Source organism: Acidaminobacter sp., assembly GCF_030247605.1.
In the GTDB taxonomy this organism is placed as follows: domain Bacteria; phylum Bacillota; class Clostridia; order Peptostreptococcales; family Acidaminobacteraceae; genus Acidaminobacter.
Map to the genome: position 1 here is coordinate 1 of NZ_JAOTSB010000004.1, position 57,671 is coordinate 57,671.

At 49.0% G+C, this 57,671-nt stretch carries 50 protein-coding genes and 1 riboswitch; of the genes, 17 read left to right on the top strand and 33 right to left on the bottom strand.

Annotated elements, in window-relative coordinates:
* The 3 genes from OEL90_RS02780 to OEL90_RS15120 form a co-directional block, all read left to right on the top strand.
* Positions 1-1,448: prealbumin-like fold domain-containing protein (locus tag OEL90_RS02780; RefSeq protein ID WP_300687075.1), on the top strand; the 1,448-nt coding region annotated here is incomplete at its 5' end.
* 400 nt (positions 1,449-1,848) lie between these two features.
* Entirely contained in the window at positions 1,849-2,601 is a 753-nt protein-coding gene (locus tag OEL90_RS02785; protein WP_300687076.1) for a class D sortase, read from the top strand.
* Positions 2,602-2,851: 250 nt separating this feature from the next.
* Positions 2,852-2,927: riboswitch (cyclic di-GMP riboswitch) on the top strand.
* Between the two features lie 13 nt (positions 2,928-2,940).
* The gene (locus OEL90_RS15120) at positions 2,941-3,744 is read left to right on the top strand and encodes a transglutaminase-like domain-containing protein (RefSeq protein ID WP_291404053.1); all 804 of its coding nucleotides are present in this window, start codon (positions 2,941-2,943) and stop codon (positions 3,742-3,744) included.
* A gap of 327 nt (positions 3,745-4,071) precedes the next feature.
* Here the strand turns inward: OEL90_RS15120 and OEL90_RS02795 are convergent, their stop codons facing one another.
* Positions 4,072-4,638 carry a dihydrofolate reductase family protein gene (locus OEL90_RS02795; protein ID WP_291404054.1) on the bottom strand — a complete coding sequence of 189 codons (567 nt, stop codon included), beginning with the start codon at positions 4,636-4,638 and terminating at the stop codon, positions 4,072-4,074.
* A 91-nt stretch (positions 4,639-4,729) separates the two neighbouring features.
* Here OEL90_RS02795 and OEL90_RS02800 point away from each other — a divergent pair, with 91 nt between their 5' ends.
* Positions 4,730-5,221: a YaiI/YqxD family protein gene (locus OEL90_RS02800; protein ID WP_291404055.1), complete on the top strand. Its 492-nt coding sequence runs from the start codon at positions 4,730-4,732 to the stop codon at positions 5,219-5,221.
* 239 nt (positions 5,222-5,460) lie between these two features.
* On the opposite strand, the gene OEL90_RS02805 is transcribed toward OEL90_RS02800, so the two are convergent.
* The 9 genes from OEL90_RS02805 to OEL90_RS02845 all read right to left on the bottom strand — a co-directional run bounded on the left by OEL90_RS02805 (position 5,461) and on the right by OEL90_RS02845 (position 14,987).
* The gene (locus OEL90_RS02805; RefSeq protein ID WP_291404056.1) at positions 5,461-6,078 is read right to left on the bottom strand and encodes a nitroreductase family protein; all 618 of its coding nucleotides are present in this window, start codon (positions 6,076-6,078) and stop codon (positions 5,461-5,463) included.
* A gap of 70 nt (positions 6,079-6,148) precedes the next feature.
* Positions 6,149-6,517 carry a MarR family winged helix-turn-helix transcriptional regulator gene (locus OEL90_RS02810; RefSeq protein WP_291404057.1) on the bottom strand — a complete coding sequence of 123 codons (369 nt, stop codon included), beginning with the start codon at positions 6,515-6,517 and terminating at the stop codon, positions 6,149-6,151.
* A gap of 311 nt (positions 6,518-6,828) precedes the next feature.
* The gene (locus OEL90_RS02815; protein WP_291404058.1) at positions 6,829-7,242 is read right to left on the bottom strand and encodes a C-GCAxxG-C-C family (seleno)protein; all 414 of its coding nucleotides are present in this window, start codon (positions 7,240-7,242) and stop codon (positions 6,829-6,831) included.
* A gap of 30 nt (positions 7,243-7,272) precedes the next feature.
* A complete protein-coding gene (locus OEL90_RS02820; protein ID WP_291404059.1) occupies positions 7,273-8,283 on the bottom strand; it encodes a D-cysteine desulfhydrase in 1,011 nt (336 codons plus the stop codon).
* The gene (locus OEL90_RS02825; RefSeq protein WP_291404060.1) at positions 8,280-8,819 is read right to left on the bottom strand and encodes a hypothetical protein; all 540 of its coding nucleotides are present in this window, start codon (positions 8,817-8,819) and stop codon (positions 8,280-8,282) included. The genes OEL90_RS02820 and OEL90_RS02825 overlap by 4 nt, the downstream gene beginning before the upstream one ends.
* Positions 8,820-9,109: 290 nt before the next feature.
* Positions 9,110-10,363: an ATP-binding protein gene (locus OEL90_RS02830; protein WP_300687077.1), complete on the bottom strand. Its 1,254-nt coding sequence runs from the start codon at positions 10,361-10,363 to the stop codon at positions 9,110-9,112.
* A 535-nt stretch (positions 10,364-10,898) separates the two neighbouring features.
* Positions 10,899-12,014: a M20/M25/M40 family metallo-hydrolase gene (locus tag OEL90_RS02835; RefSeq protein ID WP_291404062.1), complete on the bottom strand. Its 1,116-nt coding sequence runs from the start codon at positions 12,012-12,014 to the stop codon at positions 10,899-10,901.
* A gap of 209 nt (positions 12,015-12,223) precedes the next feature.
* Positions 12,224-13,807: an AbgT family transporter gene (locus OEL90_RS02840; RefSeq protein ID WP_330583766.1), complete on the bottom strand. Its 1,584-nt coding sequence runs from the start codon at positions 13,805-13,807 to the stop codon at positions 12,224-12,226.
* Positions 13,808-14,249: 442 nt separating this feature from the next.
* Complete coding sequence (locus OEL90_RS02845; RefSeq protein WP_291404063.1) at positions 14,250-14,987, bottom strand: Crp/Fnr family transcriptional regulator; 738 nt, start codon at positions 14,985-14,987, stop codon at positions 14,250-14,252.
* Positions 14,988-15,266: 279 nt separating this feature from the next.
* On the opposite strand from OEL90_RS02845, the gene ric reads away from it, so the two are divergent.
* Positions 15,267-15,965, top strand: coding sequence for an iron-sulfur cluster repair di-iron protein (gene ric, locus OEL90_RS02850; protein WP_291404064.1), 699 nt, complete (start codon positions 15,267-15,269; stop codon positions 15,963-15,965).
* A gap of 229 nt (positions 15,966-16,194) precedes the next feature.
* Entirely contained in the window at positions 16,195-17,379 is a 1,185-nt protein-coding gene (locus OEL90_RS02855) for an anaerobic nitric oxide reductase flavorubredoxin (RefSeq protein WP_300687080.1), read from the top strand.
* A gap of 228 nt (positions 17,380-17,607) precedes the next feature.
* Here the strand turns inward: OEL90_RS02855 and OEL90_RS02860 are convergent, their stop codons facing one another.
* From OEL90_RS02860 to msrB, 4 genes are all read right to left on the bottom strand, one after another.
* A complete protein-coding gene (locus OEL90_RS02860; RefSeq protein WP_291404066.1) occupies positions 17,608-18,801 on the bottom strand; it encodes an ATP-binding protein in 1,194 nt (397 codons plus the stop codon).
* A 214-nt stretch (positions 18,802-19,015) separates the two neighbouring features.
* Entirely contained in the window at positions 19,016-19,726 is a 711-nt protein-coding gene (locus OEL90_RS02865; RefSeq protein ID WP_291404067.1) for an NUDIX domain-containing protein, read from the bottom strand.
* A 172-nt stretch (positions 19,727-19,898) separates the two neighbouring features.
* Positions 19,899-21,044: an A/G-specific adenine glycosylase gene (mutY, locus tag OEL90_RS02870; protein WP_291404071.1), complete on the bottom strand. Its 1,146-nt coding sequence runs from the start codon at positions 21,042-21,044 to the stop codon at positions 19,899-19,901.
* 159 nt (positions 21,045-21,203) lie between these two features.
* Positions 21,204-22,181 (bottom strand): peptide-methionine (R)-S-oxide reductase MsrB, encoded by a 978-nt coding sequence (gene msrB / locus OEL90_RS02875; RefSeq protein WP_414635012.1) that lies wholly within the window; start codon positions 22,179-22,181, stop codon positions 21,204-21,206.
* Between the two features lie 453 nt (positions 22,182-22,634).
* Here msrB and OEL90_RS02880 point away from each other — a divergent pair, with 453 nt between their 5' ends.
* A complete protein-coding gene (locus tag OEL90_RS02880; protein WP_300687083.1) occupies positions 22,635-23,996 on the top strand; it encodes an MATE family efflux transporter in 1,362 nt (453 codons plus the stop codon).
* Positions 23,997-24,183: 187 nt separating this feature from the next.
* On the top strand, positions 24,184-25,596 hold the full coding sequence (locus tag OEL90_RS02885) for an ATP-binding protein (RefSeq protein ID WP_291404628.1): 1,413 nt from the start codon (positions 24,184-24,186) through the stop codon (positions 25,594-25,596).
* 207 nt (positions 25,597-25,803) lie between these two features.
* Here the strand turns inward: OEL90_RS02885 and OEL90_RS02890 are convergent, their stop codons facing one another.
* Both OEL90_RS02890 and OEL90_RS02895 read right to left on the bottom strand, forming a co-directional pair.
* Positions 25,804-26,559, bottom strand: a complete 756-nt coding sequence (locus OEL90_RS02890; protein ID WP_291404627.1) for a hypothetical protein — start codon at positions 26,557-26,559, stop codon at positions 25,804-25,806.
* 357 nt (positions 26,560-26,916) lie between these two features.
* A complete protein-coding gene (locus OEL90_RS02895; protein ID WP_291404626.1) occupies positions 26,917-27,315 on the bottom strand; it encodes an OsmC family protein in 399 nt (132 codons plus the stop codon).
* Between the two features lie 426 nt (positions 27,316-27,741).
* Here OEL90_RS02895 and OEL90_RS02900 point away from each other — a divergent pair, with 426 nt between their 5' ends.
* Both OEL90_RS02900 and OEL90_RS02905 read left to right on the top strand, forming a co-directional pair.
* Positions 27,742-29,430, top strand: a complete 1,689-nt coding sequence (locus OEL90_RS02900) for an Ig-like domain-containing protein (RefSeq protein ID WP_291404625.1) — start codon at positions 27,742-27,744, stop codon at positions 29,428-29,430.
* A gap of 395 nt (positions 29,431-29,825) precedes the next feature.
* Positions 29,826-30,248 carry a class I SAM-dependent methyltransferase gene (locus OEL90_RS02905; protein WP_291404624.1) on the top strand — a complete coding sequence of 141 codons (423 nt, stop codon included), beginning with the start codon at positions 29,826-29,828 and terminating at the stop codon, positions 30,246-30,248.
* Positions 30,249-30,328: 80 nt separating this feature from the next.
* Here OEL90_RS02905 and OEL90_RS02910 read toward each other — a convergent pair whose 3' ends face one another.
* The 7 genes from OEL90_RS02910 to OEL90_RS02940 form a co-directional block, all read right to left on the bottom strand.
* Positions 30,329-31,396 carry an ABC transporter ATP-binding protein gene (locus OEL90_RS02910; RefSeq protein WP_291404623.1) on the bottom strand — a complete coding sequence of 356 codons (1,068 nt, stop codon included), beginning with the start codon at positions 31,394-31,396 and terminating at the stop codon, positions 30,329-30,331.
* Positions 31,353-33,032, bottom strand: a complete 1,680-nt coding sequence (locus tag OEL90_RS02915; protein WP_300687087.1) for an ABC transporter permease — start codon at positions 33,030-33,032, stop codon at positions 31,353-31,355. The genes OEL90_RS02910 and OEL90_RS02915 overlap by 44 nt, the downstream gene beginning before the upstream one ends.
* 177 nt (positions 33,033-33,209) lie before the next feature.
* A complete protein-coding gene (locus OEL90_RS02920; RefSeq protein WP_291404621.1) occupies positions 33,210-34,307 on the bottom strand; it encodes an ABC transporter substrate-binding protein in 1,098 nt (365 codons plus the stop codon).
* Positions 34,308-34,546: 239 nt separating this feature from the next.
* Entirely contained in the window at positions 34,547-35,041 is a 495-nt protein-coding gene (locus OEL90_RS02925; RefSeq protein ID WP_291404620.1) for a CD3072 family TudS-related putative desulfidase, read from the bottom strand.
* Positions 35,034-35,597, bottom strand: a complete 564-nt coding sequence (locus OEL90_RS02930) for a CD3073 family putative ECF transporter S component (RefSeq protein ID WP_291404619.1) — start codon at positions 35,595-35,597, stop codon at positions 35,034-35,036. The genes OEL90_RS02925 and OEL90_RS02930 overlap by 8 nt, the downstream gene beginning before the upstream one ends.
* A gap of 169 nt (positions 35,598-35,766) precedes the next feature.
* Positions 35,767-35,961, bottom strand: coding sequence for a hypothetical protein (locus tag OEL90_RS02935; protein ID WP_291404618.1), 195 nt, complete (start codon positions 35,959-35,961; stop codon positions 35,767-35,769).
* 244 nt (positions 35,962-36,205) lie between these two features.
* Positions 36,206-36,862: a peroxiredoxin gene (locus OEL90_RS02940; RefSeq protein WP_291404617.1), complete on the bottom strand. Its 657-nt coding sequence runs from the start codon at positions 36,860-36,862 to the stop codon at positions 36,206-36,208.
* 250 nt (positions 36,863-37,112) lie between these two features.
* Between OEL90_RS02940 and OEL90_RS02945 the strand changes: the two genes are divergently transcribed.
* Genes OEL90_RS02945 through OEL90_RS02960 form a run of 4 tightly spaced genes read left to right on the top strand, consistent with a single transcriptional unit; the run spans position 37,113 to position 41,657 of the window.
* The gene (locus OEL90_RS02945; protein ID WP_291404616.1) at positions 37,113-38,195 is read left to right on the top strand and encodes an extracellular solute-binding protein; all 1,083 of its coding nucleotides are present in this window, start codon (positions 37,113-37,115) and stop codon (positions 38,193-38,195) included.
* A 10-nt stretch (positions 38,196-38,205) separates the two neighbouring features.
* Positions 38,206-39,828, top strand: a complete 1,623-nt coding sequence (locus tag OEL90_RS02950; protein ID WP_291404615.1) for an ABC transporter permease — start codon at positions 38,206-38,208, stop codon at positions 39,826-39,828.
* Positions 39,829-39,841: 13 nt separating this feature from the next.
* Entirely contained in the window at positions 39,842-40,705 is an 864-nt protein-coding gene (locus OEL90_RS02955) for a protein phosphatase 2C domain-containing protein (protein WP_291404614.1), read from the top strand.
* The gene (locus OEL90_RS02960; protein WP_291404613.1) at positions 40,680-41,657 is read left to right on the top strand and encodes an ABC transporter ATP-binding protein; all 978 of its coding nucleotides are present in this window, start codon (positions 40,680-40,682) and stop codon (positions 41,655-41,657) included. Before OEL90_RS02955 ends, OEL90_RS02960 begins: the two co-directional genes overlap by 26 nt.
* 103 nt (positions 41,658-41,760) lie before the next feature.
* Here OEL90_RS02960 and OEL90_RS02965 read toward each other — a convergent pair whose 3' ends face one another.
* From OEL90_RS02965 to OEL90_RS02995, 7 genes are all read right to left on the bottom strand, one after another.
* Positions 41,761-42,867, bottom strand: coding sequence for an ABC transporter permease subunit (locus OEL90_RS02965; RefSeq protein ID WP_291404612.1), 1,107 nt, complete (start codon positions 42,865-42,867; stop codon positions 41,761-41,763).
* Entirely contained in the window at positions 42,860-43,885 is a 1,026-nt protein-coding gene (locus tag OEL90_RS02970; RefSeq protein WP_291404611.1) for an ABC transporter permease subunit, read from the bottom strand. The genes OEL90_RS02965 and OEL90_RS02970 overlap by 8 nt, the downstream gene beginning before the upstream one ends.
* Positions 43,875-45,464 carry a sugar ABC transporter ATP-binding protein gene (locus OEL90_RS02975; protein WP_300687090.1) on the bottom strand — a complete coding sequence of 530 codons (1,590 nt, stop codon included), beginning with the start codon at positions 45,462-45,464 and terminating at the stop codon, positions 43,875-43,877. Before OEL90_RS02975 ends, OEL90_RS02970 begins: the two co-directional genes overlap by 11 nt.
* Positions 45,465-45,584: 120 nt before the next feature.
* Positions 45,585-46,736, bottom strand: a complete 1,152-nt coding sequence (locus OEL90_RS02980; RefSeq protein ID WP_291404609.1) for a DUF3798 domain-containing protein — start codon at positions 46,734-46,736, stop codon at positions 45,585-45,587.
* Positions 46,733-47,911 (bottom strand): double-cubane-cluster-containing anaerobic reductase, encoded by a 1,179-nt coding sequence (locus tag OEL90_RS02985; protein WP_291404608.1) that lies wholly within the window; start codon positions 47,909-47,911, stop codon positions 46,733-46,735. Before OEL90_RS02985 ends, OEL90_RS02980 begins: the two co-directional genes overlap by 4 nt.
* A 331-nt stretch (positions 47,912-48,242) precedes the next feature.
* Positions 48,243-49,169 (bottom strand): agmatinase, encoded by a 927-nt coding sequence (gene speB, locus OEL90_RS02990; protein ID WP_291404607.1) that lies wholly within the window; start codon positions 49,167-49,169, stop codon positions 48,243-48,245.
* 239 nt (positions 49,170-49,408) lie between these two features.
* Positions 49,409-50,503 carry a copper amine oxidase N-terminal domain-containing protein gene (locus OEL90_RS02995; protein ID WP_291404606.1) on the bottom strand — a complete coding sequence of 365 codons (1,095 nt, stop codon included), beginning with the start codon at positions 50,501-50,503 and terminating at the stop codon, positions 49,409-49,411.
* Between the two features lie 314 nt (positions 50,504-50,817).
* On the opposite strand from OEL90_RS02995, the gene OEL90_RS03000 reads away from it, so the two are divergent.
* Together OEL90_RS03000 and OEL90_RS03005 are read left to right on the top strand one after the other, a co-directional pair.
* Positions 50,818-52,116: a putative DNA modification/repair radical SAM protein gene (locus tag OEL90_RS03000; protein WP_291404605.1), complete on the top strand. Its 1,299-nt coding sequence runs from the start codon at positions 50,818-50,820 to the stop codon at positions 52,114-52,116.
* Positions 52,113-52,850: a TIGR03915 family putative DNA repair protein gene (locus OEL90_RS03005; protein ID WP_291404604.1), complete on the top strand. Its 738-nt coding sequence runs from the start codon at positions 52,113-52,115 to the stop codon at positions 52,848-52,850. The genes OEL90_RS03000 and OEL90_RS03005 overlap by 4 nt, the downstream gene beginning before the upstream one ends.
* Positions 52,851-52,948: 98 nt before the next feature.
* Here the strand turns inward: OEL90_RS03005 and OEL90_RS03010 are convergent, their stop codons facing one another.
* The gene (locus OEL90_RS03010; protein WP_291404603.1) at positions 52,949-53,422 is read right to left on the bottom strand and encodes a hypothetical protein; all 474 of its coding nucleotides are present in this window, start codon (positions 53,420-53,422) and stop codon (positions 52,949-52,951) included.
* 338 nt (positions 53,423-53,760) lie between these two features.
* Between OEL90_RS03010 and OEL90_RS03015 the strand changes: the two genes are divergently transcribed.
* Positions 53,761-54,903, top strand: a complete 1,143-nt coding sequence (locus tag OEL90_RS03015) for an SLC13 family permease (RefSeq protein WP_291404602.1) — start codon at positions 53,761-53,763, stop codon at positions 54,901-54,903.
* Between the two features lie 232 nt (positions 54,904-55,135).
* Here OEL90_RS03015 and OEL90_RS03020 read toward each other — a convergent pair whose 3' ends face one another.
* The gene (locus tag OEL90_RS03020) at positions 55,136-56,242 is read right to left on the bottom strand and encodes a hypothetical protein (protein WP_291404601.1); all 1,107 of its coding nucleotides are present in this window, start codon (positions 56,240-56,242) and stop codon (positions 55,136-55,138) included.
* Positions 56,243-56,355: 113 nt separating this feature from the next.
* Positions 56,356-57,663, bottom strand: a complete 1,308-nt coding sequence (locus OEL90_RS03025) for a glycine/betaine/sarcosine/D-proline family reductase selenoprotein B (protein WP_291404600.1) — start codon at positions 57,661-57,663, stop codon at positions 56,356-56,358.
* Positions 57,664-57,671 lie beyond the last annotated feature (8 nt).

The following is a 57,671-nucleotide window of genomic DNA, read 5'->3' on the forward strand; positions in this document are numbered from 1 at the left end:
CCGAAACACAAAATGGCAACAATCCTATTGTTATCCTTTCAACTGACCCTGTTGACAGCTATTTTGAGTTCACACATTCTGTCAATTTGTCATCTGATACCCTAACATCCCATACTAACCGTGTTGACGTCGATGCCATTGATGACGATCAAACAACCGCCTCTGCATTTGATACTGAGACAGTGACGTTTGAATATCCAAATCCTGTTCCTACTATTTCAGTTCTCAAGACTGCAGATGACAATTCTATTCCAAACACAGGCCAACAGGTAACGTATACCTTCCGTATTACCAACACTGGCCCAGAAGATGTTACCGTAACTAAGATTCTTGACGATAAGCTTGGCAATCTCTTACCTGTTGCCGAAACACAAAATGGCAACAATCCTATTGTTATCCTTTCAACTGACCCTGTTGACAGCTATTTTGAGTTCACACATTCTGTCAATTTGTCATCTGATACCCTAACATCCCATACTAACCGTGTTGATGTTGATGCCATTGATGACGATCAGACCACTGCTTCTGCTTTTGATACCGAGACAGTGACATTTGAATATCCAAATCCTGTTCCAACAATTTCAGTTCTCAAATCCGCAGATGACAATTCTATCCCTAACACAGGCCAACTGGTGACGTATACCTTCCGTATTACCAATACCGGCCCGGAAGATGTTACCGTAACTAAGATTCTTGACGATAAACTTGGCGATCTTTTAACTATCGCTGAAACCAAAAACGGCGACAATCCTATTGTTATCCCTTCAACTGATCCTGTTGACAGCTATTTTGAGTTCACACATTCTGTCAATTTGTCATCTGACACGCTGACATCCCACACTAATCGTGTAGATGTTGATGCCATTGATGACAATAAAATAACTGCCTCTGCATTTGATATTGAAACTGTCACATTTAATTATCCAAGACCTGATAGAGATAGATCTCCAGACCCAGATCCAGACCCAGGTCGCATCGAAATCTTCAAATTCCTCGATGTCGACAATTCAGAATCATATAATGATGGCGACCTTCCATTCTCCAACATCCTCTTCCAACTCTTTAATGAAGATGATGATCTGGTCGGAACCGCCACCACCAACAGCCAAGGCAACGCAGTCTTCACGAATCTCGATGAAGGCACCTACTTCATCAAAGAAGTCCGCGGCGATTACACCATCACAACTCCAACACTTAACGCAGACGGCATGATCGAAGTAGAAGTCGTGGAAGATGAGACCACAGAAGTCTCCATCGGCAACTACCGCGAAGTCATTCCTCCACAAAATCCACCTCTCGGCCCACCACCAGTCATCGAAGAAGTTATCGAAGACAAAGTCCCACAAGGTCCTCCTCTTCCTAAAACCGGCGAGCTTCCTCCATACTTCGCATATGGTTTTGGATCCCTTCTGGTTCTTGCAGGACTGTTCATGAAACGCAAATTCTAACTTTAACAAAATGTTACAACCTATACAGTGTCCCAAAGGTACCTGACGAACTGTCTAAAAGCCTTAAGACCATAGACTGAGCAACCTTTCTCAACCTCCCGTCCGGGTCATCCAAGTGGTGGCCCGGATATTTTTTTTTAAACGGGGGTATCAAATCTATAATTTCTACGTCTAATACGTTATAGTTAAGTAAATTGACAATCAATTTCGCGGGCCCGTACCTGGCACGTTTTTCGGAACAACGACGTTAAATAATCTTGAAAAGATTGAAATTACTTGCTTTCAGCAAAAACAACTTCATCAACTTCATTTTCGGTGTCAGGTACGGAAAAAAGAAATTGTCCGCACCTCCACAAAACCCGCCGCCACCCCCCATCGCCAATAAAGAGGTGACTCCCCCATGAAAAAACTATCGACGCTTCTCATCATCGCCGGACTGCTGATTATTCTCTATCCTTCCGCAGTCCGCGCTTATGATGACTATCAAATGAATAAGCTGTTGTCATCCTTTGAGGAGGATATCGCGGCGCTGGAGGAGATTGATGACACGCAGGTCGTAGATCTCGACTATGCGGATGATTACGAGGCCATGTTGGAGGAACAGCGAGCTCTCGCCACAAATGGCGGTTCAGAGTCTTCGGATCCTACTGAGGGTCAAACTGACACACCGTCCGACACCCCTTCCACCGTCGAACCCGCCCAAGCCCCATCTCAGCCAGCAGCAGCCCAACCGGCACCAAAGCCCGTCGTCAAAAAACCTAAGACGGATACCTTTATCAAGATTCCGGCCATTGATGTGCTGATGCCGGTTCTGAAGGGCATGACGGACGAAAATCTCCGCTACGCCGCCGCCACCTTTGACAATGGCGTCGTCCCCGGCGGCGCGGGCAACTATTCTCTCGCCGGCCACCGCAGCTATACCTATGGCCGCATGTTCAATCGCCTTAACGAACTGGCGCCGGGACACCTGATCGAGATCACCGTGAAGCAGGAGACCTTCACCTACCGGGTGACCGAATCCTTCGTCGTCAATCCAGAGGACACCTGGGTGCTGAAGAGCGACAGAAGCAAGAACGAGATCACCCTGGTGACCTGTACCCCAATCCGGACCGCGACCCAGCGCCTCATTATCAAGGGCGAGTTAGTCCAGTAAGAAATTTGAGGAATTTTTGCCGATGGTCGACCATCGGCAAACCTCTTGAAATGAAACTCGGTGTCTGACACCTGGTTTCGCTTCCTTCGGTTGACTGTTGAAAGATTGAAACTGGGTGTCTGACACCCAGTTTCTTCACCCTTTGTTACAACACCATGACATTTGATTAATTGCGACATAACCACTTGAAATTATCAGATAATTATGCTAGACTGAACTCACAAATTAATAGGTGGGTTAGATTACTTTCCACCGATAAAGGCAAACCAGTCGAAAGGCTGGGACGCAAAGCTAAAGGGCCTGTAAAATGGCAGCCAGCTACCGAAAGGAGAGTTTTTTGTGTTCAAAAAACTTTTGTCTATGATCGTGGCAGCGGCTGTCCTGGCTGCACCGGCAGCTTCCTTTGCCGCTCCATCCGACTGGACTGTGAATAGCGCTAAAGCCACAGACGGCGTCGTTGAACTTAAAATCAACGTCAACACGACTGCTAAATTGAAAGTCCTCGTTCAAAAGGGCGACACCAAGTACTACTATGACGTGCAGTCCCTCGCGGATGAATCCATCCCGCTTCAGATGGGTGACGGCACCTACACTATCGCATTGTTGAAAAACGTTTCAGGCACCAGCTACACACGCCTGGACGCAAAAACGGTCGAAGCCAAAGGAATCCAAAGCTTCGAGCCGTATATGACCGCTAACCCAATTGTTGACTTTGCTGCGGATGACAACGTCGTCGCCCTGGCAAAGAAACTGACCCTCACCTCTAAAACAGACGAAGAGAAAGTCAAAGCGATTTATAATTACGTCGCAAAGAACTTCAAATACGATTACAACCGTGCGAAAACAGTCCAAAGCGGCTACGTGCCTGATGTGGACGCTGTCCTCGCAGCGAATGCCGGCATTTGCTACGATTACTCCGCTGTAATGGCCGCCATGCTGAGAAGCGTTGGCGTCCCTGCCAAGGTCAATATGGGCTACAGCAAGCACATCGCGGAATATCACGCTTGGAACGAAGTCTACATAAAGGCTGCTGACAAGTGGATCACGCTGGACACCACTTTTGACAGCGCTTACCTCAAAGCAGGCAAATCCGTCAGCATGATCAAGAACGCGGCTGACTTTACAACACTGAAGAGCTATTAATCTTTTCAACGGGTTGAAGAGAGGCGAGTTTTATAAAGAGGGACTGACGCTGCAGAGCTTCCACAACTCCCGCTGCTGCAAATGCAGTTGTCAGTCCCAGCAACTTGCGCCTTCCTGTCGAAGCGCGACACGAGACACGTACTACGCAAGTACCCCACGTGGCAATCTGGATGTTTCCTTTTTATATTTTCGCAGCGCCTGTGAGCGCTGCATTTTTTTTGCTTGATTTCAAAATTGAAGTTGAATATTGCCTGATATTAAGAGACACTTAACCTAAGAAAGTAAATTCATTGGTTCATTGAAAGTTCAACCCTCCAAAGTGGATCCCTATTCCTCAAGACCATAGATGAGTTGAACCACGCCGGAAGCATAAGCCTTGGATTCGATTAATTTTAAATTCACCCTCTGTTTGATTTCCGCAAATAAAGGTTTCCCTTCGCCTAAGATAACCGGGTGAACGGAAAGTCTAAATTCGTCAACGACGCCCAAATTCAACAGCGTTGTGATCAGGCTCGCCCCGCCGTAAAGCCAGATGTCTTTGCCTGGTTTGCGCTTCAACGCGTCGATCTCTTCTAAAATATTTTCGCTTATGAATTTAACTTCCTGATTTGTCCCCGTCTGCGTTTTGGAAAAAACGATTTTCTCCATACCGAGGATTAAGTCCCAGATTTCTTTATCATCGGCAGAAGCATAGGTATCTGGGATATATTGGCCCCACAAGTCATAGCTTTTTCTGCCATACAGAATCGTGTCTATTCGGTTTAGGAAATCCGTAAATTTCATGTCCGGCTCCATAATGCACCAGTCAATTTCTCCATGCTTGCCTTCAATAAATCCGTCTAAGGTCACCGCGAGGTCCAATAAAATTTTTCTCTGCTTTTTGTGATCTGACATTTCAACGCCTCCTAACCTTAATCTTACGACTTAAATATTACCCCGTTTTCCTGCACTCCATGCTGAACAAATCCAAAATCGAGGTGAGCTCATGAAGCTTTGGATCGATGGTGACGCCTGCCCCGTCGTCGACGCAATTGTGCGCGTCGGTAAAGCCAGGCAGCTGCCAATCATTCTTGTGAAAAACATCCATCATCACTACGACCGAACTGACCTGGAGATCCAAACGGTTTCAGGGGGCCCGGACAGCGTGGACTTTCATATCATTAACCAGCTGAAGCCCGGAGACGTGGTGATCACCCAGGACACGGGTCTCGCGGCGCTGGTCATGGCCAGGAAGGCCTACGCCATTCACCCCATGGGCCGGGAGTTTACCGAGGACAACATTGATCTCCTCATGGACCGCCGCTTCACCGGCCAGCTCCTCCGGCGCAAGCACGGTATTTATCCCAAAGGCCACAAGGCGAAGAAGGCGCCGGACACCGTCTTCGAAACCGCGCTGGAGGAGATGCTGGACAGGATTTTGACTGATTCTGAAAGAAAGTCTGCCGATGGTAGTCCAAACGAACATCCTCATGAGTAGTGACAGGCGTTGGAATGGGCGGGGTATGGGGTGTTGTGACCATCGGCACATCAGTAATGAAAATAGGCGCTTTCAAGTTGGTGTTTGATATTTTCCTGAAAGAGTAAAGACACGGCCTCTGTTCACTAACATGAACAGAGAACGTGTCTTTGTCGTTTTTTGAAAGCGGAAATTGGTGTCTGACACCAGTTTCCACATCAGTGGCCTGAAGCCTATCGACCCCGGCTTCCTCCAAATCCTTATAGAACCGTAACAACCTCGTCATACCCGCGGCGCTTGGCGCGGCCGTGGAGGGTCTTGGTCTCGTCCCGGTAGCCCAGGGAGATGAGGATGACGGGCTCTTTGCCATCGCCTAATTCGAAGGCTTCTTTGACGGCGGCGAAGTCCATGCCGCTCATTGGGTGGGAGTCCACACCATAGAATTTCGCGGCGTAGAGGATGGACATGGCGATCAAGCCTGAATTGCTTTCCGCGAACTTGATGCTGCGCTCTTCCGTGGAGCCGTAAAGTCTGGCCGCCGCTTCCATGGCGCCTTTGACCTTGGAGGGGTCGCCGCCGGCCGCGTCGATTTTGTCCTGCCAGACCGGGTTTGAGGCCTCGAAGCCCTTGCGATTGCCCACAATGATCAGCGTCACGGGCGCGTCCAGGATCTTGGGCTGCTTGTTGGCGGCGGCGTGGAGCTTTGCCTTCGCTTCATCCGATTTCACCGCAATGATCTCCCAAGGCTGCAGATTGAATGCCGATGGTGCCAGTACCGCCATATTCACAATATTTTTCAGCGTCGCCTCAGCGAGCGGCTTCTCCTTATCAAAAAAATTTACTGCCCTGCGGCTGTCATAGACTTGATCTAATGTCATGGTTTATTCTCCTTTTGTGTGTGATGATCCCATTAAATTTTGGGGGATTAAGGTTCAGATCCTATTTGCATTATTCTCCGAGTCTGCTGAGTTTTTTCATCAAAGCGATCAGCGTCAGCTTTTCTTCGTCGCTGAGGGCGCTGAAGATCTCGACGATATTTTCCAGATGAAGCGGAAATAGTGCTTCCATTTTTTCCTGCCCTTTTTCCGTCAGTGAAATGATGGAGGAACGGGCATCCTCCGGATCAGGTTGGCGCTGAGCCAAGCCCTCCCGCACGAGGTTGTCAATAACGACGGTCATATTCCCGCCGCTGGAAAGAGTCTTTTCAATGATGGCGCGAATGTTCAGCGGGCCTTTGTGATAGAGGATCTCCAAAACGGCGAACTGTGATACCGTCAGGCCACCCTCCTTGATGGTCCGGTATTCTCGCCTGTGCATGGAGGTCGATCCCCTGGATAGCGCTACGAGCGCCCTGAGACTCAAAGTTTCCTGCGAGCTGTAGGTTTTGGATTGCTTTTTTTGATTGTCCATGGCTTCATTTTATTACTAATTAGTACAATTGTCAATGGGGTTGAGTGGCAAATTTATAATTAAGGAAGCGAAGCCAGCGCATCGGTGCCTGCCCTGCTGTGGAGGGTGGGTTGGGTGACCATCGGCTAAAATTCCTCTCATTTCTTTGCTGGCTTCCCTCCTACTTAAAAAACCGGAAGGTGGGACTCCGCCGCCCCCCCTTCCGGTTCTCGCTCTACTTACACCCTCGGATTCGCTTCAATGATGGCTTCGAGCACCGCTGCGCCTTGAATAATCAAATCCGTGCAGCCGGTCTGCTCATCTCGGTAAACGGCTTTCAAATCGACGCATTGAGCGGTGGCAAAGGTCTCTTTGAATTGACTGATGAAGGCCTTTGAAACCTCCACCATCTGATCGCTGTCGTGGGCGACGTGATTGGTGTAAAGCAGTCCAATCACAGCCAGGCCGCCGGTCATGATGCCGCAGACGTCTTCGGTCAGCAGGCCGCCGCTGAAGGGGGCCATGGTCCGGAGTACCTGTGGCGGCAGATTGAGATCGTAAGCTTTATTGGCTGCGGCCACCATGGTCTCCGAGCAGCTGTAGTCATAGTTGGATTTATCTCTGAAGTGCCGGACGGCGTCAACGTAGGTCATTAGTCACTTGCCTCGCTTTCAGTATTTTGGTTATTTTTTGTCTCCCACAAACCATTCCTGGTGCTCGAATAAGGCCGGGGATCCACCGGTATGGATGAACAATACCTTGTCTTCCGGTTTGAAAAAGCCGCTTCGTATCAGTGAGATGAGTCCTGCGAAAGCCTTACCTGTGTAGGTGGGATCCAGAAGGATGCCTTCCTTTTCTGCGAGGAGCCTGACGGCTTCAACCATTTCGTCTGTGGGGAGGGCGTAGCCGGGACCGAGACCATCGTCAAAGCACTGGACGTCTTCCTGAGTGGCGCCGCGGCCAACCTGATAAACATCTGCAATCTCTTGAACCAGCTTCCAGATCCGCGGTTCTTGAGTTACTTTCTTCATGAGGACATTCATGCCCAGTACTTTTGCTCTGCTTCCAGACTCTCGCAGCCCGGCGATCAAGCCGGCGATGGTACCGCCGCTGCCAACCGGCACAACAATATAGTCGAATTCTTCTTTGCTTGAAATTTCATGAGCGGCGATCTCCAGGGCACAGTCCACATAGCCCAGACAGCCCAGGATGCTGGAGCCCCCAAGGGTGATGGCGTAAGGCTCAAGCCCCTCCGCTGCGCAGTCAGCGACCTCTTCATCCAAAGCGTGAAAAAGGTCTGTGTCTTTAGGCTTCAGGATTATTTTGTCTGCCCCCATCAGCCGGTCGAGAAACAGGTTGCCGCTGGCTTTTTCATCTGCGCGGCCGTGGCCGGTAGGATCCGAGAGCACCAAATGGCATTTCAGTCCTTCTCTCTTTGCCGCAGCCAAGGTCAGCCTGGCATGATTGGACTGGTAAGCGCCACAGGTAACGAGCGTCTTTGCCCCTTTTCGCAGGGCATCCGCGACGAGGTATTCCAGTTTTCGGGATTTATTGCCGCCTCCGGCCAGAAGGGAGAGGTCATCTCTTTTTATGTAGAGCGCTGGTCCTCCCAGGATTTCTGAAGTCCTTTTCAATGCCTCAATTGGGGTTGTCCCCTGCATATATTTTCTCTTCATTGGTTTTTTGAACGTCACTGTTCTCCGCCTCCTTCAGGTGGCTCCAACATCAGGCTGACCGCTTCTGTTTTGCCGCTGGCGGCGTCATAATACAGCCTGAGAACGAGGTCCTCGTATCCATAATCCTTATACCCTGAACCCGGGTGATTGTCAATGACCTTTTCAAAAGCGTCCTCGAAGGCTTGCTCGCTGTCGCCAATCCTGGCGCCATTGAAGTCGACGTCTTTAGACAGAATCATGACGTGTACCGCACGGCCATGAGCCTCATCAAACCAGATTCTTATGCCTGAGTGCTTAAACTCTATGCCTGAGTCATTGATGCCTTCTGAGGTCTCATCAAACATAGCCTCGATTCTCGATTGCTTCAGGCCAATCAACACCCTGTATTTTTCAACATTCTCTGACATGGAAGAAAAAAACGCAGCGGTTTCACTTGCCGGCTGGGGCGCAGGCGCATTGGTCTCCGGTACTTCTGAGGCACAGGCAGAAACAATCACAGCCGACAAGACCGCTGCAATTACAATCTTTGATCCACCCTTCAATCCAGGACTCATACCAGCACCACCCGTCACGAGAATCTAAAACTGTCGCTTTTTTGTCTTTAATATATACCCAATCCCACGTTCCAATTACCCGGACAGGTGGTGTGAACGGCTCAAAATTGAATAAATAATTGCGAGTTAAAATGCGAAGGGGGACGGGAACGAGAATGGGATAGTGAGAAGGGGGACAGATACAAATTAACTTGTTGTACCCTTCCCCCAATTTATCTCAATATTTGCATATGTATCCTAATAATAGAAAAAGACAGGTCTTGTAAACCTGTCTCTTCTGAGCAAATGCGTTAAATTAACCACGCTGGAACGAACCAGTTTTTCGAGTCAATTGGCAACAAATCATTAGCCATACAGATTACAGCGCCATTGCCAATCAGTGTTTTACTTTGCGCGTGCTCTCCATATAGTTCTGGGTCTGTGAGCGGCTGGAGTACTTTAAAATGCTTGATGGCATCTTTTCCTGGCGATGCGGCTTTCTTTATTTCAACAGGGTATAGTGTGCCATTTTCGTAAATCAAAAGATCAATCTCCTTCTGATCCTTATCTCTATAGTAGAAAACCGGTGGCTCTTTACCAACGTTTAAAAAACTCTTGTAGATTTCGGAAAAGACATAGCTTTCAAAGAAAGCCCCTGACATGGCACCAGTCTCGAGAGTCTCAGGATCACTCCACTTCAGCAAATAAGCACACAAACCAGTATCTAGAAAATGTAGTACCGGCATCTTAGTGACTCGCTTTAAAACATTTCTGTGAAAAGGCTGAATCAAAGCTATTATCTGAGATGAAATTAATATGGACAACCATTTCTTTGCCGTAGGCGCAGTTATCCCACACTCTTTGGCAAGCTCTTCATAGATAACAGGCTTCGCAGTACGAGCCGCGACGATGGTCATGAAGTTAAAAAACGCCATTTCATCTGCAACTTGAGTTAAATCCTTTATGTCACGTTTAAGATATGTCTCTACATAGGAGCGATAATAAGCCTGAAGATCAATAGTCTCGTCAGTGTATAGCCGCGGCATAGAGCCTTTATGGATTCGGGTATAGAGTTCGTTTAAACCAAGTTGTTTGACTTCTTTAAGACGCGACATTAACTTTTCAGGATCTGTACTGAATTGCCTTGACGGTATATTGTTTAATTCACTTGTAGACAGGCCAAGAAGGCTTATAATACCCACCCGTCCAGCAAGGGTCTCACTGACATCTTTCATCATAACAAAGGATTGTGAACCTGTAAGCCAGAACTCGCCATTACTTTTGGATTTGTCTACTGCCATTTTGATATAGGGTAACAACTCTGTGGCATATTGAATTTCATCTATCAAGACAGGTGGTGTATACCTTTGCATGAAAAGCGCAGGATCTGTTTTAGCCAGATATCTCACATCAGGATCGTCCAGGGTCACAACTGTTCGATCAGATTCTGCGAGGTGCTGAAGTAATGTGGACTTTCCAACTTGGCGCGGGCCAGTAATTAATAATATCGGAAAGGTAGCTGAAATATTTTTAACAGTTTCTTCAATAGCACGTTTAATATACATCGTTTCACCTCTTCCAATTAATATGAAGACAAATTGTCAATAGTCGTCTATTCCATATTCACATTTTATTATAGACAGATATTGAGTAGACTTCAAGTTGAAAATTGTCACTTCGTTTTGAATTGAGAAAATAACATATTAGTAGGTGACACGAACAAAAACAAAATGAGAATGGGGACAGGTACAAAGTTTCTTATTGTACCTGTCCCCATATTTAAGTCAGTGTCTGACACCGAGTTTGACTGAGTGCCTGTCACTAAGTTCATTTCGGTGCCTGTCACCAAGTTCATTTCGGTGCCTGTCACTAAGTCCAACTCAGTGCCAGAGCTTCAAACAATTCACTACAATTCCACTTGACCTAGTCAACCTCACGCCTCCAGACGTGCACCTCGCTTCGCCCCAAACCACGCTTCGCGTGATTTAGAGCTGCGCTTCGGTCACGGGCTGCGCCCTATATAAATTAAAGTGGTCTCACTCTGCCGAGAGCAAGCTCTCTTCAGAGTGAGACCACTTCAGTTTATGCACGTCTTTTAGCTTACGCGATATACTGTACTATCCCCAAAACCAGTCTCGCCGTATTAACTAAATCTTCAATACGCAGATGCTCTTCCAGTGTGTGAGGCTTACGCTCTCCAATGCCCAGGTTGACCGCCTTGATGCCGTTAGCGTTGAACACATTGGTGTCGCTGCCGCCGCCGGTGGAGCCCGTGAATGCCTTCAGACCAATCATGCCGCAAGCTTCCCGGACAATTTCAACGACCTCATCGTTTTCAGAAATCACGAACGGATCATACATCCGCTCTACCTCGACCTCGGCGACAGCCCCAAATTTCTCCGCCGCACGCTTAAAGCAATCCACCATATGCTGAGACTGAGCCGCCAGCTTTTCCTTGCTGAGGCTTCGGGCCTCCGCCTTGATCAGAACCTCCGGACAGACAATATTCGTGGCCACGCCGCCTTCAATGTTGCCAATATTGGCCGTAGTCTCCTCATCAATGCGAAGGAGTTTCATCTCATTGATAGCCGCAGCCGCCACCTGAATGGCGCTGATGCCCTCTTCCGGGCTGACGCCTGCATGAGCCGGCTTGCCTATGATCTTCGCCGTGATCTTGTCCTGAGCAGGTCCCTGGATGATGATCTGTCCCGGATCCCCGCCGCTGTCGAGAACAAAGCCAATCTTGGAATTGAGTTTCGAATAATCCAGATACTTCGCCCCAAAGAGGCCGCCTTCCTCATAAATGCTGAAAGACACCTCAATGTCGCCGTGGGCCACGCCCTCCTCCTTAAGAACGCGCACCGCCTCAATGACCGCAGCGATTCCGGCTTTGTTGTCGCCGCCGAGAATGGTCGTGCCATCGCTGTAAATGACGCCGTCCCGGATCACCGGCTTGATGCCCACCCCAGGTGACACCGTATCCATGTGGCAGCTGAACAGCACTGGCTGCACCGGCTTAACGCCCTTTAAAACACCAATGACATTGCCCGTATCCGACCCGGCCTTTTCGCCGGCATCATCCACACAGACCTCGAAGCCCAGGCCCCTGAGCTCCTCCGCGATAAATGCCGCGAACCGCCCCTCACTCTTGGTCGGGCTGTCAATTTTAACATAGTCCAAAAACGCATTGACGATACGATCCTGATTGATCCCCACTGGAATGCCTCCTTCTGCACGCTTTAAATGGAAAATGGCGCGAAGCCCATTTTCCTTCCTTGTCCTTACTCTTTTTCCATTATACAAAAACTCACCAATGTTTTCCATTGGCGAGGTTTGGGTGGGGTGACCATCGGCGGAAATATCTTTAAAAGCCTTTAAAAGCTTTCAAAACTTCTGCCGATGGTCATTCATCCCAACTTATAATTCTACTTCATGAAGATAAACGCGTCCGGACCAATTGGCCAGCCTGCGACGTACCAGACGATCATGAGGACCGTCCAGAAGAGCAGGAACGCCAAGGAATACGGGAGCATGGTGGAGATGATGGTGCCAATGCCCATTTTCTTGTCATACTTCTCCGCAAAGGCGACGATGACGGCGAAATAGGACATCAAAGGCGAGATGATGTTGGTGGAAGAGTCGCCAATTCGGTACGCGACTTGGGTGAACTCCGGCGAGAAGCCGAGGGCCATGAACATTGGGACGAAGACCGGCGCCATGATGGCCCACTTCGCTGACGCGGAGCCAATGAACAGGTTGATGAACGCGGACACCAGGATGAAACCGAGGATCAGCGGGAGGCCGACCATACCGGTGGACTCGAGGAACGCCGCGCCTTTGACGGCGAGGATGGTGCCGAGGTTGGTGTAGCTGAAGTAAGCCACGAACTGCGCCGCGACGAAAGCCAGGACCAGGTAGCCGCCCATGGTGCTCATCGCTTTGCCCATGGCGTGGGCGACGTCTTTGTCGTTTTTAATGGACTTGGAGCCGAGGCCGTAAGCAAGGCCTGGCAGGAAGAAGAAGAGCGCGATAACGAGAACGATGCTGTTCATGAACGGCGAGTGTCCGAGGATTTCGCCTGTCGTCTGGTCGCGGAGGATGCCTGTTGCTGGTGCGATCATGGCTGCCATGCCGGCGATGAACAGGACCATCGCGATACCGGCGAAGCGGAGGCCGCGTTTTTCGTCATCGTTGATGTCGTGGAGGTCTGCTTTTTCGCTGCCTTTGTATTCGCCGAGGCGCGGCTCGACAATGCGCTCAGTGACCCAAGAGCCTACGAGCATGATAACGAAGGTGGAGACGATCATGAAGTACCAGTTTGCAGTGGCTGAAACCGTGTAAGTAGGATCGAGGAGCTTCGCCGCTTCGGTGCTGATGCCGCCGAGGAGCGGGTCAATGGTGCCGATGAGAAGATTGGCGCTGAAACCGCCGGAAACGCCGGCGAACGCCGCCGCGAGACCTGCCAGCGGATGACGGCCAAAGCTGAGGAACACAATAGCGCCGAGTGGAACGAGGACAACATAACCTGCGTCGGAAGCAACGTTGGACATGACGCCTGCAAAGACGACGACCAGAGTGATCAGACGCTTAGGGGTGCTGATGACGAGCTTGCGGAGGAGTGCCTGGATCAGGCCGGTGCCCTCTGCAACGCCGACGCCCAGCATGGCGACGAGCACTGTGCCCAGTGGCGCGAAGCCCGTGAAGTTTCTCACTGCGCTCTCGAACATGAACCGGATGCCGTCCGGGCTGAGCAGGCTGACTGCGGTGACGGTAGTCAGGGCGGATTCAAAGGTCTTGTTGTCGATTTTCATGAATTCGACCGAGACGCCCGCGTTCGCTGCCAGTGAAGATGCCACGACGACTAATGCGCTAAAAATCAGAAAAATGGTGACTGGGTGTGGAAGTTTGTTGCCGACGACTTCGACGACATCGAGGAACTTCATGAAAAGTCCCTTTTTGTTATTGTCGTTTGCTTTCGCTTTTTGTTTCATACTAAGTTCTGCGCTCATGATTGCCTCCTATAATTTTAATGAGGTAAATGAAAGACACTCTCATCTTACCCAGCACTTAGGGAGCCGTCAACGGCACTCAGAGAATTGGTCGAATTCTTAAGAATTGTGTGTTTGCAAGGGTTTGGAGTTGTTACGGCTTGTTCACAATCCCTATGGATTTCCAGTTCGATTTGAGTGCTTGTTTATTTCGTTGAAAATTGGTTATAACTTAGAATGTGAGTGCTTTTGTTCATTTTTATAAAATGGGCTTGAGTGGTGGTTGCCAGAATATTATGTCAACATCTGTTACGGTTCCGTAAAAAAACGCACCTTGAGCGCCGGGTGCTTGGGCGTCAAAATGCGAATTTATGTCATTTTTTCTTAATACTTAGTTCTTTTTTGTGGTATTGTCTGAATATTTTAGCGTTTTTAACTATTGAAAGCATGGGCTTGCTGCCCGTCAGTTCCGCCCGATGGCATCATAATCCGACAGCCGCTCCATATCTCTGATAACCAGGTGCTTATTGTCCTTGAAATAGAGGATGCCGGCGCTGGCGAACTGCCCCAGCTTGCGGCTGATGGTCTCCCGCGTGAGACCAATGTGTCTCGCCATGTCTTCGCGACTGATGGTTAAGGTGACCTCGACGCCCTCCTCCGTTTCCTTGCCTGAGGCTTCAGCCAGGGAAATCAGCAGCGCTGCCAGGCGGGCCTCCGCGTCGTTGGTGGTCAGGGTTTGGATCAGCTCTTCCAGGTCTACGATCCGGTCGTGAGCATAGGCCAGGAGCTTGATGGCGATCTCCGGCCGTTCCAGAATCAGACGGTCGAAGTCTTTTTTGTGAATGATGCAGAGATGGGTATCCTCCAGGGCCATGGCTTCATAGTCGAAGGTGCCGGTTTTCAGGAGGTGGACGTCCCCCAGAAATTCACCTTCTTTTAAGAAGTAGAGAATCTGCTCCCGGCCTTCCCGGCTCAGGACATAGACCTTCAGACTGCCGTTGTTGACAATGTAGAGGCTTTCAGAAGGGTCACCAATGGAGAAGACGGTTTCGCCCTTTGCCACACGGCGTCTGGAGACCAGGCTCACGACTTGGTCCAGGTCCTCCTCGCTGAGGTTGGCGAATAGGGAGACCTTCTTGGCGCAGTGCTTGTGGCCGCAGGTCAGGCATTGATTTTGGCTGATGATGAATTTGGGGTCCATGGGGTCACCTCGTGGTTGAAGGAAATCGGGAAGAAACTCGGTGTCTGACACCCAGTTTCACCGCAGACATCCAGTTTCACCTTTTTTGTTTTTCTTTTTTCATTCTACCAAAATTTGATCCAAATCACATTCTTATTTCTCATCCTGTCGTATGATGGAGTCACAGAAAACAAAAACACTTGCTGCCGATTGTGGCGGTAAGCGGGCTAAATGGATGTGGGATGGGTGACCATCGGCCATCCAAAAAACCATCAACTATTATGACAGGAGGATTTACCCATGAATACACAATTTAAATTAACAGATAGCCTTGGCGATGTTGTCGCGCGTTTCCCGCTTGCTGCGGATACCTTTATCACGAATCAGATCGATTTCTGCTGCGGCGGCGAACGGTCGCTGGAGGCCGGGATCCTGGAGGCTGGCGCGGATCCGCAGACTATTCTGGCCGCGCTGGAAGCTTCCTATAAGGAAAGTCAGGAGCGCGACGCCGCTTGGACGGACTGGGTCAAAGAATCCCCGGTCAAGCTGGTGAATCACATTGTCCTTACTCACCACCGCTTCCTCAAGGAGACTCTCCCGATGATCTCCGAGCTCATGTTCAAGATTCTGAGAGTCCACGGCGTGCACCATCCGGAGCTCTTCGAGGTTCACAGAAAGTTCAGCCTCCTGAGAATGGAGCTTGAAGGTCACCTGGTCAAAGAAGAAGAGATCCTCTTCCCTGCCATCAAGAGTGCGGAAAGCTACGAAGCCCTTGGCCAGGAAAAGTATAAGGCCCTGATCACCGAGCTCGAGGCTGAGCACGAAGGCGCCGGCGACCTCCTCAAAGCCCTCCGGGAAATCACCGACCACTACACGGTTCCTGCGGACGGCTGCACCACCTATGCAGTCACTTATAAGAAACTCGCGGAGCTCGAAATCGACACCTTCCACCACGTTCATCTGGAGAATAACATTCTTTTTAAACACGCCCGCCAGTAATTGACAATTCTCGCAAGTTGGTGACGCGGTCAGTTTCTGATTGAGTGCCTGTCACCAACTTGAACTGAGTGCCTGTCACCAACCTGAATTTGGTGCCAGAGCTTCACACAATTTGGACACAATTTGAGGAACGCGACCTTCAGCAGCCTCACTTTAATCTTTAATCTTTAGTCTTTAATCTTTAGTCTTCCAACCGCACCACCAACCACATTTCGAAAGGAGCGTCTTTATGTCATTCAAAGTCACAGATCTCGTCACCTGGGTAGGAAAAATCGACTGGGAACTTCGGAAATTCCACGGTGAGGAATATTCAACCCACCGCGGTTCGTCCTACAACTCCTATCTGATCCGCGACGAAAAAACCGTCCTGATTGACACCGTCTGGATGCCATTCTCGAAGGAATACGTCGCCAAACTGGAAAATGAAATTGATCTGAACTCCATTGATTACATCATCGCCAACCACGCGGAGGTCGACCACAGCGGTGCTCTGCCGGAACTGATGAAAAAGATCCCGAACACGCCAATCTACTGTACGAAAAACGGCGTCAAGTCCCTCAAGGGCCACTACCACCAGGACTGGAACTTCGTCGAAGTCAAGACCGGCGACACCCTGGACATAGGCAAAGGCAAGCTTATCTTCGTCGAAGCCCCAATGCTCCACTGGCCTGACAGCATGTTCACGTATTACACCGCGGACAGCATCCTATTCAGCAACGATGCTTTTGGCCAGCACTACGCCTCCGAGCTCATGTTCAACGATAAGGTCGACCAGGCCGAGCTCTACCAGGAAGCCCTCAAATACTACGCCAACATCCTGACCCCGTTCAGCGCCCTCGTCACCAAGAAGATCGAGCAGGTCCTCAGCTTCAACCTCCCGGTCAACATGATCTGTACCTCCCACGGCATCATCTGGCGCGACAACCCAGTCCAGATCGTCGAGCAGTACATGAAGTGGGCGGATAATTACCAGGAGAACCAGATCACCCTCATGTATGACACCATGTGGGATGCCACCAAGCGCATGGCAGAGGCTATAGCCGATGGTATCAAGTCCGTCAACCCCGACGTCACCATCAAGCTCTTCAACGTCGGCCGTTCGGACAAGAATGACGTCGTCGCGGAAGTCTTCAAATCCCGTATGGTCCTAGCCGGCTCCTCCACGATCAATAAGAGCATCCTCTCAAATATGGCCGGCATCCTCGACATTATCAAGGGCCTCGGCTTCAAGAACAAGAAAGCGGCCGCCTTTGGCAGCTACGGCTGGAGCGGCGAGAGCGTGGGGATCCTCAACGAGGAGCTTAAGAAAGCCGGCTTCGAGCTCGTGGACGACGGCCTGAAAGTCCTCTGGAACCCGGACGAAGATGCCATCAAGTCCTGCTTCGAGCTGGGGCAGAAGCTGGGCGCGCTGTAGCATGAAACTGAGGGTTGATAGGCGCTAGCCGCTGACACCCAGTTTCACGGCTCTCAATTCTGAAACTCGGTGTCTGACACCCAGTTTCACAGCTCCCGGTTCCGTCAAGCTTATAAACAACAAAAACCAAAAAAGCCGACTTTTCGAGGTTATAACCTCCAAAGTCGGCTTTTTCATTTTCGGCATTATACAGTTCTGTTGCAGGTAATTTCGCCTGTGTTTGTCTGATTAATTTCCAAGCAAGAAATCCAGAAGGTTCACCAACTCGATTCCGCTTTCAGTCTCTCCGGCATGATAATCCATGGTTATAAGCACTTTCGGAAAATTGTCAGGAATTTTGAGCAGTCCCCCAACTTCCCTCCTTTTCACATTGTCATCCACAATAGAAAGCGAGACCTGATAATAGATTCTCTCCTGACCCTTTTCAGCAATGAAATCCACTTCAAAACTTTGATCCGCACCCACAAAAACGTGATATCCCCGACGAACCAGCTCCAAGAACACCACATTCTCAATAACCCGCCCAAGGTCCATTTCTCTAAACCCTAAAGCAGTCCCTCTTAATCCCAAATCTGCGACATAGTATTTGTAAGGCGCTTTGAGCAATTGCTTGCCTTTAATGCTATACCGGTCCACTTTGTAGATTGCAAAAGCATTTTCAAGGGCCTGCAAATAATCATTGACCGTCGAAGCATGGGTCTTTCTGCCGCTGCTTGTCAGATAATCCGCAATTTTTGTGGCAGACATTAAATTACCAATATTATCAGTCACGAATTTTACGATTAAGTTGATGAGATCCACGTCTCTAAAATTGTTTCTTGAAATGACGTCCTTTACAATTATGGTATTATAAATACCTATCAGGTAATCCCGCGCTAACGCTTCGTTATCTCCCATTTCAGTAAGCCCCGGAAATCCGCCATATCTTGTGAATCTGTTAAAACTCTGCTGCATAGGCTCATCTGCATGATTTGCAGCCACTTCCTTAAACGAAAGGGGCAGCATGTGAATTTCCACATAACGGCCTGAAATGTAAGTTGCCAGTTCAGAAGACAACAGTTTAGCATTTGAACCTGTGATGTAGAGGTCACAATCCAAATCCACCTGCAAACTGGACAGTGTCTTCTCCCAGCCATCGACCTCCTGGATTTCATCCAAAAGAATATAAACCCTTCCTCGATCACCCGCCTGCTCCATTATATAGGCATAGAGCGAAGCATAGTTCTTAAGATGTTCATATTTCAACGACTCAAAATTGAGATGGATGATCTGGCCTTCATCAATGCCAATCTCTATAAGATGAGCTTTAAACTGGCCCATCAAAACAGATTTCCCACACCTTCTGATGCCGGTAATCACTTTGATAAGATTTTTATCCTTGAAATCGATTAATTTCTTCAGATAATCTTGACGGAGAATCATGTTACCCACCCCTTCCAAGTATATTTTATAGGATATAAACAATAAAAACAAACATAATTTATTTTCGTTGTTTATATCCTATTAATTTGTTTAATATTATATTTTGTTGCTTATAAGCAACAAAAACCAAAAAAGCCGACTTTCAGAGTTTGTAACCTCCAAAGTCGGCTTTTTTATTTTCCTTTTTAGTCAATGTCGACCACCTGAGTTGCCGCTATTCCCCCGTCAGCCACCTGTAAGCCTCCAGGATCATCTCGGCGTGATCAAAAGCAAGAGTTCCTTTACCGATGGTCACAACCCCCACCTTCCGGCCCTTCCTAACACCCAAATCCACCCAGCGCTCGGTGACCTCCAGCGACTGTTCTGCCACTTCCTCCCCGTGCCGAAGCACAATCTTGCAGTAGCGCTTTGTGTCAGCCTCCAGCGCTGTCTCGATTTCGGCGACCATCGCCTTCCCCGGTGTCTCAAACCACAACACCTCCAGGTCCATCCACTGGGCGTCGGCGGCGTCATCATCGGCTAAAAGCATTTCTTTGAAGTCTTCGGGCATCACCGAGGCAAACAGCTGCGACACAATCCGGTCCCGCGGGTCGCGGCCCATCTGACTGTAGACGCCAAGGGGGAACACCGTCCCGGCCACCAGGCCCGTCTCCTCCCAGAGCTCGCGAACGGCGCAGGCCTCCAGCGTCACGTCCGTTTTGACGTCGAAAAAGCCGCCGGGCAGCGCCCACTGATCGATGCACGGGTGATTTCCCCGCTTCACGGCCAGGATTTGCCACTTTGGAGTTTGTACAGCAGCCTCACCAGCGCGCCTGAAAACGGCCAGGTCCGCCGTCAACGATGGCTTGGGATACGCGTGGGGCTTGGCGTGGTAGTCCGCCAGAAATTCCGCCTGGGTCTGACCCCGACTGTTCCGTTTCTCCATGATTGTCGCCCTCCCGATAGTTTCATGCCACACCAGGTTCCGAGTTCGTCTCCGTATCTGGTCCCGAGTTCATCGCCCTCCAAAAAGTGTAAAATTACACTTAGCTCTGTCCCCGTTTTCAAAACTGTCCGCGTCACCAAATTGAAAACCGTCCGCGTCACCAACCTTCATTTTAGTCCATTTTCGCCGCGCGAAGCAGCTTTTTGAACGCCGTTGGCAGTGCAAAGTGCTTGATTGCCGATGGTCGCACCCACCGCGTCTCTGGCAGATCCGTTTCCACGGTTGCTGCAGCTTCAAAGCCCATCAAATGCATCTTCCACACACGGTGCGTGAACACATGGGTCGCGGCGCCCAACACTTTGCCGCCAGCTTCAACATCCTCTCGAGCCACAAGCTCAACCCCGTAGTCCTCACGGAGCAGCGCTTCGACAGCCCTATACGCCGTCTCAGTCTTAGCGCCCACACCCTCAGGCAAATCCACCACTGGAAATCCCCAAAGACTCCCCAAAAGAACGTCCGGCGCCCGCTTTTCAATCAGGATGAGTTCCCCACAGGTGACATAAGCCACCACTTTCTCAGACTCAACTTTTGCCTTCGCCTTTGATTTAAAAGGCAGCACCTCAACCAATCCTCGTGACAGCGCCTCGCACGACTCAGCCACCGGACAACGGTCACACGCCGGATTCTTAGGCGTGCAAACGCAGGCCCCAAGCTCCATGAGCGCCTGATTAAAGTGCCGGGCATCTTCAGGCATTTCCGCCATCAGCCGCGACTCAATGGCCTTATGGGCAGCCGGCAAACGAATATCCGTATCATAGGCATACCACCGCGAAGCCACCCTCAGGACGTTGCCATCCACAGCCGGTACCCGCTGGTTATAGGCAATGCTCAGCACCGCCCCCGCTGTGTAAGGTCCCACGCCCGGAAGCTTCAGCATCTCCTCCAAAGACCCCGGAAAAACCCCGCCATGCTGCGCTACCACCGCCCGGGCACACGGAATCAACCGACGGGCCCTGGAATAGTAGCCTAGGCCCTCCCAAAGTTTGAAAACCTCATCTTCCTCAGCCGAAGCCAGCGACTGAACCGTAGGAAATCGCTCAACAAACCGCAAAAAATACCCAATCACCGTCACCACCTGGGTCTGCTGCAGCATGACCTCAGACAGCCAGATCCTGTAGGGGTCATGACTTTCCCGCCACGGCAAATCCCGGGCATTCAAAAAATACCATTCCAGCAGCCGTTGCGGCCGAGAGTTGCGCGACTGAACCATCGGCACACCCTCAATCTCACCCTCACGCCCACGCTCTATCCTGTTCATTTTCTCCACGCGTCCACCCCCTCCATCAGCAAGTATCAAATCACAACAACTCTTCCTGATCCAAACAAAAAACAAGGCAGCCCACCGGGCTGCCCACCACTAACCAAATCAATAAAACTTCCAGCAAACCGCCTCACCCTCATACTAGCACGTTCCGCGCTATTCGAAAAGCGTCAGGTAGTCGCCGTAGCCCTCTTCCTCAAGATCCTCAACCGGCACAAACCTCAAGGAAGCCGAATTGATACAATATCGCAGCCCCGTCGGGTCAGGTCCATCCTCGAAAACATGCCCGAGATGGGAATCCCCCAGACGGCTGCGCACCTCCACCCGGGCCATGCCCAGGGTCAAATCCGCAAACTCCCGCACCGTCCCAGACTCAATAGGCTGCGTAAAGCTCGGCCAGCCTGTCCCGGAATCAAATTTGTCCAGCGAGCTAAACAGAGGCTCCCCGGACACCGCGTCCACATAGATCCCGGCATCCTTCAGGTCATGATACGGATTGTCAAAGGCCCGCTCCGTCCCATCCGCCTGTGTCACCTCAATCGCCAAATCATCCAGCGATGCCACCCGCGTCTCCAAATGGTAGAAGCCGTCCACAACCCGGTCCCCCCAAACCTCAGCCAGCCATTCATCCCGCCCGCTGGCCGTCCGGTAGGCCTCATAGTTCGACGAATTCAAGTCGCAAAAATCCTGATGGTAGTCCTCCGCCAGATAGAAACCCGTCAAATCCCGCACCTCCGTCACCACGGGCGCATCAAACACACCCGTCGCGTTCAGCCGTGCGACCAGATCCTCCGCCACCGCCCGCTCCGCCTCATCAGCCACGAAGATTGCCGTCCGGTACTGCGGCCCCCGGTCGTAGAACTGGCCACCATCGTCCGTTGGGTCGATGTGCGTCAGAAAATACCGCACCAGCTGCTCGTAATCCACCCTTTCAGCGTCATAAAACACCTTGACCGCCTCGTAATGGGCCGTCTCCTTGCTGGACACCGCCTCATAAGTCGCATCGCCCTCAGCACCCCCCGAGTAGCCCGACACGACCTCCACGACCCCGCGCAGCTTCTGAAAATCAGACTCCGTACACCAGAAGCAGCCACCCGCGAACACCGCCGACTCATAAGCCTCCAGCGCCTCCAGATCCAGCGCGGGCATTGCCGTCGGCAGTGGCTCAGCCCCACCAGCCGGCGCCTGTGAAGGTGCCTGGACCCCACACCCGCCGAGGCCAATAGCCAGCGCGGTCACCGTCAGGATCCCAAAAGCCCTCAAAAACTTCTTCTGCCGATGGTCCCTTCCATCAACACCCCCGCCTTCAGAAGCGGTCCGGCCAAATCTACGACGCCAAAAGATATCACCTAACCGGTTTCTCATAGCCCTATACCTCCTGATCTCCAGTGAGACCATTCAAAAAAAACAAGCAACAACGATACTCAAACTTACTTTGGATTTATACCCATTTTGCGACCGTTACAATCGGCTGAGCCACCGCCTTAATCCTTTTCTAATCTCTTCAACTCTCAACGGATCGTGCTATACTGAAATTAACGAAAAGCGGACAAAAAAGACGTCACACGAACGAAGGGAGGCCCCGCCATGACCCACACCGACCTCACCACAGGCGACATCAAAGCCCACATCAAGCGCCTGACCATCCCCGCCAGCATTGGGTGGTTCTTCAACACCATGTTCAACGTAGTGGACACCTTCTATGCCGGGAAGATCAGCACCACTGCCCTGGCGGGGCTCTCCATGTCCTTTCCCATCTTCTTCATGGTGATCGCATTCAGCTCGGGGCTGGGCACCGGGTCCACCGCCCTAATCTCGAACGCCCTCGGCCGGAAGTCCCGGGAGGACTACCACCGGCTGGGACTCAACGCCCTGGTTCTGGCCTGGATCCTGGGACTAGGCCTCATGGCAGTGGGACTCCTTGCCGGACGTCCAATTTTTGAGCTCATGGGTGCCGGGGGCGAGGTGCTGGATTACGGGGTCCGCTACATCGATGTGATCTTTTTGGGCGCGGTCTTCTTCATCTCCAATCACATATTGAATGCCATGCTGGCTTCCCAGGGGGATACCCGTTCCAACCGGAACTATCTGTTTGTGGCCTTCGTGCTCAACATCATCCTGGATCCTATTTTCATGTTCGGGTGGCTGGGTTTTCCGGCCATGGGCACCGCGGGCGTGGCCCTCGCCACCATTCTGGTGCAGCTCTACGGCAATGTCTATCTGGCCAGGAAGGTCGTTAAAAGCCCGGCCTTCAGCCTGCATCTTCTGAAGACCGCGCGGCTATCCGTCAGAACCATGCTGGAGATCCTGCACCAGGCCTTGCCGGCCAGCCTCAACATGATGACGAATTCCCTGGGACTGTTCATAGTCAACGCCTACGCCATGCGCTACGGCGGCGACGCGGTAGTCGCGGCCTATGGCGCCTCCCTCCGGATCGAGCAGCTGACAACGCTGCCGGCCCTGGGCCTCAACATGGCTGCCCTCACCATAGCCGGCCAGAACTTTGGCGCCGGGCGCCTGGACCGGGTGCGCGAGGTCTACAGGCAGTGTCTGAAGTACGGCTTTGTCCTCATGACCTCCGGCATGGTGGTCATCTTCCTGCTGGCCAGGGTGCTGATCTCCACCTTCAACAATGACCCCGCTGTGGTCTCCGCGGGTATTACCATCATCCGCATCGTCGTTCTGGTCTTCAATGCCTACATGCTGGTCAACGTCTCCCTCGCCATCATGCAGGCCTCAAAGCGGCCATATGTCGCCATGGGCATTGGCTTCCTGCGGCAGATTGCTCTGCCGTCCTTCATGTTTTATTTCCTGGGTACGACCCTTGCCATGGGCGTCCGGGGCATCTGGACGGGACTTGTCATTAACAACTGGATCGCCGCGGCGGTGGCGGTGCTGTATGCCCACAGGACCCTCCGGCGGATGGAGGAAGCAAGACGCCCTCAGTAGCCAGATTCCAACCTTTTTAGCCGATGGTTGAAACTCGGTGTCAGACACCGAGTTTCTCGTTGGTGGAAGTGACCACCGGCAGAAAGCATCCTTATCTATCGATTTCGCCCAATTATTATAGTCATAACTATAATAGTCTTGACTATAATATTCGTAAGTGATATTTTCATAGTAAGAGGGTGATTGGATGTTTTATGGAAGAAGTCACGAGCTCGACTTTTTGAATCAAAAATATAATACTAAGCAAGCTGAATTCGTTGTGCTGTATGGACGCCGCCGGATAGGAAAAACTTCACTCATCAGAGAATTCATAAAAGATAAGCGGCATTTCTTCTACTCCGCTGTTCAGGTCACAGACAATGTTCAGCTCTCTAAGGTGTCCGAGTTGATTTTCGATACTTTTGGAAAAAGCGCTTATATGAACAGTTTTGAAGATTGGGAGAAAGCGCTCAACTACCTCGGGGATCTATCCGAGGGTGGAGAGAAAATCGTGATCGCCATTGATGAGTTCCCTTACATGGCACAAGGTAATCCAAGTCTGGCATCAGTTCTACAGAAGGTGTGGGATCTGTCATTAAGCCATAAAAATGTAATGATGGTTTTGTGCGGCTCAGCCATGAGTTTCATGGAGCATGAGGTATTAGGCGAAAAGAATCCTTTATATGGAAGAACAACTGGAATCATAAAACTAAATGAGCTGGATTTTGATATAGCACGTCAGTTTTTTGGAGCAGGAAACATTACAGAGCATTTAAAATATTTTGCAGTTTTCAGCGGTGTGCCGTATTATCTGCAAATGATCAATCCGGATCTAACTTTTGAGCAAAATCTGCTTAAAAATATTTTTTCAGTCAATTCTGTCCTGTTTAACGAAACTGAGTTTTTGCTGAAACAGGAGCTTCGTGAAGTTGCTCAATATAATGCGATTGTTGAATCCATCGCTCACGGAGATACCAGGCTGAATGATATATTTATGAAGACCGGCATTGAGAAAACGAAGTTACCCTACTATATTGGTAATCTCATTGACCTTGGAATCGTCCGCCGCGAATTCCCTGCTGACATGAAAGACAAAGAGAAATCGAAGTCAAAATCAGGTTTGTACAAGTTGGATAATGGCTTTTTCAGGTTTTATTATGCGTTTGTATATCCTTATATGTCAGCGATCCTGGAAGGAAATGCCAACATCATCCTCGAAGAAGTTGTAACGCCTAGAGTGGATGAATACATCGCTTATGAGTTCGAAAATGTAGTGAGGCGACACGTACAGCGCTGGGCAGGAGAGAATAAACTACCAATCAGACCAGTAAAAGTTGGCCGATGGTGGGCGAAAGACCAAGAGATCGATGTCATGGGCATAGATCTGCATGGCAACTTGATCCTTGGAGAATGTAAATGGCAACTCAAAAAAATGGGGCTTAATCACTTGAACCAGCTTAAAATAAAAGCTGAGAATTTCGACTTAAACAATAAAAAAGTCTACTTCATGCTGTTTTCAAAATCGGGATTTACGGAAGAACTAACTCAAGTTGCTGAATCAGAGGAAACACTGATTCTATGCGATTATTCAGGTGAAGAGGTTAGAATTATTAAGGCATAGGCATATCGCAACAGATTAGAACGATATTTTCATCACCAACAAAAGCTGTTCTGGGATTGAATCTCCGGGACAGCTTTTCATTTTTGAGAGTAACTCGGGGTCAATAGATTTAAGTTGCGGACACCCTTTTCCACCTCTTCCCAAAAATTCAGCCGATGGTCACCCAGCCAAAAAAGCCAGATTTAGTGACCATCGGCAAAAACAACCTTACTTATTCGGATAAATGAATAGGAAATTATTAAAGCGCCCCTGTTCGTCATAGAGGCTCACGGCAATTTCCGTCTCATCATCCAGACTGAAGCTTTCACTGCTCCAGCCCAGGCTCCCGCTCTGAGGCGGCAGAGACAAGTCATTGCTTGTGTTCATGCGCCACTCGTACTCCATATCCGCGTGATGGGTGACGGCAGCCGCGACCGAGGACTCTTTAACGTCCAGGCTCAGCAGCTCCAGCTCCCGCGCCTCTAAAGCCGGCACGGTGGCTGTGCCCTCAAACACAAGGGATTCTGCGGCTGTCACGTCATAAACCTGGCAGGTCGCCTCTAAATTGGGCGCATACAGCGAATAGAGGTGCCTAAGATCCTCAACCATAATGACGTGTTCGTCGAAGTCCTTGTTATAGGTCTCATCGCTGGTTTCATAGATGCCTTCAATCCGGTCCGCGCCTTCACGGGGTGTAATCACCACTTTGAATTTGCGGTCCGCGTCCCCGGGCGCGCTGATGATCACATCATAGCCAACGGGAATATGCGCGTATTCGCCTGCCACGACATAAAACTCATTCAGATCCGGCGCATAACGCCCCTCATAGCTAAATTGAACTTTTACCTCTCGGTCCGCCGGCGCCTCAGACACTTGCTCTGTTTCGCCCGTCTGAGGCTCAGCGTTTAGATCCGAATCACTGCACCCCGTCACCAGAACTAACAGCACCAGGACTGCGAGTATTACCCAAACCTTACTTTTCACACGTTCTCCACCCTTCTCAAAATATATTATGCCTTTTGACTGTAACTCTCCCAGAGCTTTTAGCCGATGGTCATATATCCCGCTCCAAACCACGCAAAGCTCTGATTTCTGTTTACTTTACAGATATTATATAATTTATTTCACCATTACGAAATAATAACATTGTTCTTTCATGTGGTCACCTATCCACATTTTCCTCTACATGGAAGCTGCAGATCGACGGAGACTTCCGCCCCCTCTTCCCCACATCCCACAGCACACAAAAAAATGACTTCCACGCCCTGATCCAAAAAGCATCAGGGTATGGAAGTCATTTTGCAATTTTAGAGAAGAAACTGGGTGTCTGACACCGAGTTTCTATTTGTACGACGTCGTAATGTTGAACTCCGGCGGCTGATGCATGTGCATCTTGACGGCGCAGAGGTCCATGGAGCGCAAGATTGCCTCTCTGTATTTTTCAGGGAAGCCTTCCGGCAAGGACAAGTTCATGGAGATTTTGGCTATCATGCCGGTCTCGCGGTTCATTTCAAGATCCATGGTGAGATCCATGCCCTCGGTGGAAAGGCCTTTATTCTTGCAGAAGCTGAGGGCGTAGATGCCGGCGCAGGTTGCGAGGGAGCCAAGGAAAAGTTCAAAAGGCGATGGCGCGCTGCCTTCACCGCCCGCTCGGGCAGGCTGATCTGTTTTGATGACGTGGTTTTTAAGTCTGGCATCGACTCTGAGGCCGCCAGGGAATTCAACATTTAAAAATGACATACGATCACTCCGTTTGATTTTTATCTATCGCTGGCTTTATTATACACCCCCTCCCTATGGGGGTAAAGTGTTTTTTGAATTCCTTATTAAACTTTTTATCCAGAATAGGCAACTCTTAATGTGACCTATTGTCTTTAAAGCATGAAAAAATAGAAATATCTTACTGTATATTTTGGAAATTTAATGAATTATTTATTGTACTCAACACCAGTCAGGGCAAGTGATATCAAGGCGGATTCAGGGTATAAATGTAAGCGAAGAAGAGTATGTGCAACAGGCAGCTAATCCTTGGATAATTTGTGATTAGCTAATCTGATCCTGAAAATAAATGCAGCATTTCTTCAAGTTCTCACAGAGATCTCTTTGAACTGAGCTTAGCAAAGCCGATGCCCTTTTTTATCGGCGTTTTTGAAGGAGAGGATCAGCATGAAACCTGGCTACTTAATGAAAAGTCTGTCACTTGCGATTGTTTTGATTTTGATGATGACGACCCTCAACTTGGGCGCTTACGCGGCTAAACCAGGTACAACTACACCAGTAACCATTACAACACTTCCATTCACCAAGACATTAGCTGTCGGTGTGGATCATACGTTTGAAGTTGTGGCAAAGTACGGGACCTCTAAGGAATTGACATGGGTAGCCACCTCTGGCCATTTGACTTTTGAGCCGCCGGTATCTTTAATTTTAAAAAAAGGTGTAGCCGTCTCTGAAAAAGCAATGTATACTTTCACAAATCCCGGACCGGGCACTCATAATGAAGTTGTAACGGTTAAGGATGGATATGGCAATATCGCATCCCTGAAAGTTACTTTCATTGTTGAAGGTGGCTCAACCACAAATAATCCTCCGATTGCTGATAATCTCTCCCTCTCAACTAATGAGGATCAATCAGTTATCGGGACAATAATTGCAACCGATCAGGACCGCGATGCCCTGACAGCAAGTATCACCAGCGCACCTGCAAATGGCAGCGCAAGCATAAATGGCATGTTAGTTACTTATACGCCAGCTTTGAACTTCAACGGTTCTGACACCTTTGTGGTCACTGTGTCAGACGGCAAGGGCGGTACAGATCCAGCTACGGTAAGCGTCACAGTCACTCCGGTGGATGATCCGCCTACGGCCGTCGCCGACAGTGCTTCCACTACTGAGAATACCTCCGTCACCATTGATGTCCTGGCGAATGATACAGATATCGATGGTGGTGAAAAGACAATAACAGAGCTACTGAACCCTCAAAATGGAATTGCCACCCTCAATGCTGACCAGTCAGTGTCTTTTGAACCGACTCAAGACTTTGTTGGAACAGGCAGCTTTGAGTATTCACTAGACGGCGGATCCACTGCCCTTGTCACCGTGGCCATCACCGGGTCTGAACCACAACCGCTGAAATACGTTGCACTGGGTGATTCCATTCCATATGGCCGCTACTATACTAGCGCTTTGAACTATTTATTCGGAGGCACCGACACTGACAGTTACGTGGAGCAGCTTGCGCGCAGTCTCGGTGTCGCTTCTGTCGACTTCTTCGACGCCAGTGTCAGTGGCTACAATACGGTGGAGGTCTTCAACCAAATTAACTCAATTAGTGCTCAAATTTCTGCTGCAGACGTCATTACATTGTGTGTTGGGGCGAACGATATCATGGATGCCGCCGGCAGAGGTACTTCAGGCCTTCTGAAGTACGACATCAACTGGACAGTTGCGGCTGCCGGCAGAGATAGTTTTGAACTGTACTGGCCGCAGTTGATTGATAGGATTGAATTTCTGAATCCAGATGTCACGCTGGTCGTCATGACGATTTACAACCCATACCGCTTGACAGACTCGTTCTACAACCAGGTGGATCCATACTTCTCAGCCAGTACCAGTACAGATTTAGGTCTGAATCATATCATCAGGAATACAATGTCACTGGAAGACACGGCATGGGGCGATCTGTTACCTGAGGACTTCGATTACAGAGTTGCGGACGTCTACACCGCCTTCAACACGCATACCAATAAAGACAGTCTGACTGGTTTTTACAGAAGTTTTTGCGATCCACATCCAAATCAGCTTGGGCAGAATGTTATCTTCAATGAACATTTGAAGTTAATGGGTGACTTTTAACTATGAGAAGCTGGTGTCAGACACCTTCTTCCTAACTTAAGGCTTGTTTGACATCCACCCCCTCATTGAGATAGGATAAAACGACGTCCAACGTGTAAGCGGGTGTCAACAGGCTTCAGGCCGCTGACACCCGCTTATACTTTCCGCTTTTATCAAAGGAGTTTGATCTTATCTTCTGCAAAATATGCAACGCACCGACAAGAGAATTAATCCACCCCACGACAGATCAACGCTTCTACCGCTGCGAACAATGTGATTTTGTCTTTAAGTCCGAGATCCATTACCTTTCCGCCAAAGACGAGCTCAAGGAGTATGACCTCCATACGAATTCCATTGAGGACTCCAACTATGTTGACTATTTCAAGCGGTTTGTTGAGGCGGCGGTGGTGGGTTATGTGACCATCGGCAGAAAAGGTCTTGATTTTGGAAGCGGTCCGTCACCGGTGCTGGCGAAAATCCTGGAGAGGGATTATGGGTATGACATGGACATTTATGACCTGTTCTACGCAACGGAGAAAGTGTATCAAGACCGGCGCTATGACTTGATCACGTCTACGGAGGTCGTGGAGCACCTCGCGGATCCCCTGGTGTTCTTTAAGTTTGCCCGGGATCATCTGAGAGAGGACGGGCTGCTGGCGGTCATGACCCTGTTTCATCCTGAGGAGGACGAGGCGATCTTGAAGTCCCACTATCTCAGGGATATGACGCATATTTCGTTTTTTTCGTTGAAAACTATGGAGACGGTCGCGGCACTGACAGGGCTTGAGGTGGTTTATTCGGACCACAAAAGGTATACGGCCTTTCGCAAGAGTTTATAAGAAAAAGAACAACTTTTTAATAAAGAAATGATGAAGTCGGTGCCAGAGGCTAACAGCCTGTAGACACCGACTTGATTTTTTTATTCCAATACTACCAGCACATCATCATCATACTCTACTCGAACTGCATCGCCGATCTGATCGCGCTTAGTTGACAAGGCGTTGACGCGGTCGACCAGCAGCTCTGTACCCTGACATTCCATCGTATATCTTACAATAGAGCCTAAATGTTCCATCCACTGAATGTTCGCTGGAATTCCGTTCTCAGAGAATTGAATAGCTTCAGGCCGGATCATCAGCTCAATGGCGTCACCATCGACAAAACTTTTTTTGCTTTTAACGAACCTCTCACGGCCTTGCAGCAATACCCTATATCTGCCGGAATCCCGGCTAAGTACTTTGCCCTTAAGGATATTAGCATGGCCAATAAAATCGGCTACAAACGCATTTCGAGGGGTGTCATAAATTTCATAGGGCCGTCCGAGCTGCTGGATCACACCCTGATTCATCACTGCGATGCGGTCTGAGATGGCCATGGCTTCCTGTTGGTCATGGGTGACGTAGAGGGTTGTCATGCCGAGTTCTTGCTGAAGGGCACGAATATTGCGGCGCATGCTCTGCCTCAGCTTTTCATCCAGATTGCTGAGAGGCTCATCCAGGAGAAGGACATTGGGCTCGACCGCAAGGGCTCTTGCCAAAGCAACACGCTGCTTTTGTCCGCCACTCAGTTCGTCCATGCGTCGGTAGCCTAGGGCGCCCAAATCGACCCGTTCAAGGGCACGCCGCACTTTCCGGCTGATTTCCTCCCGGGGTATGCCTGCGGCTTTAAGGCCAAAGGCTACATTTTCTCTTACATTTAGATTTGGAAACAGCGCATAGTGCTGAAAGACCATGGCGGCTTTTCGTTCCTGGGCAGAAGCCAATGTCATTTCTTTTTCTCCAAAAAATAATTGCCCGCCATCTGGCATCAACAAGCCCGCAACCATCCGCAACAGCGTGGTTTTCCCGCAGCCACTGGGTCCGAGGAGCGTGATCAACTCCCCATCCTTAATCTCGAGACTGCACGCGTTGACGGCAGCAAGCTCACCATAACGTTTTGTCATGTTATTCAGAACGACGTTCATAGAACCACCTCTCCATGCGCTCATAATATTGCCTGCTGTAAAACAGGCCATGGAACAGCACCAACAAGGCAATGTTGGTCATGGAAATCAACAAAGCCATGGCGGCAGCGCCTCCAATGGAGCTGCTCACCAGGGTTTGAAACAGAAGTTGGATAGCAACTTTATTCGAAGGCAGGATGAGCAAAATAATCGCGCCCAATGTCGTCATAGTCGTGGACAAATTCTTGAAAAAAGCAGAAAAGAAAGCATCCTTGAGGGCTGGCATCATCACACGGGTGAAGGTGAAAAACCAGGAAGCCCCTAGGGTCAATGCGGCGTTTTCAAGGTCAGGATCCAGATGCTCCAAGGTTGCGTACCCCGCCCTTGTTCCAACATTAATAAAACGGGCAATGCAGATGATATAGATGATCAATTCAGTCCCCAGAAGAATGACCCGTGGCGTGTCTTCGAAGATGAACCTTCCTACGCCAAACAATGGATATCGAAAGACCACCAGATACCCAATGCCAAATAAAATGCCCGGTATAGCCGCAGGAAACAATGCTAAAAAATCCACGACTTTTGGAAATACGGTTTTTTTGGTCCTAACCAAATAAGCAATGAGAATGCCCAGAAGCGATGCAACCACAGCCACTGTGACCGCCAGTCGAATAGTATTGATAAACGGTGAAAAGTCCTTGGCCAGAACGACCTTGAAATGGTCAAGAGAAAAGGCATAATCATGGCCCCAGTGGCGTGTAAACGCCCCAATTAGGATAAATATATTCTTGGTCAAAATCATTACCGAAATCGCACCCGATAAAGCGATCAGCCCCACTCGAACAGCAGGGTGTACTACTCGGAAGTGGATTTGTGCACTATCATTGTATTCACTGACATAACCTGCCTGATCCAGTCTGTAACGGTGAATCAAAAAGGCTGCTACACAGGGCAGCAGAAGAGCGGCACCTGTCAGGGAAGCAACTTTCATGTTGTAGACGCCGGTAATTTGGATGTATATGCTGGAAGCGAGAGTTTGAAAAGCACCGCCAATAATCAGCGGTGTCGTAAAATCCGCCAGGGACATGAGGAAAATGAGAAGCGCCGTATTGGCGATTTCAGGAATCATCATAGGCAGGGTCACCTTAAAAAAGATGCCCAGTTCAGTTAAGCCCAGGTTTCGGGCGGCATCCTCAAGACTTAGATCGATTTTTCGAATAGCGCTTGAAATCAGAAGATAAGCAATAGAAGAAAGACTGAGCACCTGCAAAAGCACAATGCCATGCCACCCATAGGGACTGGAATCCAACCCCAACAAGTATCGGGTGATCAGGCCGTTTCGGCCGAACAACATGATAAAGGCAATACTGCCCACAAAGGGTGGATCAATCAACGGAATCAGGCCAATGAGCCTGAAATAACCAGCAGATCGGCTGGGTAGTCTATAGGCTGTCAATGAAAGGGCAATGCCAAAAACGACAGAAAGTACCGTTGCCGGCACAGAGACTATCATACTGTTTTTCAGAAAACCCATGACCCTGACGAGATCCTGAAGCGTGAGCGCCTTCTGCTCGTCAAAAAAACCATAAACAAAGACCCCTGTAATGGGAAGAAGAATGAAATAAACCAGGCAGAGAATCATGAAACCCTGTGACAGCTTGGATACCCAGGATTGTCGCATGCTTCACCTCCTTTTTATCATTAGATCGAAACAGCAGGTCGGAAGTATTGTCCGACCTGCCTGTTTCGAATGTTTGAAGCATAGCTTAATGATAGGGTTGGGGGAACACTCACACTCATTCTAAGCTTCAACTTAATTTATTATGTAGGAGCTTATTTGCTCTAATTACTTTTATCTCTATTTGACACGCTTTTGCCATTCTTCCAGTATCGCATCGCGCTTCTCTGCATTTGCTTGGAAGTCCGTTTCGAAGAGTTTGATGGTGTTAATATCAATAATGCCTTCCGGCCGCTCAACGTCAAGACGTGCCACTGCGGCGTTGCGAACCTCTGCCATGACTGCCATTCCGCGTTTTGAAAGAATCCAGTCAATAAAGACCTTGGAAGCGTCTATATTCTTGCTGCCTTCAATGACAGCAACCGGCTGCGGCCACCAGCCTGTTCCGTCTGAAGGATAGACCAGTTTAATGTGCGGATTGGCGACTTCAAGGTCTCTGTCGCCATTGCTGGCGTTGATGCCTACAATAGCTTCACCATTGACGACCATATTGGCAGGATCACTGCCTCGCGGCGTAAAGAACGGCACTTGAGGAATCAATTTATCAAGGTAAGCCCAGCCTTCTGTTTCGCCTCTCAGCTCCAGCATAGAACTGACAACGTTAAAGGCAGTTCCTGAGGATGCCGGATCCGGCATGGAAACTTGGCCAGTGAGACCTGGATCAAGAAGATCATCCCAAACTTCTGGCATTTTGAGACCTTTTTCCTCAATGAGCTTCGTATTGACAACCCAGTTGACAATAGTGAGTGAGGTGCCGTGCCAGAAACCATCGGCATCCTTCATATTTGCGCTGAGGACTTCAGCTTCAGGTGACTTATAAGCATGAAGAAGACCCTTCTGCGCGCCGTCAATAAAAGTGTCCGCGCCACCGGTAAACCAGAGGTCAGCGATTGCTACGCCAGCCTCTTTTTCACTGGCAAGGCGCTGGAGGATTTCGCCATTTTTGAGCGTGAGGTTTTCAACGACAATACCTGTATCTTCCGTAAAGACGTCGAGGATGCCACGGACGTTGTCTGTGACGGCGTACATATTTAGCGTAAGGCCTTTCATTGCTTCCGCATCATAGTACTCCGAGCTCCAGCCGAGGTCTTCCGCAGGCGCTTCAGCTGGTGTCTCTGCCGGCGCAGGCGTTGCAGGCACGGTTTCTGCCGGCTTGGAACAACCAACAGCTGAGATGATCATCATCAAAATTAGAAATACTGATAGAAATTTTTTCATCATTTTCACTCCCATTTCTTTTTCCTGATCACTCTTTGTTTGCCACCACTTGGTTTATTCGACTTCGTTTATTGGACCAACGCAAACCGACTGTCAGGATTTATTTTTATAAAATCTGTGCTTTGAAATAATACTACTGTTGTGGCGTTATGTAAAATTCAAAATCGTAATAGAGAATCCTTATCATTAAATATTTTTTATGGATTAAAATGGAATTACAATGGTTTTCTTTTTCGTCCTTACTGTTCAATCAAATTTCTAAGTTTGCTGAGATAGACCTCATAGCTCCCTTCATTCAAAGTCTCTGGCAGATCCAGCTTGGGGACTGCCTCAAAACTCCCGGATTTTAACGCGTTCATAGTAATACGCAGCGCCTTCATAAAAACACCACGACCCTTTTGAATGTCGCAGGAAGGGCTCTCCTCAATCCCGAGGATCCCCATTATTTGATAGTCGTTGTTCAGATAATGCTTCAACTGCAGTGAAAAGGACTTAAGCATGTGAATGCAGTGTACTTTGTACTCAAAGGTGTTGTATTCCTCGAAAGTCATTGGCGGCCGCTCAAGCCCCAGATAAGCCAGCTCCGGGCATGGCAGCTGCAGAATAGAGACCTGATGCTCCGCGAGGAGGCTCAGGAGCTCAGTAAAGGGCCCTGGTGCACGCTCCCATCCCAACAAGGTTGAATTTTGGTTGAGTAAACAGTGCGCGGTAAGGATCAACTTTTTGTTACGCATGCTGTTTGGATTTGACACCTGTCATTGATTCCGGCAGACGTGTCAGTAAAAACGCCACAAGCAAGGCACTGGCGATCTTGTCGACAAAGTTCCCCGTAATTCTTGGAATAAAAGCTGCAGTGAAAACTTTGTGTCCCGCCGCCAGCATCCAAGCGACCAGAAAGTCTGTCCCGCCACCAGTCAAACCACCATATAGCCAAACAGCAATAGGTGTTCCAATCAGCGGTGCCACGACGGACAGAATCAACCCGGCAATGAGGGCGACTTTATAACTGAAGCCAAACTTTTTAGCGATCAGACCCGTAACGACACCAACGACAATATTGACGAGGGCAAACGGGATATCAGCTGGATTCGTGAGCATGCCCTGAATGACATTAGTTAGCCCGCCTGTAATGGCTCCCATGAGCGGACCAAAAAGTGCCGCCACAAAAATGGTGCCGATAGTATCCAAAAATAGCAGTGGGATTTTAAGCATGGCCACCGTAGTGCCAAGGACGAGGTTGAGCGCGATGCCAAAAGCACCAATCAGCATCATGCGGGATGTGATTTTCATAGTGATACCTCCAGAATATAATTATTTTGATTTATGGCATCACTATAATAGTTTTTATTCAACTAATCCAATCGAGAAAACGAATTGAATTTTAAGCGTTATTATTAAATTTTATTAGATTATATTAAATTTAAAAATTGTAATTTTAACTTGGATTTAACTTGGACTATCATAAAACACGCTTTATTTCTTCTAAAAATTCTTCAACTTCTAAATTGAATGCTGAGCAAAACGCATCTAATGTGTCAAACAAATTGCTGCAAAGGACACACTGCCCCTCCACAGGATCATACCTCGAAAAAACAGCTTCCGTTTCCGGATGATCCGACACGAGATCCAGTATAATCGTTTCCTTTGTTATCACAAAAAACACCTCCATATATTTGAAATAACCTTATTGTACATGAAGAACGCATCCATTATCTCAGGCTTCAGCTTCAACCGAATGGCCATTTTTTCGATAACTTCTTTATTTTATCTGTCATCGGCCAAATAAATTTAGGACTAACATTACACTTAACTCATTCAAAAATCACAAGTTGGCGCAGCAATAGTCTTTTTCTGACTTTCACTGCACCAACCTAAAATAACGCTTTGCCTTAGTATAATTATAAAGATTTATGACAAAGCCACCAGTCTTTACAGGTGAATTTTCCGTCTTTCGCATCTTGCAGTCTTTGAGCCTTAAGTTCCTCTGTCCTTGCAGGTGGCACTATTACATCTGAACCCAACCAAGGGTTATTCGGATAATTTTCAGGGGCAGCAACGCCATGTTTGTCAGTGACCTGTAACGCATTTAGGACACGCAGAATTTCGTCCACACTTCGACCAATTTCTTGAGGATAATACATCATTAGTCTGAGAATTCCGTTAGGGTCAATGATGAAAACGGCGCGAACAGTATTGGTTCCTTTCCCCGGATGAAGCATCCCAAGTTTTGTCGCAACGAGGCCGAGCTCATCTGCAATTACTGGAAAAGGAATCGTTGTATCCGTATTTTCGTTGATCCAATCTACCCATTTGATATGTGAGAAAACTTGGTCTACAGATAATCCAATCAGCTCAGCATTCAACTTTTTAAACTTGTCATTCTTCATAGCAAAGCTGACAAATTCAGTTGTGCAAACTGGAGTAAAATCACCTGGATGACTAAACAAAACAAACCACTTTTCGCTATAATCTGCTGGCAGTTTCTTCATACCATGTGTTGTCTTCACCTGCATTTCAGGAAAACGATCTCCTAATAAGGGCAATGCATATTCCATTTCTACTCCTCCTTTTTGATTTGATTACAGTTTTAGTCTAAATTTATTTTCACAAAATTCAACAACTATATGACCAAATCAATGGTTCATCTAAATATTCAATCATTGCGCACGGACTATCAAATTAATTGATAATTATGACATATGTCGTATTTGGTGATAACATTAAAATGAAGTTGTACTTTTTATTATTTTATGCATTTTAAATCAATTCATTTAATTAGCTTATCAAACAAGGAGATGACAAGTTATGACACTAAAGAAGTACACAAGTTTATTGCTGATTTTAATGCTGGTATTTTCCATTGCTGCCTGCGCTAAGGAAGAGCCTCAAACAGAAACACCAACCCCTGCGGAGCAGCCAGAAACGCCGCAGCTCGAGGAAAAGGTCGTCATTTACTCCACCCACGGCGAAGATCTGCTGGAGCTCGTCGCGACTGAATTTACCAAGGAAACCGGTGTCGCAGTCGAGTACATAAACCTGAAAGGCGAGCTCTCTGAGCGTGTCGCCGCTGAGAAAAACAATCCTCAAGCCGATGTTATGTTTGGTGGCGCCTCCAACCTGTTTATGGATCTGAAAGCACAGGATGCCTTCGAACCTTATCAAACGAGTTGGGATGCCTCCATTGATCCGCTCTTTAAAGATGCAGAGCACTACTGGTATGGCACTATTCAAACGCCAGTTATCCTCTTCTACAACACGGAACTCGTTAAAGCTGAGGATCTGCCAAAAGATTGGTCTGATCTCGCAGATTCAAAATATGCAAATCAGTTGGTATTCAGAAACGCGCTTTCCTCATCTGCAAGAGTGATGTATTCTGCTTTGCTCCAGCAATTTGAAAAGAACGCTACACTGGACGAAGGCTGGGCGTTCATGAAGGCCATGGACCAAAACACGAAGCAGTACTTTGACAGTGGCTCCCTGATGATGCAGGCAATTGGCAGAAAAGAAGCCTCTATCAGTTTTTCAGTCTTGAACGATATCATGGACAACAAAATCAACAATAACCTTCCAATCGAAATCGTCGATCTGGAAAGCGGATCCCCGGTTATTACAGATGGCATCGCCGTTATAAAGAACGCGCCTCATCCTGAAGCCGCCAAAGCATTTGTTGAATTTGCCGGCAGCGCTGAGGTCCAAAGCCTCCTTGCAAACGCATTTAATCGCATGCCGACGCATCCTGATGCCCTGGAAGGCGCCCCTGCCTGGATGAGCGAGATTAAATTCAAGGTTATGGATGTGGATTGGGCCGATCTTGCCGCTAAGCAATCCGAATGGATGCAAAAATGGGATACCGAGATTAAAAGTTCAGATAAAGATGTAAAAAAATAAGGTGAGCATTATGAAGCATGGACTTAAAATCAGTTTGATTCTGATTTTAGGCGTTTTCATATTATTCCCTGCTGTTAGAACGCTCATGGTCAGTTTTCAGACTGACCATGGCGTTTCTTTTGCTAACTATGAGTATATACTGAAAACGCCTGGATCCCTTGTTGCTATTAAGAATACCCTGGTGCTGGGTATGCTGACGGTCTTAATCTGCGGAGCGATTGGGACTTTTTTGGCATTTTTTGTCCATTTTTTTGATGTGCCTTTTAACCGGATGCTTGATAAGGTTTTGATGCTGCCCCTTGTGGTACCGGGTCTGATCATTGTCTTCTCCTTTGTACAGCTCTATGGAGAAAGCGGTTTGGTCACCAAGACACTTGAAAGCCTCTTCGGGCTTGACTCGCCGCCCTATAGTTTCGGCGGTCTCAGCGGCATTCTGCTTGTTCACGCTTATACACAGTACATCTATTTTTATATGAATGTGACCGTTGCCATCAAGCAACTGGACCGCTCCGTCATTGAAGCCAGCATGAACCTGGGCGCGTCCCCATGGAAGGTCTTCACCACTATTGTCTTCCCCTTCATCAAGCCAGCCCTGATCAGTTCGAGTATTTTGACCTTCATGACAGGCATTGGTTCCTTTTCGGCACCTAATATCATCGGCGGGGGATATAAGGTTCTTACGACTCAAATTCTTTTAGCCAAGGCTAATATGTATCTTGAATTGGCCGCTTCTCAAGTTGTCGTCCTATCGCTCTTTGCCTTGAGCTATCTCGGTATCGCCCGTCTTTACGAAAGAAAGGCATCCTTTGTCTCTAACGTTCGAGAATCCATACTACAACCAGTCAAAATCAAGAACAAGGCCTTGAGGGCGCTTACCATAGTAATTGCATCCGGATTTGCGGTGATGATTTTTCTTCCAATCCTGACTATTATTGTATTGTCATTTGTTAAGCCTGGAACTTGGATGATTGAGATCTATCCAAGAGAATTCAGCTTTGACAATTATATCAATATATTTACCAAACCCCGAAGCCTGGCACCCTTCGCCAACAGTGTGAAGATGGCTCTGTTCGCTTCGCTTGCAGCTGTAATGGTTTCCATTCCGGCATCTTATATTCTCACAAAGACAACGTCTAAGACCAGACCGCTGATTGAGTTTATGGTTATGCTGCCTTTTGCCATGCCGGCGAGTGCTATTGCCATCAATATGATCAACGGCTTCAGCCAAACCCTTCTTGGAACCTGGATTCTGCTTCCAATAGCCTATTTTGTAAGCCTTTTGCCGATGGCCGCTCGATCCGTCTCCCTCTCCTATCAGCGTCTTAAAAGTGAATACGCTGAGGCTTCGAAAACATTAGGCGCCAGTAATCCCGCGACCTTCCTGAGAATAACCCTACCGTTGATTGCCCCTGGGATTTGGGCAGGTCTCCTGCTCGTCTTCATCAGAAGTCTCGGTGAATATACCATTTCCGCTTTTTTATACACTGCTTCCAACAGGCCCATTTCGATTGCCATGGTCAACAGCATCTTTGAGTTCAACATTGGTCTCGCTATGGCTTACGGCGCCCTGGTACTGGCTTTGACGTTCATTGGCGCGGCCTTGATAAGAAAATTACAGAGTCTGACGGAATAGAGAGGTAAACCTTATGAAAACGACAGCTTATACCCATAGCATCAAATCTTCAAATGAGGATATCTACGGTGTCACCCGCCACAGTGCCTTTGTCATGGACGGCGCCTCCGCTCTGGTCGATTCCAGGTATACACCTGCAGAAAACGACGTCGTCTGGATGGTCCACTGGTGGCATGACTATTTGACGACCCACTTGGATCAGTTGGACAAGTCACTTCACGAGATCCTGGAGGCAGGAGTCCATGCCTTCAACGAGGCCTTTTCGACCTTCAAGCCTGTTGAAAGCCTCTCGAGCCTGGAGCAGGTGTCCTCGGCGCTGGCAGTAGTCAGAACAGTCAACGGGGATCTGGAGTGCTTTGTCCTGGGAGATGCGGAAATTTCCCTGAAAGATAAAAAAGGGCAGGTCCAAGTGATCACTGATGACAGTCTGAAGCATCTGGATGCCAAAGTTATTGCGATGATGAATGGCAATGCCCATCGGCAAAATTTCTGTGTTTTTAAGGATTTTACAGCAGAGGAGCTTGCTTTGCTCAGGGAGCACCGCATGCAGATGAATACTAAAGGTGGCTACTATATCCTGGCGCATGATCCGGTGGCTATTCAGCAAGGAATTTATCATACTGTCGCGCTGGACTCCCTGGAAAGCTGCTTGCTCACCACAGATGGCATCAGCCCCCTTGACCGGTTTTACCAGCGGGATGCGCTCATTGAAGCCTTTCGCACCAGAGGACTTGAGCCGATGGTCGAGGAACTCCGGCAGCACGAGAAGGAGGACGCCGCGAAGGTTAAGCTCCAAAGATTGAAAACCCATGACGATGCGACGATTGTCCTGATAGAGTTCGAGGATCGAGGTGATTCAGATCGACATTCGGCTTAAAGGTATTTCTCATTTTTATGGCACTCACAAGGCGCTTGATGACATTGATCTGGAGGTCTCCCAGGGTGAACTCGTAGCGCTGCTGGGCCCTTCCGGCTGCGGCAAGACGACACTTCTTCGGATTATTGCAGGTCTGATCCCCCTGGATCCGGACCGCGGCCAAATTTACTTTGGCAATGAGGAGGTCAGTGCTTGGGCACCCCAAAAGAGAAACGCCGCCATGGTCTTTCAAAGCTATGCGCTGTTCCCGCATATGACGGTGACAGAAAACATAGAGTATGGTCTCCTTATGCGAAAGAAAGACGCTGCTACCAGGCAGCGTGAAGTGTCACAGATTATGGAGAAGGTTCAGCTAACGAGCCTTGGCTCGCGTAAAATCCAGGAGCTCAGCGGCGGCCAACAGCAGAGAGTCGCCCTAGCCCGCAGTCTGGTGGTCAATCCGGATGTGCTATTATTTGACGAGCCCCTCAGCAATCTTGATGAAAAACTAAGAGTTGCTATGCGCCAGGAAATCAGAAGCATTCAAAAGGAGTACGGCATAACGAGTGTGTATGTCACCCATGATCAGGAAGAAGCCATGGCTATTGCGGATCGGATTGTCATTATGAAAGATGGCCAAATCCTTCAGACCGGAGCGCCTGTAGAAGTTTACGAAGCGCCCGTCAACCGCTTTGTGGCAAGCTTCATGGGCGAGTGCAATTTTTTTGAAGATGAACACGGTGTGACGATGTGCCGGCCTGATACCATTAAACTGACGCCGGATGGCGCAGAGGAAGGTGTTGTCACATGGGTTGAATACCTTGGGAGTATTCAGAAGATAAAGTTGGTTTGGCAGGAGCGCGATCTTGTTGCCGAGGCATTTACAAAGCAAATTAAAGCTTATCCTTTTAAAGTGGGGGACACGATCCGTTTTGACTTTAATATAAATGAACATATAAAAATATTGAGATAAAAAAGCGATGCTAATTTGAGCCGTTCGGCTCAATGGCATCGCTTTTTTGCGTCCTATATCCTGTGTAACAACTTTCAAGATGATCTGATAATTATAATTTAGCTCATGCTCGCTTTCTCTGATTCAGCACCAACGCCAGCACAATTGTCGCATACGCCGCGAAGCTTCGGAAATATTCCCCAATGGCTGCGCTATTGAAAATATTTTGACCCGCCAAAGGCGAGACAATAAATAATGTGTGAAACAGAAACAGCCCAATAAATACATGACGAATGCGGGCATACTTGAGAGAAGCCCCTCCAGCAAGCAGGGCCGCACTGGAGAAAATGTCAATGTTGAGATGTCCGGTATACACATTAACATTTCCCATTTCAATAATAAACATAAGATGTCCGACGCCTGCCAGTATCGTCGACAGAATTATGGCCGCTATTCGCGTTTTATCGACATCAATACCCAGGAGCTGGGCGGTTTGCATCCCTTCACCGAGAATGGCAAAACGCCTTCCAAGTTTTGTCCACTGAAGGTAATAAATGAACCCAGCCGCGGCGCAAACTATGGTGAAAATCAGCAAGGGGCTGTTCATAAACACAGCCCTGTAGCCCTGAATATCAATCATGTTCCTCATGCCAATGCCTCTGGACAACAGGATTTCAGGATTCCTGGGCATGATCAGCGTGCCGTAGCCCACTAGAAAAAGCATCTGATACATATTAGAGCCCAGATAGCCCGTCACAATCCCGACAATCATCTCTTTCCCTTTTGCCGCATTCATGATCCGACCGATCAGATGTCCGAAGATGAAACACAGCATAAGTGTCAGAGCGAAAGCAGCAAAGATTCCACCAAGGCCAGGAATCGAGAAGTCAGAAATGATAATCATGGAAAGCTGCGAAATCATAGCCCCTATAATGATGGCGAAATTAAGCCCCATGCCTGCGAGAATGGGGATAAGCAGCGCCAGAATCGTCACAGCATTTCTGACTGTCCTGACGTACAACTCCCCGCCGACAAAGCCAAGACTGACCCCGGCGGCATTGAAGCCAACCCAGCACAGCACTCCAAAGATCAGCGTCAAGAGATGCTTGCGGAGAAAATTAGCGATAAGCTGATTTTTGCCTTTTTCGTGAAACATCATGCCATCACAGCTGGTATCGGTACCTGAGCCACGGCTTTGGCGATGTGTTGGAAAAACCCTGAATTTAAGCATGCTGCCATCTCCTTTCCATCAGCATAGCAAATAAAATTACGCCATTAGTGATGATCATTCTAAGGAGCTCAGCTAATTCCGGAATCAGGATGGCATTCGCAACCGGAACACTGAGGAGATAGACAAACTGATAGAGATAAGCCCCTGCCACAGCGTTCGTGATCGTCGCCTGTCTGCTTCCGCCGCCGCCGATCAACAAGGCCGAAAGCGCTGGAAAGGTCAACATGGAAGCCCCGTCATAAAGCTGCACAAAGCCGAAGCTTTGACTGTAAACGCACATACCAACGGCCGCTATGGCCGTGGAAAGGATGACCGCCAAAAGCCTGACGCGGTTCTCATCCACACCGGAGAGCCTTGCGAAGCCGCTGTTAAGCCTAAGCGCAGCCATAGCCTTCCCGTTTTGCGTTTTAAAGATCAGTGCAATTACCGCAACGACCAGGGCATAAAATAATAAGAGCCCTAGTGGGATAGAAATTTTTCCGAGTTGGATCACCAGCGTCTCATCCAGGATAAATCTGAAGTACCCATCCAGGCTGATCTTGGGCCTAAGACCTACACCGCCCACAGGATAAAGCATTTGCCGATTGGTGAACGGTGCCACCGTCCAAAATATATTCATGAGTGGAATAAAGGCAAAGCCAGTGAAAACGCCGGCAATTTCTTCCCGACCTTTAAGCCGGTTAAGTAATTTCCCATAGGCAGCGCCAAATACTACGGCTATAGCAATCGCGAAAACCAGCGAGGACAAAAAGCCGACACCCCCCTGTAGTTTGAATTGTATCGCCAGACTCATGCCAACCAGTGCCGCACTTAACCCAACCGGCATTCCAAAATTCAAACCTACTCCAGCGTGAATCATTGGCAGAAGAGATAAGACCATGATCCCATTCATCGCGAATTTGACCATGGATTCGCTCAGAATGGGGAATAGCGGCAACCCGACATAAAAGCCGCCAGCGAGCAGCATGGCCAAATAGATGAGGATCACTATGGTCGGCGGCTTTAATTTAATGCGCATCCCTATGCCCCCTCTCCCCAGACATGACTCGAATCATCTGCTTTGGATCCTCTAATGCCTTAAAAACTTTCACGACCTCGCCGTCCCTGAAAACCGCGATCCTGTCACAAAGCCTGATGAGCTCCTCCAACTCACTTGAGGCAATAATCAAAGTTGTGCCGATAGTCCTGTTCATCTCAATCAGCAGCTTCAGCACCATTTCTTTTGATTGGATGTCCATGCCTCTTGTGGGCTCACCTACAAACAGAAGCTTAGGAGACATGGCAATGGCCCGTGCGATGCATACCTTTTGCTGATTTCCTCCGCTGAGCTCCCTGACATGCTGATGGGGGCCTCTGCACTTGATCCCTAAAGCTCTGATCATCTCAAGCGCGAACGCATCCGCCTGCTGCTGATTTGACAGTCCAAAAGGCAGAGGCCAAAGCCTGCTGATAAAGCGCTTCAAATTATGTCTGGCAGCAAAGGCAATATTCTCACTTATGGAAGCGTGGAGCATAAGACCCAGCTCCTTGCGTTCATCAGGCAACATGAAGGCGCCCTGCCTCAATGCTTCCTGAATGGAGCCCGAGCTTAAACGTTGTCCGTCCAGTTCGATTTCCCCCGTCCACGGCACACCTCCCATCAAGAAATTACCCGGCATAGTAAAGCCATGGCCTGCTAAACCCGTCAGTCCCATAACTTCGCCCTTATTGACCTCAAGACTTATCCCTGCTGAGGCGATGGATTCAGTCCTGGACGCTATCTGCTTCATTTTGAGGAAAACCGTTTCCGTCATGTTTTCTTCCCTGAAATGCTGAGCTTTGAGGACACCCTCACCGATCATGTCGAGTGCAAGTTTCTCAGGGTCAAGCTCTGGCGCGAGGTGCTGACTTACGACACGTCCGTCCCTGAGGACAGTTACTCTGTCACATAAAGAGACGACTTCTTCCAGTCGATGTGAAACAAAGAGAATGACAATCCCCTTTTGTTTAAGTCTTTTTAAGGCCTCCATCATGTCCTTTGCATTTTCCTGACTCATGGAGGCCGTAGGCTCATCCAAAATTAAGAGACGAAGACCGTCTCTACCTACCTCCCTTCCAATTTCTACAAATTGCTTGAGATGGACCGGCAGGTTGCGGACTTTTTCATCCATATTGAGCTCTATCCCAAGAGAAGCCAGGGCCTCAGAAGCCAGCCTTCGGTTTTCAACTTCTAAAATTGGAGAAAATGATGCCCCCACAAGACGGTCGATCAGAGGGTTTGAAACCTCGTATCCTGCCCTCAGGTTGTCCTTGACGCTCATTTCAGGCATTAAGGCAAACTCCTGATGAACCATACCTATACCCTGCTGTATAGCTTCCACAATGCTCCCTGGCGAAGCTGTCTGACCCGCTACCCTTATTTCCCCACTAAAGCCTCCTGTTTCCGCTATGACAGGATGCCCATTCAAGATATTGAGCAAGGTACTTTTACCTGAACCGTTGGAGCCGACAAGCCCATGGATTTCTCCCGCCCAAAGGGACAGATCAACTTGGTCCAGGGCACGAGCTTCGCCAAAGCATTTGCTGATTTGCTTCATTTCAATTATTGGCTGACCCATGTTATTCATCTGCCTTTCATTTTTACTTTGATAATACATCAACATAGTTTTGAGCCCCAGGCAATACATTTGCCTGGGGCTCTTATGACCATCTTTGATGTCATTTTCTAAAAAACATTATTAGTAGAAAATCGAATCCATAATCGTCAAATAATAGTTGTCCATTTCAGGCTTCATTGGGTTCATTTCAACACCCACACCAAACTTATCCTGCGCCAGTGCAATGAGGTATTCTGAGCTTAAGGCTTCCTCAGGCGTTTTGCCGCTGTCTATAAGATCCTTGGCGACCTCCACAGCGAATTCAGGCAGGAAGATGGTAATTGGGACGGGCCAACCGGAAAGTCTGCCTGTCATGTCCGCATCTGCTGCTTTTTCACTGATCATGGCATTGATTTTGTCAAAATTGCCAACATCTTCAGCAGCAATTTCAAGATTCATAACTGTAGGAAATGCTTGTGTCGGCGTTGGGCAGCACTGCTCAGCCATGATGAATTTGAGTTTGAGTGCTTCATCGAGGATGACATCATACATTGGGCAATTTGAGCCAAAGATGTTTGTGTCAACTCCATATTTTTCGATTTGGCGCGGAATGTCTTCTCTCAGAAACTGCTGCATTGCAGGAACGCCGCCATCGCCCGCTTGAGGATCTGGTGTGACGATTTCAACAAAAGTCATGCCAAGCTGTTCACTGGTAGTCTTCATCATCTCTTTGCGCTTTGAGATCGCCTCTTTTGCAAGGTGTGTTGGGAAGCTGTAATGGATAAAGGTTTTGGCACCCATGTTATGCGCTTTCTCAACAATGGTCTGACCGCGTCTTGCCCAGTCCGTATCGAGATTGATATCTATGTATTGGGCCATCATATCCGGATCATCCCAAATTGGTGCAGTTACCGTGATAATTTCCGGTCTGGTTTCTTCAATTTTCTGAAGTGCAGGAAGCAGGCCGGATTGACCTGAGACTACGACAACAGCTTTCATTTCCGGATCGTCCGCAAGGCTGACAATCTGGCTGATTGCGGTTTCCAACTCAACGTTGAAGTTTTCAGGAAGCGTGATATGTTTAACGATGTCAGGATATTTCGCGACCATATTTTCGCCCGCGCGGTATTCATCTTCACTTGTTGACAGTGTTGGTGTAACGATGCCGATTTTGTAGCCTGGCGCCTTTTCTGCTTCCGGTGCTCCTGCTTGAGATTGGGCAGGCGCTGAGCAGCCTGAAAGGCTGATGAGAACCATAGCTAATACAAGGATCAAACTTATTCCCTTTTTCATTGTGTTGTGTCCCCTTTTCTTTTGTTATTTTTCTCTTTTATCAATTCAAGAAATGCTTCTACCCTTAATCTAATCTGACCGTTGTCGCTTTCGCTGTAATCCGTTTCGATCAAGAGATAAGGCATTTGATGACGTTCTTGCACATGCTTTTTGATTTGATGGGACTCGACATTATAGGTGTGGCAGCCCTGCCATACCAGCTCTAAAACGCCTTCTACCTGATAATCCTCTACTAGATTGCTAAGAATTTCAAGCCTTCTTGGATTTGGCGACATACATGGGCAAGCGACTTGAATATAATGCTCTGCAAGCGCCTCCCAAGGGTTACCATTTTCATCCACGAGATCACCTGCCGTTTTGAGCCCCCCACAGCTTTCCATGGCGCATACTACTCCGCCTGCAGCCTCTATGGCTTCAATGACTTTTTTATTAGTTGTCGGACATCCTGTCAGCAGTATTCTAGGTTTTTGGGAAAACGCATGGCGCCATTTTTCAGTTTGAGAGCGAGCCAGAACCATTTGCTTCGCTTCATTCATTTCTTTGATTCTGCTTTCGAGATGGATCTCAAAGCCTGCGGATCCCATTATGGCGTTGATTTCAGACCCCGAAAGCTTGGGCGAGCCGTTCAAGTTGAGCTCAAAGATGTCACGGACCGTTTGACGGTAACGGTTATAAAGCTTGATTTGATTGCTTAAAGATCCATCTGTGATCTTATTGCCTGTCAGGGCCTCCAAAGAATCCCGTATTTGATAAATTTCCTGAAGCCAATACTTTTTTGAGTTCTCGTAGATATAATTCTGTGGAAGCATCATTAAGAACAAGGGTTTAACCTTACTCATCAACTCAAACATCTTCTTCTTTCCGTCACAAGTTGAATCAGCGATCAAAAAATCTGTTGAATTGAAATATGGACATTCTCCGTTGATTGCATAGCCATAGCTGGATTTGACCAACGGACACAAATTTCTTGGCAAATGCTTCTCGGCGAAAGGAATGGGCTTTTCAGACCCAGCACACAGCGATACCGGAATAGCGTCAGCAGCCGCGATCAGTTCATGCGGCGTGAAAGCACAATACACTCCTACAATTTTGGAACCTGATTTCTTAGCCTCAATACCTTCAATATAAACTCTCTCTTCAATTTCATCCTGATAAACGGCATTGAACTCTTGCATCTTTGTCTCCACCTGACGTGCTGATACCCAGCTCTAATTTTATAAAATTCTCACAAACAATATGTAGTATACAAAATAAACAAAATGAATTCAAATACAGAGTTTTGATTGATAATACCTCGCAATCAAATACTTTTATCGATGAATTTACTCTAGCTATCAAGAATTATGCAGAGAGGTAGTGATTACGAAACCATCGGCAAAATTGTCCTTAACGTATTTATCTTGGATTAAACAAAAAATTTGAAAATAAAAACAATGCCTGGACGGTTCAAAGACCTAAATCACAGGCATTGCTTCAATAAGATGCTTTATTATTTCGAGCGAACGCTTAAAGTCGCCCAGCCTTCCTCATAGCATGTCCCCAGCATTCCATGACAATTTTTCTGGCTGCGAACACGGATGTCCAAGACGGATCCAGCCCAGGCGCGACCTCTACCACGTCGAAGCCTATGACCGGAAGTTCAAACAACCCTTCCAAAAGGTCCAGGAGCTCTCTGGCCGTCAGGCCGCCCAGCTGCGGTGTGCCCGTGCCAGGTGCATAAGCCGGGTCCAGCGCGTCTATGTCCACAGTGATGTAGATGGCTTCCAGGTGGGCGAGCGCCGCCTTGGCTTTCTCAATCACCGCCGCGGTACCCATTTTGGAGTAATCCCGGGCACTGACCACCGGCACAGTTGTCTTCTGGATGAACTCGAGCTCCTGAGGCTCCACGGACCGGATGCCAATAAAAAACAGGTTCTCAGGCCCGGTGACGTTTTCGAGCTCCAGCGCCCGTCGCTCTGTGCAGCCGTGGGAAAGCGTGTCCCCGCCCAGCGCCTCGCAGAGGTCAAAATGCGCGTCGATGTGAATGATCCCAAAGGCTTGATCTACAGCTTTGTTGATCCCTTTAAGCACCGGAATGGTCACTGAATGGTCGCCGCCAATCATGGTAAAGAACTTTTTCTCCTTTACCAGCTCAGCAACTGCTTCTTCGACCTGGCCGAAAATCTGTTCCCTGTCGGCACCTTCAAAGTCGCCAAGGTCTTTAATCTTGAAGCCTTCCAGGGATTCGAAGCGCTCAGTTGTGGGGGCGACGGTATAAGTTATGGAACGAAGGGCGCTTGGGGCCTCCTTTGCGCCGGATCTAAAGCTGACAGAACCGTCCCAAGGGATGCCAAAGACAATGGCATCCGCCTCCTTTATGTCAAGCTTCGGCTGGTTCAAGCCGCCCCAGATTTCGGGGCTTTGGATCATGTCGTGGGTTGATTGACTTTCCATTAAATTGACCTCCTGATAGACGCGTTAACCTCGAAAGAACTTGAAGTTGACACGGCGAATTTTGAACTGTTGTATTCTTTCATTCTAACAAGAATTTTCAAGAAAGAGAACCCGGAATTGCCCGACCTTAAATTGCCATGATCTGCTTATAAAAGCCGCATCCCAATGAGATGCGGCTTTGAATGTGTAGAAAGATTTGAGGAGGGGTGCTTCTGGTGACCATCGGCAAAAAAGCTCTGTTATTTAGTGGTGATGTGTACCGTCCAGGCCGTGCCGTCCCAAGCGACGCCGGCTTTGAAGCTCTCCGCCAGGAAACGAGCGGGTACCAGCGTTCGGCCCTTGACCGTGTATGGCGGCGCGTCAAGCTTAAATGGGATGTTGTTGACGTAAGCGGTGCTGCTGCCCAGAACCATGGTGACCACCGTATCCCCTTTGGTCGCCGTAACTGTCTGGGTGAGTGGATCCCAGCCAACTTCGGCACCGAGAGCTTCCAGAATGGCCCGGAGCGGCAGCATAGTCCTGCCATTTTGAATGACAGGCGGAACCTCAACCGTTAATAGCTCGTAATCGATAAAGACTCTGATTTCTTTTTGTGTTGGAACCGGCCCAGGAATCCAGTCATAAACATAATCATAGATGCGATAGGCTTCACTGGTTTTCACCATGACCCGGTAAATGTAGCCGTCATTTCTGCCCACATCCTGATTTCTTGGCATGACTTGAGCGGTCACCTGACCATAAGTTTTGTCCCCTGCAGCCGGTCCGGCATAGAGCTCAAGGTGAGCGTAACCCACTTCGGTGAAATAGCCTGTACTTAAGTCTCCGGGCTTGTAGATTTTTTCGTAGGACCATAAGCTGATGCCCGAGTAGAGGCTGGTAGTGTTAAAGAGCTGCGAGCCGGAAAAGCTCATACCGAATTTCTGACCGGGGATCAGATGCGCTGGCGGTGCTGAGAATTTGAACATGCCTTTGTACAGTGACAGCCCCAAGTCCCCAGTGGCGCCCTCAGCCACCGCGCCTTCAAGCTCAGCCAAACCGAGCATATTGGAAGGCTCACGCTCAAGAACCGTGAAGTAGACGAGGTTGGGCACTTCACCGAGCACGAGAGTTTCAGTCGGTTCAGGATCGATAAACCCGGCCGAGTATACCCCTGATATATACGGGCGCTGACTTATGTATTCGTGCTCCTCAAAGTTTAAGTCGGACAGACGCCAGTAGCCTTCTGCCCACGCGAGGGATGGAGCTGTAAGCGTCATCAACAGGAGGGTCGACAGCAAGAATGAGGTCAATAGGAGGTTAGTAGACTCGTGACACTTTTGCCTGAATTTCCACATAGGGCTTCCTCCTTACACATATGAAATTTTTGTTGGATAGGATATTAATACCCGCAAAAATATTCGCTAAGTCAAGTTTTTATGTACTCCCCATACTGATAAAAGTGCTTTAGCCGATGGTTGCAAAAACACACAATTTCCAGTATAATCATTATAGAACATATGTTCTTTCGTGAGCAAGACTCAAATTTTCAGAATAGTCTCAAGCTCTGGTCCAAAATTTGAGTGAGTGACAGGCACTCAAGTTGAATGAGTGACAGGCACCAACTTCAAGCGAGTGCCTGTCACCCACCTATAACAAAGGAGGTCCACCCATGGAATGGCAAAAAAAGCTCGAAATTCTTGCAGACAGCGCGAAATACGACGTTTCGTGCTCCTCCAGCGGAACCTCCAGAGGAAAAAGCCAAGGGATGCTGGGAACGGCCGCAGCGGCGGGAATCTGCCACAGCTGGTCGGATGACGGACGCTGCATCTCCCTGCTAAAAATCCTGATGACCAACGTTTGCGTCTATGACTGCGCCTACTGCGTCAACCGGATCTCCAGTGATGTGCCTCGAGCCACACTGTCACCCACGGAGATCGTCGATTTGACCCTCAACTTCTACCGAAGGAACTACATCGAGGGGCTATTCCTCAGCAGTGCGGTCCTGGTAAGCCCGGACCACACTATGGAGCGAATGGTGGAGGTCGTCAAGCGGCTCAGAACCGAAGGAAAATTCAACGGTTACATCCATCTGAAAGCCATACCCGGCGCGGATCCCCGCCTGATCGCGGAGGCCGGGCGATACGCAGACAGGATGAGTCTCAATATAGAACTGCCCACCAAGAGAAGCCTGAAGCTGCTGGCTCCGGAAAAGAACCCGGAAACCATCACGGCCCCTATGGCCCAGATCCGCAACACCATCCTGGAGACGCGTTCTGACCAAAACAAATTCAAGAAAGCGCCTTCTTTCGTCCCGGCGGGGCAGACGACGCAAATGATCGTGGGCGCGACGGGGGAAACAGATCACCTTCTGCTGAACCTCACCGAGAAGCTCTATCAACGCTACGCACTGAAGCGCGTCTACTTCTCCGCCTATGTCCCGGTGGTCCAGAACCACCCGGTTCTGCCCGGCCAGGTGGAACACCCCATGCTCAGGGAGCACCGTCTCTACCAGGCAGACTGGCTGCTGAGATTTTACGGCTATACGGCTGGCGAGCTGCTGGATGAGCTCAACCCTCAGTTGGACCTCGAGCTGGACCCAAAATGTCAGTGGGCGCTGCGGCATCCCGAGCAGTTTCCGGTGGAAATCAACAAAGCGGACCTGATGACACTGCTTAGAGTTCCCGGCATAGGCCCGGTTTCAGCCAGACGCATCCTCAAGTCCAGACGCTTCAGCGCCCTCAGGCCTGAGGACCTCAAGGGGCTGGGCGTCGTCATGAAGCGCGCCAAATATTTCATTCAATGCAGCGGCAAAAAAATTGAAACCTTAAACTTCGAGACGCGGATCCTCAGACCCCTGTTGGTGAGCGAGGAGCCCTTAAAGCTGCAGGTCCCCTCTTCCCAGCTGTCCTTCTTCGACCTGAATCCCGGTCTCTGGATTCCACCCTCCAAGGAGTTGATGCTCAGATGATGCAGCTCTTTCTCTATGATGGCAGCTTTGAGGGGTTGATGTGCGCCATCGCCTCCGCCTACAGAATCCAGGGTGATGTGGCAATACAAAAAAATGATGACCCCGCCCCCCTATTGCTCGCGCATGTTCAGGACGTCCAAACGGACAGCGCCCAAGCGAGCAAGGTGATCGAAGCCATTGTTCAAAAACTTGGAATGGAGACTTTTAAGCGGGTCTCCTACGCCTATTTCAGTGAAATCCCTGAGATCGGTACCGACATACTTCATTTTTTACGATACGCCTTCAAAACCGGACCCTCCGCGGTCGAGCATCTGGCCCATCCCGCAGTCAAACCTGTCTTCAAAGCCTCCTGGCGTGTGACGCGGGAAGTCCACCTCATGACGGGGCTTCTCCGCTTCTCCGAAACCAAATCAGGGATCTATTACGGCTGCTTTGAACCCACTTACGACATCACGACGCTGTTGGCACCCCACTTCGCCAGTCGCCTCAGCGATCAGACCTGGGTTCTGCATGACGTCAGACGGCACCTCGCCGCCTTTTACGACCAGAAAAACTGGTGGCTGGCAGAGCTGGAGCCCACGATTCAATCCTACTCAGATGAAGAGGAATTCTACAGGACGCTGTGGCAGTCGTATTTCAAGCACATCGCCATAGAAAGCCGCAGGAGCACAGAGCGTCAGCGACAGCATATGCCAAAGAAGTACTGGAAATATTTGATTGAGATTAAGGGATAGCGCTCGAAGGTGACCATCGGCAAAAGCAAGAGCAACAGCGTTTAGCCGATGGCTGTTAAACGCACCTCTTCCTCCCAGATTCACCGCGGTTGCAGCCTTCACGCTCTTGAAAACGCGATCATGTGACCATCCGGATCCAGACCATAGGCGACTTCCTCGCCCCAGTCCATGGTTTTGAGGGGCTGGATCAGCTTGCCGCCCGCAGCTTCGAACAGAACAAGGCACCCCTCCGGATCCTCATGCTTCAGGCAGATCTCGCAAGCCGGCATACAGCCCTCAGGGCGGTGTCTCACAGCGAGATTGAGCGTACGTACAATCCCCTTCAGCGGCACCAGTCCGAGCTTGAAATTGCGCATCAGTTGAAATTCAACGAGCCCTGGCGCATCGAGAATAGGGCTTTGATCGAGCACCGTCTTATAAAACTGCTTGGAAGTATCGAGATTCTCAACGTAGAAAACCGTTTTTATGGAGATCGGCTCAGAAAGGCAGGAAGGCTGGTTTTCAAGGACCATAAAGTTCTCCTGAACTAGATCCGAATCCATCTTCTCATTCTGATCGTAATGCATGTTCATAAATCGTTCCTCCCTAGGTCTGGTGAATTAAGCTGTCATGGCCGCGAGAAGTTCGGCGACAAATTGGAACTTTTACGTCTCTTTTGTCATTCTTTTGTCACAATTTCATTATACAGCTTACACCTTAAATTAAACTGAAGATTCGGAAATTTGTGCTGATTTATTAACAATTCTATCTTCATGATTAATCTTCCATCTGTTCCATCCAGTGGTTCGGTTCAGATGTTGATATTAACTCGTGCAGATTCCCGCCAATCCACTCAAAATGCTCGCTCTGCCTTGTTGTCAGAGTCGCCCCGTGCTATAATCGCTTCGATAGCAATAAGGAGCTGGTGAGAATGATTCGCGACACATTGAATCGCCTATGGAACAAGTTAACAAACTGGATCCGGCGGGATCTCGTCCTGTCCATTTCACTTGGAGCAGCCGCACTGCTGAGTCTTATAAAACTGCCAACCCCAGTTGATCTGGATTTCAAGGTGCTGATCACGCTGTTTAATTTGATGATTGTTCTTAAAGCTTTCGAACAGCTGAACCTCCTGGATGCCATTGCCATCCGGCTGCTCAGACAGCTTGGTTCAGAGCGGCGAGTCGCACTGGGTGTCGTCGGCCTCAGCTTTTTCAGTGCCATGCTCATTACAAATGACGTGGCGCTCCTTACCCTGGTGCCCATTGCGCTTATCGTTGGCCACCGGGGCCATTACCCTGTGATTCGTACCGTGGTGCTCGCGACTTTGGCGGCGAACATCGGCAGCAGCCTGACGCCTATGGGCAACCCGCAGAACCTCTTCATACTGACGCGTTACGCCCTCTCGGCGGGCAACTTCTTTTCAGTGGTGGCACCTTTTGCCGGCTTCGGAGGCGCGTGGCTCATTTGGCTGTCCACCAGACTGCCGTCGCGACAGCTGTCCATCGACCTCAAGATCCCGGATCATCCGCACCCACTGCAGCTGCTGCCATGGGTCTTATCCTTCGGGGTCATTATCCTTTCCGTCTTCGGACTAATCAGCGATCTGACGACCCTGGGCCTGGTGCTTGCCGTCACCCTGCTCGTCCGCCCAAAACTCCTCATAGCCGTTGACTATGGGCTCTTGGCCACCTTCGTAGGCTTCTTCATCATAGTGGCAAGACTTTCGGAGATCCCCGCTGTTATAGCACTGATGCAGTCTCTCCTCAGTACCCCTGTCACCGTTTATTTCAGCAGTGTGCTGTTCAGCCAGGTCATCTCCAACGTGCCGGCCGCCATCCTCCTGTCTGAATTTACGGAGGACTGGGCGCCGCTGCTTCTGGGTGTCAACGTTGGGGGCATGGGAACTCTAATCGCTTCCCTGGCCAGCGTGATTTCCTACAGGCTGTTTTTGAAGGATCATCCCGGCGAAGCCAAGCCTTATCTAAAGTCCTTTATCCTCTACAATGCCGCCGGATTGCTGGTGTTTGGACTATTAGGCGCCGCTTTGGTCTATTTTGGTTTTGGGGATTAAAACCCATTGAGTTACATGTGAGATGAAACTTGGTGTCTGACACCGAGTTACACGTGAGATGAAACTTGGTGTCTGACACCGAGTTACACGCAGCCATCAGCCAAAACAAATTTCTTAAGGTGTATTACACCAAAAAGAAAAGCCCATGCCGCCTCAGCAGGTTAAGGTCTGCAGCTGCGCCCATGGGCTTTTCTTTGGGTCTATTTGTTTAGAAATTGGTGACAGATTAAGTTTATGCTGCGTCTTTCACGTTGCTGGCTTTGCCTGCAGCGATTCTGCGGGCAGATCTGACGAGCATAATGACAAGCAACAGAATGCCGACATAACCATTGATGACGTAAATAATATTGACGAGTCTGTCAAAAGGAACGTTAAGACCAACGAATACACCAATGACTGCGAGGAGGCCAGTAATGATAATGAATTTCTGCGTCTTTTCTTCTGCTATTCTCGCGACGACTGACCAGAGAAGCGGTACTGAAGTCGTGTAAATGCCTGCAATGACTGTCAGAGAGAAAATGATCGCAAGTGTCGGGTGGATGTTACCGGCCAAAATCAAAGATGGAACCATGGTACCTGCAACCAGCTCGACGTTGGCCATAAGACCAAGGGCCATAATAATGACCGCCAGTGAGAAGCCTATAGCACCAAAGATTGCGCCCAAACTGGCTTCTTTCCTGCTCTTTGCAGCAGAACCCATAGAGGCCATAAACGCGGCCAACCACAGCATGCAGAATCCAACATAGGATAAAGCTGCATAGACCCAGTTGCTGGAAGCTTTCAAGAGATTCATCGTTGGAATGATTTCAGAAGCTTTTGCAAGACCGCCCGGGTTTTGGAAGATGGCTGTTAATCCAAGACCAATCGCCATAACTGTAATTACCGGACCAATTTTACCAATGACATCAACGATGCCTTTCAAACCGAAAACGACAGTCCCGAAAGCTAAGATACCCATTCCTATGCCGCCGACGTAGATTGGAAGACCATACTGTTGATTCAGAGTCGCACCCGCTCCGCCGATCATTACAATGAAAGACATATAAATGAAAGCAATAGAGAAGTAATCATAAAACTTGCCTATGTATGGGCCGCACATGTACTCATAGATCTCACTGCCCTTATGAAACTTTTTATCAAATCCTGTTGTAATAAAGCTGACTCCCACATAGAGAAACAAGAGAAAGACGACGACTGCGCCCAAGATCCCTTTGAACCCATAGGCAGTGAAATACTGCATGATTTCTTGCCCGGTAGCGAAGCCCGATCCAATCAAGAACGCGATAAACGCGCCCGCGTAGATGACAATCGTTTTATAGCTGAGTTTTTCCTCTGACATATAATTCGCCTCCTATACCCCGAAAGTGTGAAGTGCTGCTGAGGAGCCTGCTGATGATCACCATCGGCAAACCCTCAGCTGCACTTCACAATTATATCGGTGGGTTCACTTTTCTAGTCAAAAATCGTTATATCTTCAACAGGCGTACCGAGTGCCTTGACTGCGCGCTCAACAAGGTCTCTTCTGAGCGCTTCTTCGCCAGGACCTGCAATGCTAGGATTGCCGACCGGGTGAGGAATTGCGATTGTAGGGACAATTCTGTTCGCGCCTACCGCTTGTGAAATTGTGGTGATGGTGGACATGTGAACTATAGGAATGCCATAGCGTTCGATTTCTTTAACCATCGTTGCACCGCAACGAGTACAGGTGCCTCACGTCGAGGTGAGGATAACGCCGTCCACGCCGGCCGCTTTGAGTTCTGCGCCGATTTCTTTACCAAAAGTTAAAGAGTTTCCAACCGATGTTCCTGTACCAGTTGTGGTGTAGAAGTAGTCGTAGACCTTGCCTATGACGCCTTCCTTTTCAAGGGTTTTCATGACATCCAGCGGCGCGACGCGGTCCGGAGTCTCATTCGCGTACACAGGGTCATAGCCGCCGTGGATCGTGTAATAGGCGCCTTTGAGGGCTGCCGCTGCTGAGACGTCATATTTACCCCACTTCTGAGCACTTGCGGATTGAATTCTGTCAGGGTTGCCAAACGGTACGATCCCGCCGCTGGTAACGAGGGCGATCGTAGCTTTGGAAAGATCTTTGATAGCAAGGGCAGGATCAACGCGGTCGAATTGCGGCATAGGAAGCTCTGTCTCGAACGCTTCATTGTTGAGGCGGGCGAGGAGCATTTCAACTGCTCTCTTGGAACCGCGCTTGTCTGAGAAGACAGTAAGACGGCGTCCTTGAGGAATGTAGCCTTCTACTTCAGGCGCACCGAGCTCTTCGCCTTTAGCAAGCTTACGGGCAATTTTCGCCATAGTAGGCAGCGCTGTTCTCATACCGGCTGCTGAGTCAGGTGTGCTGACAACGATCACCTTGCTGACGCAAGTATCGAGGCCCGGGTTTTCGATATACATCCCTGAAAGAGTTGGAATACCAAGCTCTTCAGTGACTTTGGCAGCAATTTCGCCGCAAGCCATGCCATAGCGACCAGCGTTGAACGCTGGACCGGTGACGACCAAATCAGGCTTTGCTGCTTTAATGGTATCCATGATGAAAGCAAACGCTTCCTTGTTGTGCTCATTGAAGTAGTTGTCGCCGCAGACCAAGGTGCCTACGACTGTGCCTTCGCCTTCAAGCAAAGCTTCAAAGCCGGCTGCAGGGCCGATTTTCTCTTCTTTATAGAATGGCTCGATGCCGGCTTTTTCTTCGCCGCCAACCTGGCCAAAGAATTGGTTGACATAGTAAAGTACTTTGAATGGATTCGACATTTGACTTC

Excerpts from the sequence above, each read along its gene's own strand:
- OEL90_RS02785 (WP_300687076.1), top strand. The coding sequence starts at position 1,849 with ATGAAAAAACTATCGACGCTTCTCATCATCGCCGGACTGCTGATTATT.
- OEL90_RS02795 (WP_291404054.1), bottom strand. The coding sequence starts at position 4,638 with ATGTCAGATCACAAAAAGCAGAGAAAAATTTTATTGGACCTCGCGGTG.
- OEL90_RS02800 (WP_291404055.1), top strand. The coding sequence starts at position 4,730 with ATGAAGCTTTGGATCGATGGTGACGCCTGCCCCGTCGTCGACGCAATT.
- OEL90_RS02805 (WP_291404056.1), bottom strand. The coding sequence starts at position 6,078 with ATGACATTAGATCAAGTCTATGACAGCCGCAGGGCAGTAAATTTTTTT.
- OEL90_RS02810 (WP_291404057.1), bottom strand. The coding sequence starts at position 6,517 with ATGCACAGGCGAGAATACCGGACCATCAAGGAGGGTGGCCTGACGGTA.
- OEL90_RS02815 (WP_291404058.1), bottom strand. The coding sequence starts at position 7,242 with ATGACCTACGTTGACGCCGTCCGGCACTTCAGAGATAAATCCAACTAT.
- OEL90_RS02825 (WP_291404060.1), bottom strand. The coding sequence starts at position 8,819 with ATGAGTCCTGGATTGAAGGGTGGATCAAAGATTGTAATTGCAGCGGTC.
- OEL90_RS02830 (WP_300687077.1), bottom strand. The coding sequence starts at position 10,363 with ATGTATATTAAACGTGCTATTGAAGAAACTGTTAAAAATATTTCAGCT.
- OEL90_RS02840 (WP_330583766.1), bottom strand. The coding sequence starts at position 13,807 with ATGAGCGCAGAACTTAGTATGAAACAAAAAGCGAAAGCAAACGACAAT.
- OEL90_RS02845 (WP_291404063.1), bottom strand. The coding sequence starts at position 14,987 with ATGGACCCCAAATTCATCATCAGCCAAAATCAATGCCTGACCTGCGGC.
- ric (WP_291404064.1), top strand. The coding sequence starts at position 15,267 with ATGAATACACAATTTAAATTAACAGATAGCCTTGGCGATGTTGTCGCG.
- OEL90_RS02855 (WP_300687080.1), top strand. The coding sequence starts at position 16,195 with ATGTCATTCAAAGTCACAGATCTCGTCACCTGGGTAGGAAAAATCGAC.
- OEL90_RS02860 (WP_291404066.1), bottom strand. The coding sequence starts at position 18,801 with ATGATTCTCCGTCAAGATTATCTGAAGAAATTAATCGATTTCAAGGAT.
- OEL90_RS02865 (WP_291404067.1), bottom strand. The coding sequence starts at position 19,726 with ATGGAGAAACGGAACAGTCGGGGTCAGACCCAGGCGGAATTTCTGGCG.
- mutY (WP_291404071.1), bottom strand. The coding sequence starts at position 21,044 with ATGAACAGGATAGAGCGTGGGCGTGAGGGTGAGATTGAGGGTGTGCCG.
- OEL90_RS02880 (WP_300687083.1), top strand. The coding sequence starts at position 22,635 with ATGACCCACACCGACCTCACCACAGGCGACATCAAAGCCCACATCAAG.
- OEL90_RS02885 (WP_291404628.1), top strand. The coding sequence starts at position 24,184 with ATGTTTTATGGAAGAAGTCACGAGCTCGACTTTTTGAATCAAAAATAT.
- OEL90_RS02895 (WP_291404626.1), bottom strand. The coding sequence starts at position 27,315 with ATGTCATTTTTAAATGTTGAATTCCCTGGCGGCCTCAGAGTCGATGCC.
- OEL90_RS02900 (WP_291404625.1), top strand. The coding sequence starts at position 27,742 with ATGAAACCTGGCTACTTAATGAAAAGTCTGTCACTTGCGATTGTTTTG.
- OEL90_RS02910 (WP_291404623.1), bottom strand. The coding sequence starts at position 31,396 with ATGAGCGCATGGAGAGGTGGTTCTATGAACGTCGTTCTGAATAACATG.
- OEL90_RS02915 (WP_300687087.1), bottom strand. The coding sequence starts at position 33,032 with ATGCGACAATCCTGGGTATCCAAGCTGTCACAGGGTTTCATGATTCTC.
- OEL90_RS02920 (WP_291404621.1), bottom strand. The coding sequence starts at position 34,307 with ATGAAAAAATTTCTATCAGTATTTCTAATTTTGATGATGATCATCTCA.
- OEL90_RS02925 (WP_291404620.1), bottom strand. The coding sequence starts at position 35,041 with ATGCGTAACAAAAAGTTGATCCTTACCGCGCACTGTTTACTCAACCAA.
- OEL90_RS02930 (WP_291404619.1), bottom strand. The coding sequence starts at position 35,597 with ATGAAAATCACATCCCGCATGATGCTGATTGGTGCTTTTGGCATCGCG.
- OEL90_RS02940 (WP_291404617.1), bottom strand. The coding sequence starts at position 36,862 with ATGGAATATGCATTGCCCTTATTAGGAGATCGTTTTCCTGAAATGCAG.
- OEL90_RS02945 (WP_291404616.1), top strand. The coding sequence starts at position 37,113 with ATGACACTAAAGAAGTACACAAGTTTATTGCTGATTTTAATGCTGGTA.
- OEL90_RS02950 (WP_291404615.1), top strand. The coding sequence starts at position 38,206 with ATGAAGCATGGACTTAAAATCAGTTTGATTCTGATTTTAGGCGTTTTC.
- OEL90_RS02955 (WP_291404614.1), top strand. The coding sequence starts at position 39,842 with ATGAAAACGACAGCTTATACCCATAGCATCAAATCTTCAAATGAGGAT.
- OEL90_RS02965 (WP_291404612.1), bottom strand. The coding sequence starts at position 42,867 with ATGCTTAAATTCAGGGTTTTTCCAACACATCGCCAAAGCCGTGGCTCA.
- OEL90_RS02970 (WP_291404611.1), bottom strand. The coding sequence starts at position 43,885 with ATGCGCATTAAATTAAAGCCGCCGACCATAGTGATCCTCATCTATTTG.
- OEL90_RS02975 (WP_300687090.1), bottom strand. The coding sequence starts at position 45,464 with ATGGGTCAGCCAATAATTGAAATGAAGCAAATCAGCAAATGCTTTGGC.
- OEL90_RS02980 (WP_291404609.1), bottom strand. The coding sequence starts at position 46,736 with ATGAAAAAGGGAATAAGTTTGATCCTTGTATTAGCTATGGTTCTCATC.
- OEL90_RS02985 (WP_291404608.1), bottom strand. The coding sequence starts at position 47,911 with ATGCAAGAGTTCAATGCCGTTTATCAGGATGAAATTGAAGAGAGAGTT.
- speB (WP_291404607.1), bottom strand. The coding sequence starts at position 49,169 with ATGGAAAGTCAATCAACCCACGACATGATCCAAAGCCCCGAAATCTGG.
- OEL90_RS02995 (WP_291404606.1), bottom strand. The coding sequence starts at position 50,503 with ATGTGGAAATTCAGGCAAAAGTGTCACGAGTCTACTAACCTCCTATTG.
- OEL90_RS03000 (WP_291404605.1), top strand. The coding sequence starts at position 50,818 with ATGGAATGGCAAAAAAAGCTCGAAATTCTTGCAGACAGCGCGAAATAC.
- OEL90_RS03005 (WP_291404604.1), top strand. The coding sequence starts at position 52,113 with ATGATGCAGCTCTTTCTCTATGATGGCAGCTTTGAGGGGTTGATGTGC.
- OEL90_RS03010 (WP_291404603.1), bottom strand. The coding sequence starts at position 53,422 with ATGAACATGCATTACGATCAGAATGAGAAGATGGATTCGGATCTAGTT.
- OEL90_RS03015 (WP_291404602.1), top strand. The coding sequence starts at position 53,761 with ATGATTCGCGACACATTGAATCGCCTATGGAACAAGTTAACAAACTGG.
- OEL90_RS03020 (WP_291404601.1), bottom strand. The coding sequence starts at position 56,242 with ATGTCAGAGGAAAAACTCAGCTATAAAACGATTGTCATCTACGCGGGC.